This is a genomic window from Rhodococcus sp. C-2, assembly GCF_027854095.1.
GTDB lineage: Bacteria > Actinomycetota > Actinomycetes > Mycobacteriales > Mycobacteriaceae > Rhodococcus_F > Rhodococcus_F qingshengii.
The window spans coordinates 114,294-171,964 of sequence record NZ_JAQGFI010000009.1; the positions used below are offsets into that span (position 1 = coordinate 114,294).

Here is a 57,671-nt window from a genome sequence, read left to right on the forward strand (position 1 = left end):
TCAAGCTTTCCGAGGTCGCCGGTGTGCAACCATCCCTCGGCGTCAACCGCGGCAGCAGTGGCCTCGGGATTGTGGATATATTCGACCATCTGCTGATATCCCCGAGCGCACACCTCGCCGGATTCGCCGATCGGTACCACCGAGCCGTCGAACGGGTCGACGATCTTCACCGCAACCTGAGGGAGCGGATGACCGCTCGAATTGATCTGGTCCTCGCGTGAGTCCGTCGTACGGGTGAGGGAGATGACCGGCGAGAGTTCCGTCTGCCCGAACAGGTTATGTGTGGTGGCCCCGAAGAGCTTCTCCGTAGCTTCGATCATGGGGCCGGGCACGTTGGCACCGCCGCCGAGGACTCGAACGAGACTGGGCGCGGGTTTGTCATCCTTGCGCGCCGCTTCCAATACCGCACCGAGCACAGTGGGCACGTAGAAAAACAGGTTCGCGTTCTCGGACCGGATGGCCTCGAGTACGCCGTCGGGTGTGAACTGTTCGATCAGCACCATGGTGCCGCCCATCCAGATCGTCCCGACCGTGCCGATCACGCAAGAGGCCGTATGGAACATCGGAAGAGGGTTGACACCGATGAGTGGTGTCGGAGGCTCGATGGCTTCGAGCGTGAATCGAGCGCAATTGACCAGCGAGCGATGCCGCAGCAAGACGCCCTTGGGTAGACCGGTGGTTCCTGAGGTGTACTGCAGCATCACGGGCGCGGAGGAGTCGGACGCATTCGGACCCGCTGCGCCCTCGGCCAGTGGCGCCGCGGCCCGCCACCGGTCGATCTCGGAAAGACTGACTACGTGACGCAGACCAGAACACTGCGACTTCGCTTCTGCTGCAACGGAGGCCATGTCGTACGCACGGCTCACATCCGCGTGAATCAACAGTGTTGCTCGGCTGTGCCCCAGCGCATACATCAGTTCGTCACGACGGAGAACCGGGTTGAGTGCCACGAGTGTGACGCCGGCGATCGCCGCCCCGAAAAGAATGATCGGCCACTCGACGATATTGGGCGCCCACAACGCGACATAGTCGCCGGGCTCGACCAGCTCGAGGATTGCAGCAGCTACCCGCTGCGCCTCGTCGTACAGCTCCTGGTAGGTGAGCCGACGCTCTTGACCGGTGCCGTGCGCGTTGGCGATCACGGCCACGGTGTCCGGAAACTGCTGGGCCCGTTCCTGCAAGAGCGATCCCAACGTGTGCTCAGACAGCGGAACGCTGTCGTCGATGGGCCAGTACGACTCGGTCAGAAGCCGGTCTTCGAGTCCTGAAGTCACGAGAATTTTCCTCCGTAGGTGATCATGGTCAGGCTACGTACCGGGCAATAGATTCGACGATGCACGCTGGCTTGGCACTTCCCTCGACCTCGATCGTGGTGGTGAACTCCGCCTGGATCGCACCGTCGAGAGGTGTCACTTTGGTGATGGCGACGGAGGCGCGGACCTTCGCTCCAACCAGCACTGGTGCCGCAAATCGGACCTTGTTCAGCCCGTAGTTGACGGCCATCGTGATGCCGTCGACTCGGTAGAGCTGTTGCTGCAATACCGGCAACATCGACAGAGTGAGGAATCCGTGGGCGATCGTTGCGCCGAACGGGCCGTCCTTCGCGCGTTCGGTGTCTACGTGGATCCACTGGTGATCTCCGGTCGCGTCTGCGAACTGATTGACGCGCTGCTGCTCGATCTCCATCCAGTCGGTGGTTCCCAGGTCGGATCCTTCCGCCGCGATCACGTCTTCGATCCCGTTGAATACCTTCATCCAGACTCCCTCAGTTGGTGTACTTTTGAATTGAACATAAATTAGTTAGTGTGAGGTAGTCAATATCCGGCTTTCGATCGGACCGACCGGGCGCTCGCCCGGAGACCGGACTGGACCACTGCGGTCCCGACGGTTCCGGATATCCAAATCCACTCAATCACAATGACTTCCATCAGGAGGAACTCACATGGCCGAGGCCTATATCGTCGACGCCGTCCGTACTGCGGTCGGCAAGCGCGGCGGCGGATTCGCGCAGTCTCACCCGGCAGACATGGCCGCGCACGTCATCAAGACGGTTGTCGGTCGTCACGATTTCGATCCCGCCGACATCGATGACGTCATCCTCGGTTGCCTTGACAACATCGGATCCCAGGCCGGCGACATCGCCCGCACCGCGGCACTCGCGGCCGGACTTCCGGAGAACGTTCCCGGTGTCACGATCGACCGTCAGTGCGGTTCGGCGCAGCAGGCCGTACATTTCGCCGCCCAGGGCGTCATGAGCGGCACGGCAGACCTCATCGTCGCCGGTGGCGTCCAGAAGATGAGCCAGTTTCCCATCCTCAGCGCGTTCGGCGCCGGCGAGCCCTTCGGGTCCACCGATCCGTGGACGGGTTCGAAGGGTTGGGCAGCGCGGTACGGCAACGAGGAGATCTCGCAGTTCCGCGGGGCCGAAATGATCGCGGACCAGTGGAACCTGAGCCGGGAGGACAACGAGAAGTTCGCGTACGAAAGCCATCAGCGGGCCCTGAAGGCCATCGCCGAAGGCCGATTCGAGCGTGAGATCACCGAGTTCGAGGGCATCTCCACCGACGAGGGCCCGCGAGCCGACACCAGCCTCGAGAAGATGTCCGGTCTGAAGACCCTCACCGAGGGTGGAAAACTGACTGCCGCTGTCGCCAGCCAGATCTCGGACGGATCCGCCGCACTTCTTGTCGCCTCCGAGGCCGCGGTCGAGCGCTACGGCTTCACTCCCCGCGCGCGCATTCATCACATCTCCGTCCGCGGTGCGGATCCCGTGATGATGCTCGCAGCCCCGATTCCCGCCACCCAGCACGCGCTGAAGAAGGCCGGACTCTCGATCGACGACATCGACGCCGTGGAGATCAACGAAGCCTTCGCGCCTGTTGTGTTGGCCTGGCTCGCAGACATCGGCGCCGATCCGGCCAAGGTGAACATCAACGGCGGTGCCATCGCACTCGGCCATCCCATCGGCTGCACGGGTTCACGTCTGATGACGTCGCTGCTACACGAACTCGAGCGAACCGGCGGACGGTACGGCCTGCAGACCATGTGTGAGGGCGGCGGACAAGCAAACGTCACCATCATCGAAAGGCTCTGAGCCATGGAACGCGTACTCTACGAAAAGGATCACGAGCTCTACCGTGAGACTGTTCGCGAATTCCTTGTGCGAGAAGTAGAACCACACAAGGACAGGTGGGACACAGAACGCTGGATCGACCAGACGGTCTTCACCCGCGCTGCAAGTGCCGGGGTGTACGGATTGCAGATCCCCGAGGAGTACGGCGGATCGAACGAGAGCGACTACCGCTACCGGATGATCGTCTGCGAAGAGGTCGCGAAGATCAACGCGTTGTCCTTCGGTCTGACCATCAGCCTGCAGGACGATCTGGTGTTGCACTATCTGCTCGACCTCACCAACGACGAGCAGAAGCAGCGTTGGTTGCCAGGCTTCGCGGCGGGTGAGACGATCGGCGCGCTTGCCATGACCGAACCCGGCACGGGAAGTGATCTACAGGGAATTCGAACGAGCGCCGTTCGCGATGGTGACGACTGGATCATCAACGGGCAGAAGACGTTCATCTCGAGCGGAATCATGGCCGACATCGTCGTAGTCGCTGCACGTACTGATCCGAATGCGGGTTCACGCGGCTTCAGTCTGTTTGTCGTCGAACGCGACACTCCCGGATTTGTGCGCGGACGGCAGCTCGACAAGATCGGGCTACCTTCACAAGATACTGCTGAACTGTTCTTCGAGAACGCGCGAGTTCCGGCGACGCACCTTCTCGGCGAAGAAGGCCGAGGGCTGCAGTACTTGATGAGCCACCTCCCCCGCGAGCGTCTCGGCGTCACAGCGAAGGCAATGGCGACTACACGCGCGATCTTCGACATCACCGTGAACTACTGCAAGGAACGTCGAGCGTTCGGGCAGGCTATCGCCGATTTTCAGAACACACGTTTCGAACTTGCCGAGATGGCGACCGAAATTGATATCGCCACGTCATACGTCGACCAAAGCGTGCTCGCGTACAACGCCGGTAAACTGACTCCTGTCGACGCGGCAAAGGGCAAGTGGTACATCAGCGAACTGCAGAAGCGTGTGATCGACCGATGCCTGCAACTCCACGGCGGGTACGGATACATGACGGAATACGCCGTGGGCAAGGCGTACGTCGACACCAGAATCCAGACCATCTACGGCGGAACCACCGAGATAATGAAGGAGATCATCGGACGCGACATAGTTCGATGACAACCAATCAGGGTACGTCGTAATACTGTTGCCGTGCAGTCAATCCAGGCTGCACGGCAATATTTTTTCCGTCAGCATCAGTCCCGATGGCTCACGATGTTGATGACGTTGCCGTCCGGTGCTCGAACGAAGAACCGTCGAACGCCCCACGGTTCGGTAGTTATCGGGTGCACGATCTCGAAGCCGAGTTTGCGCGCTTCGTCGGGCACTGTCACGTTGATTGAAAGATGCAGCGCGCAGTCAGTTTTGGAGCTTCTACCCTGGAGTTCTTTCGGATTGTTCGCCGTTCAGGCGGCAACATCGGTCGCGGTGATCTCCTGCCAGACCGCGAATCGGTCGGCCATCTCGGTGCGCCACTCGGCCGCGGGCAGTCGGTGCCGGCGGGGCCGGAAATGCGGCGAAATACCCGAGAAAGCGGAGAGGAAGCGTTGCGCGTGCCCGGGTGATGTGAACCGTTTCATCGCCCGCTCGCGCTGCCGGGTCGGTTGGTGCGAGTTCTCGGCCCGGTTGTTCAGAAACTTCGAGCGGCGATGGTCGACCGAGGCCAGCAGCTCGCGGTGCGCGACGGTGTAGCTGGCCAGTTTGTCGGTGACCAGGACCCGCGGCACATATCCCAGTCCTTTGAGCAGTCGGCGGAAGAACTTCTTGGCTGCCAAAGCGTTTCGGCGTGGCTGGACCAGCACGTCGAGCACGTTGCCGTCCTGGTCGACCGCCCGCCACAGGTAATGCAGGGTGCCGTTGATGCGGATGAAGACCTCGTCGAGGTGCCACTTGTCGCCGGGCTGTGCCCGGCGTCGGCGCAGCTGGTTGGCGTATGCCTGCCCGAACTTGGCGCACCACCGGCGGATCGTCTCGTAGGAGACCGGGACACCGCGTTCGAGCATGAGTTCCTCGACTTCACGGAAGCTGAGCGGGAACCGGAAGTACAACCACACGCAATGGTTGATTATTTCGACCGGGTAGCGGGGGCCTTTGTACGACGGCATCGGGGTGCTCACTCCACCCATTCTCCAAGTTCGCCGACTTCAACAACGTGACAGTGCCTCGACGAGCAGTCCGCCACGCAGGTCGACGCCGGCGTTGGCGAGAGCGAAGATCGGTACCACGATCAGCGCGGTGGGTACCCGGAGGTATTCGTGTATCCGCTCGTTGACGGCTGTGCCTTTGGCCAGTCCACGTGACACTGCACGACCTGACGCGGCGCTCGGAGACTGCCAGAAGTCACGAAACAGTTCTCGAGCCGCCTCCACCTTGTGCCGCTGTGTCGGGTACGCGGGAATCAGAAGGCCGGCGACCATTCCGGCAAGCGAGGGATGAACACCCGACTCGATCGTGCTGAACCACAGCACGATCATCACGAGAATGTATGGCGCGGCTCGCCACTGTCGCGCCCGCCCGAGTAGCCACAATGCTGTCAGGCATGCCAGGGAAACGAGCAGTGGAATCAGGCGAATGTTTTCGCTGTATACGAATCCGATGATGGACACCGCGAGGAAGTCGTCGACCACCGTGACGGTAAGGAGAAACACTCGCAGTTGGCCTGATCGTGCGGGCCCGAGGAGCGCCAAGGCCCCGAGCATGAAGGCGGTATCGGTGCCGACGACCACCCCCCAACCCTGCAGGCTGTCTCCGCTGCCGACGATCACGGCGTAGATGACGGCGGGTAGACACACCCCCGCGACTCCGGCGATCACGGCGATACGGGTGCGGGTTCGATCACGTAATGACCCGTGGGCGAACTCTTGGCGTACCTCGAGCCCGATCAGAAAGAAGAAGACGACCATCAACCCGTCGTTGATCCAATGGTGAAGGCTCATGTGCAACGCCACCGGGCCGAGTTCGAATCCGGCGCCTTGATGCCAGAGGTCGAAGTACGCGCCCGAAGCCGGCGAATTTGCCCACAGCAGGGCGGTCACGGTTACCACCAGCAGCAGCAGCAGCACCGCGGAGCCGGACTCACGCCGGAGAGAGTTGGAGAGTTGATTACGCAGGCCTTGGGGTTTCGGTGCCTGTCGTGCCATCGCTAGTTGATCCTTATCGCCGTTCAGTCCAGGCGGTGGTGCGCGGTCAGGTCAGTGTTGTGTGGTGCCGGCGCCTGTGTTTTCCAGCGCCGCTCGTAGATAGGGGGCAGTCGCACTGTCGGCAGTGGCAGCTACCTGCTCGGGGGAACCGGTGGCGACGATACGTCCGCCGTCGGCGCCCGCTCCCGGTCCGAGGTCGATGACGTGGTCGGCCTGGGCGACGACGCGCATGTCGAGTTCGACCATGACGACGGTGTTGTCGGCGTCGACGAGCCCCTGCGCGTGAGCGAGCAGTCTGTCGCTGTCGGACGGGTGGAGCCCAGCAGTGGGCTCGTCGAGGATGTAGAGCGTGTCGCCGCGTTGAGCACGCTGGAGTTCGGATGCCAGCTTGACACGCTGAGCTTCGCCGCCGGACAGCTCGGTGGCGGGTTGTCCGAGTCGCAGGTAACCCAACCCGACCTCGCGTAGGACGGTGAGCGAGCGAAGAACGTCGTTCTCACTGGTGAAGAAGGCGTGGGCTTCGTCGATGCTCATCGCGAGAACGTCGGCGATGTTGCGGTCCCGCCAGGTGATTTCGAGTGTGCTCTGCGTGTAACGAGTGCCGTTGCAGTCCGGGCACGGGCTGTAGACGCTGGGCAGGAAAAGCAGCTCGATCATCACGAAGCCTTCGCCTTCGCAGGTCGGACAGCGGCCACCGGCGACATTGAAGGAGAACCGCCCCGGTTTGTAGTTCCGTTTCTTGGCGGCAGGTGTTGCGGCGAACAGCTTGCGGATGTGGTCGAACATGCCGGTGTAGGTTGCAACATTGGATCGGGGTGTGCGCCCGATAGGGCGCTGATCGATGGCGACCACCCGACGGAGCCCTCCCAGGGTGCCCTCGATGCGGCCGCGGACCGCGCCCTGATCTCCGGTGAGCAGCAGATCGGTGTCGTCGCGCGGTTCGACGTTGGCATCGGGCGCGGCGGGCCGGCCCAGTTCAGCGTTGATCAACGCTGGTAGAGCCTGGCTGACGAGGCTCGATTTCCCCGAACCGGAGACTCCGGTGACCGCGGTCAAGACCCCGAGAGGGAAAGACACGGTGAGGTCGCGGAGACTGTTGCGCTCGACGCCTTCGACGCGAAGCCACCCGCGGGGGGTACGCCGCTGGCGGCGCACCTGCTCCGACGTGTCGAAGAGATAGCGTGCGGTGACCGAGTCCGGTACGTCGGCCAGCCCGGCGGGTGTTCCGCTGTAGAGCACGCGTCCACCGTTCTCGCCGGCACCGGGACCGATATCGACCAGCCAGTCCGCTTCTCGGATGACGGGTAGGGAGTGCTCGACGACGAGGACGCTGTTTCCTCGCTCACGAAGTCCGTGCAGAATTCTCAGCAGCGCCGTCAAGTCGCCGGGGTGCAGTCCCGCCGAAGGTTCGTCGAGGATGTAGGCGACGCCGAACAGCTTCGAGGACAGCTGCGTCGCCAGGCGCAGTCGTTGCAGCTCTCCGCCGGAGAGTGTGGGCGTCGTCCGGTCCAGTGACAGATATCCCAGCCCGAGGTCGATGATGGGTTGGATTCTTTCGAGGAGGTCGTCGAGCAGGCGCCGCGCCGCCACCTGTTTTTCCGCTGACACGTTCGGGGTGCGTCGCACGTCGGGAGCGGCGGTGTGCGCCGATCCTCCCGATGCGACACGTCGTCGCGTGGCCTCGGCTCGTCGGGTTTCGTCGAGAGCTTCTCCTGCCGCCTCGGGTAGCCAGTCGCTGGACACAACAGTGCGCGCGATCTCTGCCAGTCGTGCCAGGGGCAAGGACGCGAACTCGGCGATATCCAGGCCCTCGAAGGTGACCGAGAGCGCCTCCGCCTTGACCCGCTTGCCCTGGCACATCGGGCATACCTCGCTGGTGACGAACTCAGAGACCCGCTTCTTGACGATCGAGCTCTTGGTGTTCGCGAAGGTATCGAGCACGAACCGCCGGGCGCCGACGAAATTGCCCTCGTAACTGGGTTCGGTTCCGGCTTTGATCGCTCGCCGAGTCTGTGCCGGGGTAAATCCCGAGTACACAGGAACGGTGGGGCGGTCCTCGGTGAACAGGATCCAGTCGCGATGTTTCTTCGGCAGCTTCTTCCACGGAGAGTCGACGTCGTATCCCAGTGACACCAGGATGTCGCGAAGGTTGCCACCCGGCCAGCCCGGCGGCCACGAAGCGATCGCGCGCTCCCGGATGCTGAGTGTGGGATCGGGGACCATCTTGTCGACATCGACCTCGTAGACGCGCCCGATGCCATGGCAGGTCGGACATGCGCCCTGCACGGTGTTCGGCGAGAAGTCCTCCGCGTAGAGCATCGGTTGGTCATCTGGGTAAGACCCGGCACGGGAATAGAGCATCCGCACGAGACTGCCCAATGTCGTCACGCTGGCGACATTCGATCGAGCATTACCGATGCCTCGGTGCTGCTGCAGTGCAACCGCCGGTGGCAGTCCCTCGACGACGTCGACATCGGGTACACCGACCTGGTCGATCAGCCGACGGGCATACGGTGCCACCGACTCCAGATAGCGCCGCTGCGATTCCGCGAACAGTGTCCCGAACGCCAGCGAGGATTTCCCCGAGCCGGACACACCGGTGAACACCACCAGACGGTCTCGAGGAACATCGAGATCGACGTCGGCGAGATTGTTCTGCCGAGCTCCCCGCACCACGACACCCTGCCTCCAGCGATCATCGGCCTCGGCGAGATGTTCGGAACGGTTTGTCATGCCGGTGACCATAACGAAGGAAGGGAGCCTTGCGGCAGACCCCACAGCACTCCTGGCACACATCGTCACTCAGTTGACACGCAAGGTCACTGACACGTATCGCCACGTGCGCATACGTTCGAAAGGTCCCCCGGTGGCCACGCCACCACAACCGGGTCCCGAATCGCAGCGTGCAGGGATCCCCCAGGTTAGGAGCGACAGCATGGCAGACAGCAACCGCGCAGTGGTGTTCGAGAGCCCCGGCACCATGAAGGTCGAGAAACTCGACTTCCCCAAGCTGGAGATGCCGAACGGACGAAAAGCGCCCCACGGCGTCATCCTGAAAATCGTCGCTACCAACATTTGCGGCAGCGACCTGCACATTTACCGAGGGTCCTTCCCCGTCCCCCAGGGTATGGTCATGGGCCACGAGATGACCGGAGAGATCATCGAGGTCGGCTCCGACGTGGAGTTCCTCAAAGAAGGCGATCTCGTCTCGGTCCCCTTCAACGTCGCCTGTGGACGATGCCGCAACTGTAAAGCTCGCCGCACAGATGTCTGTGAAACCGTCAATCCTGCAGTCTCCTGCGGCGCATACGGTTTCAATCTCGGCGACTGGGTGGGCGGACAAGCCGAATACCTGTTCGTCCCGTACGCGGACTTCCAACTCCTCCGTTTCCCGGACAAGGACCAGGCCATGGACAAGATCCTCGATCTTGCCCTGCTCTCGGACATCCTTCCCACCGCCTTTCACGGACTCATCGAGGCAGGGGCCAAACCAGGTTCAACGGTGTACATCGCCGGCGCCGGGCCGGTCGGACGCTGCGGCGCAGCAGCAGCACGCCTTCTCGGCGCATCCTGCATCATCGTCGGCGACTACTATCAGGACCGACTCGACCTGGTCAAGAACAACGGCTGCGAGACCATCGACCTGAGCCAGGACATCCCCTTGCCCGACCAGATCGAGGCCATCCTCGGTGAGCGCGAAGTCGATTGTGGCGTCGACTATGTCGGCTCCGAAGCACACGGCATCGGCTCGGAGTCCAATCAGCCTCAGCCGGCAGGTGCCATCAACGACGTCCTCGAAGCCACCCGTGCCGGCGGCGCCACCGGCGTCATCGGCGTCTACGGCCCCGACCCTCTGGCACCGACAAAGGCCGAACAGGAAGGCATCTTCCCGCTCGAATTCGGCAAGGCCTGGATCAAGTCACCGCGCCTGTCCGCGGGGCAGGCACCGATCATGCATTACAACCGCGAGTTGATGATGTCGATCCTGTGGGACCGCATGCCGTATCTGAGCGCAATGCTCAACACCAAGGTCATCGGCCTCGACGAAGCACCCGCCGCCTACGAGACCTTCGATCAGGGGTCATCGAGCAAGTTCATCATCGACCCACACGGAATGATTCCAGCCTGAGCACGATCCAGCACGGAAAGCTCACGGTCTGAGCATAATACAGCACGGAATGCTCACGGCCTGAGCGTTTTGCAGCACGCGTAGATTTCCGGCCCTGTGATCGCCCCCCGACTGGCGGACACAGGGCCGGCTCGCTCTCTCCCGACCCGCAGGACTTTCCCGCGCGGCTCAGTAAACTCAGTGGTATCCGTAAGGCAGGTGATCCGGCCATGGCTGATGCAGACGAGCCCTCATTGCCACACTTCGAAACGTTGTCGACCTCGCGGGCGCCGGACGACGGTGTCATCGACTACTGGCGAGAGGCCCGGCGCCATGCCTACGTCGACGTCAGCACCGACCCCGCCGACCCCGACTTCTACGGCGATGTCCGTCTCGGCCGATACACGAACTTCACTCTGTCCACGAAACGAGCCACCGCCGAGCAGACACACCGCAATCGCAGCCGAATCGCCCAAGGGCGGGAACAGGACGAGTATCTGTTCGCCACATTCCAGACGCGCGGAAGTTGCGTCATCGAACAGGCCGGACACACTGCAGTAGTCCCGCCAGGATCAATGGTCATCTACGACAGTTCCCTGCCCTTCGCTTTCCGCGCCGATGCACCCTACGAACAGGTCATCGTCAAGGTGCCCGCCGATCGAGCCTTCGCGCTCGCCGGCATCGACCGGACCACAGACATCCTGGCCACGACCATGAGCTGTGCAGGAGCGATGTCCGCCGTCGCAGCCTTTTTCACCCAACTGGCCCAACACCAAGACAGCGATCCCCACGGCGCCGCACAGCTCGAGACTCACGCCTCCTCACTGGCCACATCACTACTGAGTCTCGTCACACCGGTTCGCTCTGCCGCCGAAATACCCGCCTTCCTACGACGAGATCAGGTTCTGGCCTACATCCATGCCCACCTTGCAGACCCCGACCTCGACGCCGAACGCATCGCCACCGCGATGCGACTCTCCCGCCGCAGCCTCTACCGCCTGTTCCAGGGAACCGACCACACAGTCATGGGATATCTCCGCGCAGCGCGCATCCAGTCCGCCCAGCACCTACTACGAAAATACCCTTCCCGGCCCGTCTCCCTCATCGCTCGACAAACAGGATTCTCCGACCCCCGCACCTTCTACCGAGCGTTCCGCGACACCACCGGCATGACACCCAACGAACACCGAGAACGCCTCGATTGACAACGCACTGCACATATCCGCTCTACAGCTCAACGAGGCCGCCGGACGGGTCAACAACGACCGGCTCGGGCGAATCATGGCCCGCATACGACATGTGGCCAGAAACCTGACCCCAATTGCGAGTCTGAAAACGAAACGCTTCGAACCTCATCATCTGAACACGGACCGTCCCGACCTGCACTTCATGTCCGGAGTACGGGAAATTCGACAAACCGACGATGTGCACACACAGTGGATCCTCGAAATAGCCGGACAAACACGAGAATTCGACGCCACCATCACCGAACAGCACCCGGACGAACGCATCGCGTGGAAATCGGACGCAGGCCTCGCAGTCCTGGTGGGCTGTCGCACTTCTCGCGGGTCTGTCCAGAAAACGGTGTAATTGATTGGTTTCTAACTACTTTCGTCCGGCAGACAGCCGTCCGTCGAACGTTATCTCGAAGGCATTCAGTGCTGCCTTCCATCGGTTGGACCAGCGTTGGCGGGCGGTGCCTTTGGGATCGAGGCTCATGATGGCCAGATACACGCATTTCAAGGCCGCGGCCTCGGTCGGAAAGTGTCCACGGGCCTTGACAGCCCTGCGGATTCGAGCGTTGACACTCTCGACGGCGTTGGTCGTGTAAATGACCTGCCGGATGGCGTTGTCGAATTGTAGGAACGGCACGAACTCAGCCCAGGCGTTAGTCCAGAGCCTGATGATCGCGGGATAGCGTTTCTCCCATTTGTCACTGAACTCTGCGAATCGGTCGAGCGCGGCCTGCTCCGACGGAGCCGTGTAGACGGGTTTGAGGGCTCTTCCCAGATGAGGGTGTAGGTCGGCCGGGCGCGTCGGTCCGCAGGTAGACGTCGAGGTCTCCCGACGATGGAGGTTCCTACGCCATCCATCCGAAAGACCTCGACGTGACCGACGCTACCCCGCCGGCCGGCTTCGGCCGCCCTGACCTGACCGCCTTCGCGTCTCATCCCAATCGACCCTGATCGAGTCTGCTGACCCCCTCTACGAGAACGCAGCGACATCACAGCACCCAACCCCGACCGTCCGGGAAGCCGGGACACGTCACATGGCCTGTGCTGCGGGCGTGTCGAGTGGGTCGTCCAGGGGCGACGCAGGAGCGTCGACGCGACGTGCTGAGAGGTGGTTCCAGTCGAGCACTAGGACACCGGCTACAGGCATGGCGATAGGTCAGGAACGGCGTCGCTCCCTACGCAGGAGGGAGCGCAGAGTCTCGGCGTTCGCGTAGCCGACCCGTAGCGCGATCTCGGCGGAGGTGAGGTCCGTGGTTGCTGAGAGGTGCCGAGCTCGTTCGATGCGAAGCCGTTGGACGAAGCCGAGCGGAGTGAGGTTGAGCGCCGCACGGACTCGTCGTTCGAGGGTGCGCCGGCTGGTGCCGAGCGACTGCGCGACGAAGGCGACGTTGAACGGTTCGTCCAGGCGGGCGCGCACGAAGCGTTCGAACTCGACGACGATCGGGTCCTCGTGCCGGAGATGTTCGTAGGCGACGAAGGCCGCCTGCGACGGACGCTCGTCGATGATGAGGAGCTTGGCGACATGTTGGGCCAGGTCGGGGCTGATCGATCGCACGAGTGAGAGCGCGAGGTCGATGTGGGCGAACGCGGCGCCGGCGGTGACGAGGTTCCCGTCGACCACGACCATGGTGTCGAGATCGAGGGCGACGGTCGGATAGCGCTTCAGGAACTCCGGCCCCAGGAACCAGCTGGTCGTCGCCCGCCGATGATGCAGCCGTCCGGTCTCGGCGACAGCGAACACGCCGGTGCACGCCGCGGCGATCCGGGTGGTCGCGTCGTCGAGGCGCCCGAGCGAGGCGATGACCGAACGAGCATCTCGGCTCTGGAGGGCGTCGTTGGTAGCGACGGCCGTGAGGGTTCCAAGCGCAGGGACGACGACCACGTCGAACTCTGCGGACTCCGACAGCGGGTGGTCCACCGACAGGGTCATCGATGCCGTCGTGGTCACTCTCCGTTTCGGTCCGAGGATGGCGAGTTCGATCGGGTCGATCCGCGGGTCGACATCACCGCGGGCTCCGTCGGCCACCCGCACGATGTCGATGACCGACGCGACAGCCGAACCGAAGCAGCCGTCGATCGCGATCAGTCCGATACGCATGGCGCGAACAATAGCAATACTGCCGTATACGCCACTTCTCACATGCCCTTGCTCGTCATACGCTGAACTCGCTTCACCAAGAAACCTCGACACCTAGGAGAACCCCTCATGTCCACACCCGCATCACTTCCGTATGCCTTCGTCGCCAAGATCGTCGCGGCCGATGGACAGCACGACGCGCTCGCCGATCTGCTCGCCGGCGCTGTCGCGCTCGCCAACGAAGAAGTAGGAACGATTGTCTGGTTCGCGGTCAGGACCCACGCCGACACCTTCTGGATCTTCGATGCATTCCCCGACGAGGCCGCTCGCGACGCCCACGCCAACGGCGCCATCGTCGCAGCCCTGATGGCCAACCAGCACCTCCTCGGCGCAGCACCCGAGATCCTGGCGGCCGACGTCCTCGCGTCCAAGCTCCCGTAGTCCGCCAACGCACGAGACGATCGCGCCCCGCCGAGCCGTCGCCAGGTCGCGACGCAACGCCACGCTGCGTTGCCGAGCGGTACGAGGCCTATCGGCACACGGACAGGATGCCGGCCGCGAGCGCTCAGCCGGCGAGGGGTCCGTCGCAGAGGAGAGCGACGTCGGTGTCGGGCAGAGCCGTGAGGCCAGCGCATCGCGCGACCACCAGAACCGAACAGCCCCTGCCCTGCGTTTCCGCAGGTCAGGGGCTGTTCGCCGGAGCCGCCTGTCGGAATCGAACCGACGACCTAATCACGTCGGCTTTGCGTCTATCGCTTGATGCGCCCACTGGGCGAACGAGCCGCTGAACTGCGCAAACGCCGAGCGTGGGGGACGCCGTCATCCGGTGGTGACCGACGACGACCGACCAGTACCGACCGTTTCACCGGAGCTTGCGGCGGCGTCGAAGCCGAGCAAGCTCCATTCCTTTAGCTCACCGCGCCCTCCTCCTCGCCGGTCCCGTCGTCGTCGAAGACGTTTCAGGGGTCTTCTCAGATGACGGTGTAGGTCGGCCGGGCGCGTCGGTCCGCAGATAGACGTCGAGGTCTCCCGACGACGGAGGTTCCTACGCCATCCATCCGAAAGACCTCGACGTGTCCGACGCTACCCCGCTGGCCGGCTTCGGCCGCCCTGACCTGACCGCCTTCGCTCGACTCGACGGCCTCGGTCTGAGCGTGACCGGACAACGACTTGAACCGGATCGTGCGGTCCTCGCGTGCCGCGTGGTGGAACCAGATCAGTGGTGCCGACGGTGCGGCAGCGAAGGCGCTGCTCGTGACACCGTGATCCGGCGGTTGGCCCACGAGCCGCTGGGCTGGCGACCGACCGTGCTGGAAGTTGTAGTGCGCCGCTACCGCTGTGCCGACTGCGGACACGTGTGGCGCCAAGACACCAGCGCCGCGGCGGAGCCACGCGCGAAGCTCTCGCGCACCGGGCTGCGGTGGGCGCTGGAAGGGATCGTGGTCGCACACCTCACCGTCGCCCGTGTCGCCGAGGGACTCGGGGTCGCGTGGGACACCGCCAACAACGCGGTCCTGGCTGAAGGCAAGCGGCTGCTGATCAACGACCCCACGCGGTTTGAGGGCGTGAAGGTCATTGGCGTCGATGAGCACGTCTGGCGCCACACCAGGCGTGGCGACAAGTACGTCACCGTGATCATCGACCTCACCCCGGTCCGCGATGGCGCCGGCCCAGCAAGGCTGCTGGACATGGTCGAGGGCCGGTCGAAGGCGGCGTTCAAGACCTGGCTCGCCGACCGCGACGACGCCTTCCGTGACGCGGTCGAGGTGGTCGCGATGGACGGCTTCACCGGGTTCAAGACCGCCGCTGCAGAGGAGATCCCGGACGCGGTCACGGTGATGGATCCCTTCCACGTCGTGCGCCTGGCCGGTGACGCCCTCGACAGGTGCCGGCGCCGGGTCCAACTCGCGATCCACGGGCACCGTGGGTTCAGGGACGACCCGCTCTACAAGTCGCGGCGCACGCTGCACACCGGCGCGGACCTGCTCACCGACAAGCAGAGCGACAGGCTACGCGCGCTGTTCGTTGATGACGCTCACGTCGAGGTCGAGGCGACCTGGGGTGTCTACCAGCGCATGATCGCCGCCTATCGCCACGAGGACCGGCAACGTGGCCGCGAGCTCATGGAGAAGCTGATCACCGACCTCAGCGCCGGCGTCCCCAAGGTGCTCACCGAGCTCACCACCCTGGGCCGGACCCTGAAGAAGCGAGCCGCTGACGTGCTCGCCTACTTCGAACGACCCGGCACCAGCAACGGGCCGACCGAGGCGCTCAACGGACGGCTCGAACACCTGCGCGGCTCCGCACTCGGGTTCCGCAACCTGACCAACTACATCGCCCGAAGCCTGCTCGAGACCGGCGGCTTCAGACCCCAACTCCTACACCCCCGATTGGGATGAGCCTCCAAACCGGCAGAAATGATCTGAGGCGTTCATGCGAAGACGCCGTCGGCTGATGTCGTGGACGAACGAACCACGTGCGTGGATCAACGGCAACCACCGCTCTACAGAACGTCGATGCCGGTCAGAACGAGCACCTTCTCCTCAGTGAGATCTTCCATTGCCGAAAGGACTCCCTCTTTGCCTGTCCCAGAGTCCTTCACGCCCCCGTACGGCATCTGATCGGCGCGGTAGCTCGGGACATCACCGACGATGACTCCACCGACGTTCAGAACACGTGAGGCGCGAAAAGCGGTCTGCAGGTTTGAGGTGAAAACCCCTGCCTGCAAACCGAACCGAGACTCATTGACCTTCTCGAACGCATCCTCGTCCGAGGAGACCTTGCAGAGCGCCACGACAGGTCCGAAGACTTCGTCGTCGAGTACCCGCGCGCCGCGGGGCGCGTCCTCGATCACGGTGGGCTCGACAACGGCCCCCACTCGTCCGCCACCGGTGAGAACGGTCGCACCGCCTGCCACCGCCTCGTCGATCCACTGCTCCACACGCACGGCAGCACGCTCGTCGATCAGTGGACCGACATCGGTAGCGTCGTCGTCGGGTGCACCGGTGGACAACATGCCGATCCAGGACAGTATCCGTTGCCGCATGCTCTCGTAGTGCTTGTCGTGCAAGAATACTCGCTGCACCGCGATGCAGGACTGACCAGCTTGGTACATCGAGAACCGCGCAATTCGTTCGGCCGCGAAGTCCTGTCCGGCTTCATCGGACCAGTCTTCACACACCACGACGGCGGCGTTTCCTCCCAATTCGAGCGTGACGTGTTTTCGCGGCACCCGATCGCGGATGGCCCACCCCACAGGAACCGAACCGGTGAATGAGACCACCGGCAGACGCGGATCCTGGACCATCTCCGAAGCCTTTTCGTTCGAGACGGTCAACACGGACCACGCGCCTTCTGGCAGTGACGTTTCCGCCAGCAGCTCACCGAGCACCAGACTCGACAGCGGTGTCGCTGGCGCAGGCTTGACGATGATCGGCGCACCGACGGCGAGCGCCGGCGCAACTTTGTGGGCGACCAAGTTGAGCGGAAAGTTGAACGGGGCGATCCCGAGGATGGGGCCGCGCGGGACCCGGTGAACCAGAGCCAAACGACCGTCCGAGCCTGCATCGGTATCGAGTCGTTGCATGTGTCCACTCCAGCGCCTGGCCTCCTCGGCTGCCCACCGGAAGGTGGTAGCGGCGCGGGTAACCTCGACACGCGCCCACTTGATTGGCTTGCCGGATTCGGCTGAGATGAGCTGGGCAATCTCCTCGTGGCGGTCGTTCAGACGCGTTGATATGTGTATAAGAGCGTCTGCGCGGATATGCACGGGTGTACTCGCGAATTCGGTGGCCACCGCCGAGGCAGCTGCGATCGCGGACTCGATGTGCACCGGATCCGCCTCGGACACAGTTGCGACAATCCGACCGTCGAATGGATTGCGGATCTCGATACGGCTATCGGTCGTCGTCGCCTCGCCGGCGATCAGGAATGGAAAGTGTTTAATGCTCATCGGTATTCCTCTTCGAAGTGTACAAACAACTGCTCGCCGACCCCCTTGTTGCGGTGGCCGGCGAGCGCGTTGATGTACTGGACAGGTCAGACGGATGCAGCGGTGGCTGCGTTCTTCTGGAGAATCTCGAGCGCTTGGATGAGGTAGGTGCGGAAGACTGCGTGGTTCTCGCTCATCGGGAAGTGACCGATGTCTTTCATCTCGATGAACTGCGCGTTCTTGATTTGCGCGGCCGTTCGGGCGCTGTCTTCCGGCGTGGTCAGGTAGTCGTAGTCGCCGGTCAACATCACGACGGGGCAGCGATCGCCGTCGATCTGAGCGAGCTTGTCGCGCAGATCGTGATCGACCGAGTAGAAGTGCAGGTCGCCCTTGAACGCTTCGGATCCCTGGGTGTAATAGAACCAGGTCTTCCAGCGATCTGCCTCCGGTGACTGGGGAGCCATGAGATCCCACGTGCCGCTGGCGCACACCTGCGCTGCGTTCGCGTGCGGGTGCTGCCACCAGTCGAGGTAGAAGCCAGGCGAGTAGTCGGCACCTTCGACAGGGATGACGCCGGCGAAGCGATCCGGATTGCGCAGCGCAAGCTGCAGGGCGATGTTGCCGCCGAACGAGGATCCCATGAAGATCGGATTCTCGAGTTCGAGCGCATCAACGAGTGCAACGATGAAATTGGCGTAGTGGTCAGCCGAGAGTTTGTATTCCTCGGTCCACCACTCGGTGTTCTCCGGCGGATCGGACTTTCCATGTCGAGGTAGGTCGTAGGCGATGACGCGATAATTCGCGGTGATCTCTTCGTCTTCCAGCAGCCCGCGCCACTGATGGTTGTGAGCCCCGGCGGTGTGCTGGCACACCAAGGGCTGACCGGTGCCGTTCTCCAGGTAGAAGACCTTGTACAGCAGGCCGTCGACGTCGACGTCGACGTAGTGTCCCGTCACCGGGGAAATCTTGCTCATCTCGAGGGTTCCTTCGTTGGGGGGAGATTTTGAACTGGTTTGGGTGGCGCTGGTGAATCAGACCGGCACACCGACAGTGCGGAGCAGTTCGATCTGGCGTGTCACGCACCGCAAGTTCTGCATGAGAACCAGCACGTCGCCTTCGAGCTTCATGTCCCGTTGGAATGAGGCAGCCCAGATCCCGTGGTACATCGGCGCGGGTACGGGCACGCCGAACCCCTGCCAGGTCTTGGCACTGGCCCGGATGGCGAACTGGTACGGGCGGTCGAGGGGGCCGGGATCGACCGTGATGGCGTGTACTTTGCCGGTCGTCATCTCGACGACGAAGGTATGTGTGCCCATGTCCAAGAGGTACGAACAAGTGAAGTACTTGCCGTGCGCCTGGATTTCGGGATCCTGATCCGAGGCCTGCTCGAACGCATCGGCCCACTGCTGGGGGGTCTGAGTGATGGTGGCAGTCATTGTTTTCCTTCGTCGACTTGTGTGCCGGATTATTTCTGGAACGGGGATGATCGAAGGGTGATTGCTAGTGCTTCACCGTCGCGAACATGACACCCATCACACCGACAATCGACGGGTACGTCCAATACCAATGACCCTTCCGATCGATAGGAAACAACTATTGGTGTGCATCTACCTGGCCGAATAGCATCGGCGATGTGCGCTTACCCCTGGAGTTGAGGCCGCTGTCGTACTTCGTGGCGGTGGCGGAGGAACTGCACTTCGGCCGTGCGGCTGCACGGCTCCATATCGCCCAACCATCTCTGAGTGTTCAGATTCGAAAGCTTGAGCACTCTCTGGGGACAGCGCTGTTCATTCGTGACAGCCGTCATGTGGCCCTGACGCCGGCAGGGGTGAGGCTCTTGGAAGGAAGCCGTCAGCTACTCTCGGATGCCGAGCGCATTGCGTCGCTCACCCGGCAAGTCGGCCGCAGTGCGCGCAGCAATCTCGTGATCGGATTCCAGGCGAATGCTGCCGCTGAGCTGACCCCGGACATCCTGTCGGCATTTCGCTCGATGCACCCGGATGTCGAGGTGGAAATGCAATCGTTCGACTTCTCCGACCCCTACGTCGGACTAGGCGACGGCACGGTGGACGTAGCGTTCATCAGGCCGCCCGTCGTCGTTGCGGACTGGCTCGCGCTCGACACCCTTTTCATCGAACCGCGAGTGCTGGTCGTTAGCTCGGACTCCCCTCTTGCGCAACATGATTCGATCAGTGTCGAGGATCTCACAGGTCAGCCATTCGTTGCTCGTCGCAGTACCGACGAGTGGCGTGACTTCTGGCTCGCACTGAGCTCTCGCGATGGGCATGACGTTCGGCTCGGAGCCGAGGTTTCAACGGTCGACGAGTGTTTCGAAGCGATCTTGTCGAAGAAGGGCGTCGCGTTCTCGCAAGCATCGACGCAGCGGTTCTATTCTCGGCCAGGACTAGCGTTCGTTCCTGTCACCGGCATACCACCAACGCCGTTATCTATCGGTTGGCGATCAGACGTCGATTCTCTATTGACTCGCGACTTCGTAGAGGCTGCTCGCAGCGTTGCTACAGCCCGCCCTGTGCCGAATTCATGGATGCCCGCGGTCGAAGGTGTGACCTCCTTGCTCGACCGTTTTCCGGCCAAGCTCACTTCGTAACGTCTCGCCGCGCACTTGAGGATCAGGCTGGCGTATTCAACTGGTCGAAGCAACACGTTGCTGTTGAATTGATCGTAGGTGTTCGTCCCAGGCTTCAGCGGGGGTTCGCCATTGGAGTCGTTTCCGTGGTCGCGTGTTGAGAGCGTGTGCGACTGCCGCGAGATCGTCTGGGCTCCATCGCGAGAGATCAGTTCCCTTCGGAAAGTATTGGCGCAGTAGTCCATTCGCGTTCTCGTTGGTACCTCGTTGCCATGGGCTGTGTGGGTCGGCGAAGTAGACCTTCAGCCCGGTGTCGATGGTGAACTGGGCGTGTGCGGACATTTCCTTTCCTCGGTCCCAGGTCAGCGAGCGTTTGAGTTCGGTGGGCATCGACGCCAGTGCCTGTGCCAACGCTCTGTTCATCGACACCGCTCCGTATCCCGACAGTGCCGGCCCGTTCTTGGTGATCGGTTGCTGTCGCCACCCTTGTTCCCGAGGCAGGTGCACGAGGGTGGTGTATCCGGTTGTGCGCTCGACGACGGTGCCGATCGCGGACCTGTCCGTGCCGATGATGAGATCACCTTCGTGGTGCCCGGGGATCGCACGGTCGTCGGCTTCTTCGGGACGCTCGCTGATGAGTACGTCCGGTGTCACATGGGCCCAGGCAACGCGTTTCGCTCTCGCGCGTGGCATCCGAAGAGCGCGGCCGGTGCGCAGGCACAAGATGAGTTCGCGGCGCAGCGCACCGCGACCCTCGATGAATAGGGACTGGTAGATGGCTTCGTGGCTGATCCGCATGGACTCATCATCCGGGAAATCGATCGGTAGCCGGTGCGAAATCTGCTCAGGGCTCCACGCTTTCACCCATCGGCGGTCCTGACGATGCGGCTTGTTCAAGCCCTTCCATTGCCGTTCGAACGGTCCGGCGACCGCATCGCCGCCCGGCTTGGTGATCTGGCCTGAGAGTCGGTCCTCGACGTAGTGCCGTAACCGATCGTTGGCCGCGAGCTTGGCGGTCTTCGGGCGACGAGCAAACAACTCGGCTTTCCAGTGCGCAACGCTGGCGCGGTACTCGAGCTTGCCGCCACGCGTGGCAGCGTTACGCCGCAGCTCCCGCGAGATCGTCGACGGGCTCCTCCCGATGGCACCCGCTATCGCGCGCACCCCATGGCCTGTGGCGTGCAGGATCGCGATTTCCTCACGCTCTGCCAAAGAGAGGTACCTGCCTGCCGGCGCGGGCCACGAATACGGCGTCATCCCGCCAGCGTGCCGGAACCACCGCTGGCCCACAGGCTGTCCCACGCCGACAGCGTCAGCTGCCTCACGAGGAAGCTTGCCTGTGGCGATCTGGTCCCAAAACTGCCGTTCCTTCGACCGAGGATGGCCCGGCGCTCCCGGTGACCTCATCGGAGCCCTGCCCGTTACTTCCCGCACCCAATCCGATGGACGACCCACAACACCCTCCTGACCTCGAATGTTGCGTCCACCGAATGTCCGCACACGCCCAGTTCACCATCGACACCGGGCTGAAGGTCTACTTCGCCGACCCACACAGCCCATGGCAACGAGGTACCAACGAGAACGCGAATGGACTACTGCGCCAATACTTTCCGAAGGGAACTGATCTCTTGCGATGGAGCCCAGACGATCTCGCGGCAGTCGCACACGCTCTCAACACGCGACCACGGAAACGACTCCAATGGCGAACCCCCGCTGAAGCCTGGGACGAACACCTACGATCAATTCAACAGCAACGTGTTGCTTCGACCAGTTGAATACGCCCGCATGACGAGCCGATACCGACGCAACGCCGCCGCACTGGCTGCATACCTCGCGCGATTCACCACCGACCCAACCCGTCGAACGAAGCCCACACAGCAGATCTCACCGAGGACGAACGAGCCCAGCGCCGACGCCACTACGACCTCGCCACCCAATGGTCCACCGCGCACACCTGACCGAGTCCGACATCGCAGCACTGACACGCATGCGGATCACCTACGGCTTCCCACCCACCCGCTAATTACCCGGAGGGCCACACGCGCGGAGTATGCGTCGCCGGCCGGTGTCTGCGTAACCTGCGGACACTTCAACCCGGCGTACATTTTGAAGTAGAGCCCCCACGAGCCGATGGCCGGGCGGGACTCCACCAGGTGAGACGTCCCGTGTGAGCACACACAGCGCGGGGACCCACATGCCGCACCGGGCTCCACTACTGAGCCCTGCAACTACACCGTAAAACAGTCCGTAGTGTTTGGTCTACCCGAGAGCTGAACGCAGCCGACACAGGCCCCACTTAACAGCCGCCCTGATCGCTCCCGGCATGACGAGGGGCAGCCCTGCGACCCCGAACCCAGGTCCACCGGCACGCTGCATCCACGAGTTCCCTTCCAACTGGAGCAGCGTTCCTTTTTGTGCGCGCGGGACAAAGGACCGCGCCCGCAACAACACTCGTAGAAGTTCACGTCGAGTCATCTACAGCCGGATGTTCGGACGCACCGGAGGCTGTGTATACCGCGAATAACGCCCCCGCGCAGGCCCCCTCCACTGGATCGGTTCGCTGAACAACTCCACCTGCCGCAGGTCACGAAGAAACCCGCTCACGCACTCCCACAACGCATCCGCACACACCGGAGCCGACGGGCCCACCAAACGGATCAACAATCCAAACACGACATCGTCGCCACCACCGACGATCGCCTCGTATGAACCGACCAACACCCGGTCGTCGGGAAACGCACACACAGCTGCCCCAACTCCCGCAGAAACTTCACCCGACAGACATCAACGCTCACACGGCTTCCCCACCCTCCCCAACTCGGTATGGTCGGGCACACCCGATGAACAGACGATAATCATCATTCCGCGGCCCTCGCCCAATACCTCTTCCTAACTGGGACCACGCGTCGCCCTCAACCGTCGGATCCGATATAACGTCCTCGAACAGGCGAGGATGAGAAACATGCAGGATCGAAAGGGCATGCGAATGTCGGTGGCGGACGAAGGATCATTAGGCCCGATAGCGAAAGTCGGTGCCCCGCACCGAGTCGCGGGTTCCGCTACCACCGCCACGGCGTCCGATGGGAATGGTCGGAGCCGTCGCCCGCGTGCACGGCTACGAACCCGCCGCCATCACACCCACCACCAAACCAATTCTCTCCCAAAAACATCCCGACGACCGAGCGCACATCGCCCACACCCTGCACGCGATCCGCACCACCGGCGGAGCGTTCGGCAGCCGACACCGAATCATCGACACCGCCGGCACCATCCGATCCGTCGTCGTGGTCGGTGACCGCATCACCGACGACCACGGAACCATCGTCGGCAGTACCGGTTTCTACATCGACATCACCAACACCCTCGACGCGGCCGTCTCCGACACCGTCGACGACGTCGTCGCTGCCTCTCGCGGCGCGATCGAATAAATCGAATAAGCCGAAAGCATGCTCATGGCCATCTACGCCATCCCCCACCGACCGAGCCTTCGACGTCCTCGTCTGGCACTCCCAACAAACCAACATCAAAGTCCGCGACATCGCCGAAACACTCCTCGCACGCTTAGCCACCGACTTCACCGTCCCTCCACCGTGCGAACCCGCTTCGACCACATCCTGCTACGCCCCTGACAAATGCAGCCGGAACAACCAGCCGTCTCGAGGGCCCTCGACAAAGCACGATTCAAGATCGTGGCCACCGGCTCGCGCGAATGCATGACCGGCGAAACTGCTGAGAACAAAGAACCCATGACCGCGGCAGAACTGGAAAACTCATTCTCGCACTGGCCTGAAACATCCCCCGCCACATCACTACCTTGGCCGCCCGACAGCACTGGAGGAGCCATCATGAGCACGACCGAACCCGACGTCGCCATCATCGAAACTTCGAGCCTCGGCGATCGCAGCTACCTAATCAGCCATGACGGGGTCGCAGTGGTGATCGATCCACAACGCGATATCGACCGTGTCCTCGCTCTTGTCCAGGAGAAGCACGCCGCGATCACCCAGGTACTGGAAACTCACATTCACAACGACTACGTCACCGGGGGGCTCGAACTCGCGCGCGCCACCGGCGCCCAGTACGTGGTACCGGACGGCGACCCGGTCGAATACGAGCGCCGAGCCGTCGTCGACGGCGATGTCATTGACATGGGAGCGGTCGCGTTCCAGGTCATGCACACCCCCGGCCATACTCACTACCACGTCAGCTACATCCTGCGCCACCGCGGCGAGCCCATCGCGATCTTCACCGGCGGCTCGATGCTCTACGGATCTACCGGCCGAACCGACCTGCTCGGCTCCGAGCACACCGACGAACTCACCCACGCACAGTTCCATTCGGTTCGCCGTATCGCCGACGAACTCCCCGCCGCGGTCAAGGTCTATCCCACCCACGGGTTTGGTAGCTTCTGCTCCGCAACCCCCACCAGCGGAGTTTCCTCGACCATAGGTGAACAACAGCAGTCGAACCCTGCGCTCACCCACGACGAACAAACCTATGTGGAGGAGTTGATCGCGGGACTCTCCACCTATCCCGCGTACTACGCCCACATGGGCGTCATCAACGCCGAGGGGCCGGCCCCGATCGACCTGTCCACGCCCGAGCCTGTCGAGCCCGAGGAACTACGCCGGCGTATCGACACAGGCCAGTGGGTTGTCGATCTGCGAGCGCGCACCGCCTTCGCAGCCGGTCACCTCGATGGATCCCTTGGCTTCGAGCTGTCCGCTACGTTCGTCACCTACCTCGGGTGGCTCTATGAGTGGGGTGTGCCGCTGACACTGATCGGTGAAACAGCCGACCAGATCGCTGACGCCACCCGCGAGTTGGCTCGTATCGGTATCGACAGTCCCTCCGGATCCGCTGTCGGGGAAATTCATTCGCTCGTCGGTGACGGACAAGCGCGGGCCTACGACGTGTCCGATTTCGCCGGACTCGCGGCCGCCTCCGCGGAAGGTAAGGTGACCGTGCTCGACACGCGCCAAGAGTCCGAGTACGCAGATGGCCACATCCCCGGCGCCGTCAACATCCCGCTCCACGAGCTACCGCACCGCCTCGCCGACGTTCCCGACGCAGCCGAAGTGTGGGTGCACTGCGCCTCCGGGTACCGAGCCTCTATCGCAGCCTCGCTGCTCGACCGCGAGCACCGCACTGTCGTGCTGATCGACGAAAATTACGGCCAGGCTGTGGAACTTGGGCTCCAAACAGCGCACACCTGACGACGAGCACCCATCCGAATCCTTAGTCGCACAAGCTGAGTGCGCTATCGGCCAGATTCCCTGACTACGACGTCCTTCCGACAGATAATTCCTGCCGAGCACCCCAGAGAACAACCTGCGCTCAGCGGTCGAGACACCGTTACAAAACAGATTCGTCGTCTGGGGCAGTCGAAAGCGGTGCTGACCGAAGTGACAGCACTATGCGAGTCGCTGACCAGGCCGATCGTTGTGTACCTACATCTTGAGGTCGCCCAAAGCATCTTGTTTGACAAGTGCGGAGAACTGAGCCGAGCCCACGCATAAAAATCGCCCGTTGGCGTACGCCTGCCCGAACTTGGCACACCACCGTCGGATCGACTCATACCTGACCACGACACCGCGTTCGCGCATGATTTCCTCGACCGTCACGGAAGCTGAGCGGGGACCGGAAGCACAACCACGCACGGTGGTTGATGATCTCGACTGGGTAGCGGTGACCTTTGTACGACAGCCTTGCGGTGCTCACCCCACCGATTCTCCCAGTTTGCCGCGTTCAACAATATGACAGTGCCCTATGCGCACAGTGACAGAGGCCATCGAGTGGCGCCCCGGCGGCGGCTGCCGGGTGGTGATCAGATCCGCTTGATGTCGTTGGGGACCCAGTTCCTGTCGAACCAGGGTTTCAGCGGCCCGTAGAGCCGTAGGATCGCGTACCAGCTCTTGGAGGGCACTGTCTGAATCCAGTTGCCACGGCGTTCATTCGGCGGTTCCGGGCCGAAGGTCAGATCGATCGAGCCGTCGTCGTTGTAGACGAGCTCGTCGCGGTCATTCTCACTGCTGCGACTCGGCAGTGGCTGACCGGTTTGCAGCTCCGAGCGGGTCTGGGGATCGTAGGCGATAATCGACCAGAAGTCCTTGGCGGGAACATTCGGGGGGAGCGTGAGGCGATAGTTGTTGCCGCCCTGCAGGAACGCACCGGAGGAGTCGCGTTCGGAGAGCGCGTATTGTGAGCCGGCACCTACCATTTCCAGCGCCATGGCCGGTGTGTTCAAGGTCGCCTGGTAAAAGAACAACGTCCTGGCGTCCATGTTGCGCCCGCCGCGCCCGTCACCGTCGAGCCACTGATAGTCGCCACCCACGAAACCCGTCTTCCAGGTGCGATCCTCGTAATAGTGGGCGCGCGGATCCCTGGTCTGGAAGCAGATCGCGCGGGCAGTGGCGTTGCCGACCGCGGCGGCATCGGCGAGTGTGGCGCGCATCCGCTCATCAGGCTCGAACGGACGGTCCTTGTGGATGCCGATCGAAGCGAGCAGGCCCCGCGTCTCCGGGTCGATCATCTCGATCGGTTCGCGCCTGATCACCTGCGCCATCTCGTCGTAGAACTCCCGATCGTTGGCGTGGATGGTGTTGAACACCTTGCCGGAGAAGGAGCTGAACTCCATCTGAGGGCGATCTTCCGCTCCGGACAGCGGGTAGATCTTGACGCCGTTCTCGAACATCGCTTTCGCCGCATCGGTCTTGCCGTCGACGACGAACCCGCGCAGCGCGAGCAGGTTGGTGTGGCTCGCCGAGTGGGCCACGTGATACCCGTCGGGAATCTCACGGTCGTAGCCAGGAGGGATCAGCAGGTAGTCACCCCCGCTACCACGGTCAGGTCCCGGTGCGCCCATGTCTGTCACGAAGCGGAACCATGCGTCGTTGACGGTGCCGGGCCCGCACCCGGGTGGGATCTGGATGACCGTCGGACCATCACGATCCAGGTCGAGCATCGCGAGCGCGTAGACGGTGTCGGTGTTACCGGTGAGGAACAGCGGGTTGGAATCCAGCAGGCGATCAGCGATCACCATTTTGTGCGCGGCGTCACAGCCGATGCCGGCCAAGCCCGCACGAAGTCCCTCCATCGACGCCGCGGGAACGCATTGCAAAAACACCTCCACAGCACGCACGAAGTCCAGGTGCTCGAACACCTTCGCGGCGGTCTCGTCGCTCGGGAAACCGTCAGTGAACTCCAGCGTCCCGATCCGAGTCTGGACCCGGTCCGGCGTCATGATCTTGCTCGGGATCGACGTGTTGTATCCGTTGGGAATGTCGGCCGACGCGCTTGTGGGTGCCACGTTGATCAGGCCTTGCCCCTTGCCGTGAACGGTACTGCTGCCTGTCATGAATCTTCCTTTTTCTCAGTAAGAATCGCGGTGGGTGTCGGATCGCTCTCAGCTGAGCGACCAACTGTGAAGCTCGGTGCGGGCGGTGCCGTTGTCGCCGAGGTGAAAGATCGCGACACCAGCGGGGTGGAAGACGAACGGAGGGAAGGGGTCCGCTTCGAACGTCGTCAGATCCTCGAGCGGGGCTTGCCCCACCGTGACGTGCGCCATGTAGTGCTCACCGCTGTGGACGGGCACGTAGGACTCCACGTAGTGCAGGGTGTCGGCGTTGATATCCGGTTCGGCCTCGGAGGTCACGTATGCCGCCGCTGTCCCGTCAGAGCCCGTGTACAGCTCGAGCGCGGTGATCAGCGCGGACTGCAGGTCGATGACGGCCGGGCTGGCCTGCACAAGCAGACCAGCGAGCCCCACTCCCGGTGTCGCCGCCATCTCCATGTGTGCGAGCTTCACGCCCGTGAACTCCAAGGTCGCGACCGGAGCGGCGGTGAGCGCCTCACCGACGACGCGGTACACGTCCTCGAGGTGGGCGGTATGGACGTAGCGCTGCAGAAGGGTGATGTGCGGAGTGTGCGAGGAGTCCAACGCGAAGCCGCTTGCCAGCTTCTTGCGGACACGCGCGTTCCACTCTTTCGCGTGGGTGATCATCGTGTCATCCGGAAGGATCAGGATGTCGATCGCGGTGAGTTCGGTCATCGGCGTCTCCGTTTCGTTTCGGCTGGTCACAGGAAGACCACGCTCCAGTCATCTTTGATGCTCACGCTGGTCCAGCCGTTGGTCTTCGCGGAGGCCTGCGAGCGTTCGGCGCCCTCTACGTACGCGAATTCTCGTTCGTCATCGTCGTGGACGATCAGCAGCGAGAACTTCGCGGACTCGAGCATCTCGATGTCGACGTCGGCGTTGCCGCCGGCGAGTGCGGGCATGCGGCCCCCATAGGCGAAGATGTGCTCCGGTTTTCCGGGTCCGAGTGCCAGGCCGCCCAGGACCTCGCCACCGCGGCGGATCTCTCCGTCCTTGTACTCGTACACGGGCGAGGTGCCGATGACGTGTTCGCGGGGGATGCCCAGCGCTGACTCCGAGAAGGCCCGCATGAACTCGCGGCCGCCTCCCGAGCAGACGAACACGCGGAAGTCGTTCGCTGCGAGCAGGTCGAACAGATCGAGCATGGGCTGATACACGAGCTCGGTGTAGGGCCGAGAGAACTTCTCAGACTGCTTCGCCCGCAGGTAGGCCAGCACCTCGGACTCGAACTCAGAGGGTGTCGTGCCGAGCCAAGTGTGTGCCAGAGCCTGTTCGAGCGCCAGGATCGCATCCGGCTGCTGCTGGCCGACGGCGGCGAAGAACGCGTTGTCATGGCTGAGGATCGCTTTGTACGGCTCCTTGGCAGCGAGCTCGGGGTCACCGGACGCTGCCCGTGCCAGAGAGCGGAAGATGAAGTCGAGCTGCACGGGGAGCGGCTGCTCGATCCAGAGGGTCCCGTCATTGTCGAACCGCGATCCGGTCGGCGAGTTCGATGTAGCCGTCGCCGGGCGTGGTCGCCGTGGCCACGAAAGCCTCGATCGCCCGCTTGGTCTCGCCCTCGTTCCAGCTCTTCAATGTGCCAGTCATACGACTCTCCTCATATGTGGTCAGAGCGGATGAGGGCCACGACGATCAGCACGTTCAGGATGCGTTTCATTACCGTCACACCGTCCGACCCGCGGGCACGTCCCCGTGCTTGCCATGCTGCCCTATCGTGGGGAGGTTCCGGAGGAGAATCGCGGGCGCACCCGTGCGGGTATCGCGCCCGTGACCACCGGGTGGCGGTGGTAGCCGTACGGGTCACTCGTCGGTGTCGGTGTCGGTGTCGGTGGTGAGGGCGGTACGGGCGTCGACGTGGCCGAGGGCGGTGACCGCGATCAGGGTGAGACCGGCGAGGATGTCATTGATGGCGGACGGAGTGGCCCCGGTGCCGAGGCCGTAGCCTAGTAGCAGCGAGACGATCAGCCCTCCAGCCGGCCAGCCCGCCGAGAGTGGACGCGATCAGCACCCGCAGCGGTGCCGTCAACCCCACGAGACCGAGGACGGCAACCGCGACCCCGACGAGGATCTCTTTCCAGCGGGCAAAGGACCAGAAATCTGTACCGGACTCGTGCCAGAGGAACGGCGACACTGGCAGCTCGTGCGGACCGCGCACCAGGATTCACCCCTAGAAACGGGCTCAAGGCCCGGCGCGGATGAGCGCAGGGGCGAACCCGCCCGGAGTGCGCGAGGGCGGACCACACTTACGAGCATGGCCGGCTGGACGCACACGCACACGCTCGAGACTATGCTGCTGTTGTTGCTGGTCACGATCGTTCTCGCGGTCGTGGCGGCGTAAATGATCCTGCGCTGACCGGGAAGGGCCCCGGTAGCCACTCTCGGTGACGCGCGGGGTGCAGTCGGGTGCGCACAGAAGGTCATCGCGATCGGCACCCCGGCTCGATCAAGAGGTGAGGGTCTGATCGCCGTCGTCGACCCACCGGATCCAGCCGCCTTCGAAGTTGGTCTGCCGGCGGCTTGGGACGGCGACCTCTTCGGAGGCGGGGAACCCGAAGCGGCCGTTCTCGAAACGGCGAAGATCGCCCCGTACACCGGGTGGGTGCCGGTGGCCGCCAAATAGATGTTGCCCTCCTGGAATCGGTTGAACCGTCCAGCCCCGTTCGGGGGATCAGCTCACCGCCGACCGGCCACCCGACCGCGGAGGTGGGCCCGCCGAGGTCGGAATACTCGATGCCGATCTGATACGACAATTGGCAGCCTGCGCGCCCGCTGCGTATATGCAACAGCGAAGCCCACACAAACGCGGCTCCTCGTGCGTCACGGCGTCAGCGACCTAGAACGAGAGTGTCTAGCAGAATGTAGGCGGCGACGACGAAGACCAAGTAGGCGAACCAGTGCTGGAGTTTGTCGGTGTCGATGCGGTTGCCGAACCGCCCGGCGATTAGGGACGCGACGATCGCAGCTCCGGCGAAGCTGATCGTGATGGCCGGGTCGATGGTGACACCGCCACCCAGGTGCGAGATCAAGCTGGCGGTCGAGTTCGCGACGATGATCAGAAGTGATGTTCCGATCGCGATCTGCATGTCGATACCCAACATAAGCACCAGCGCGGGGATGATGAGGAATCCGCCGCCGACGCCGAACAGTCCCGTCAGAACGCCGACGACGAATCCGGCGGGGATTGCGCGAGGTGCGCAGCGGCGCCAGTTGATGCCGGAATCCCCTACACTGCAGGCGGTCCCGGTATTTCCGCGGTCGGCGAGCATACGTGCACCGGCTACGATCATGACGACGGCGAACCCGACCATGACGGCGGCCTGCGGTAGCAGTCGCCCTAAGGCGCTGCCGAGGAAGGTGGCGGGGATGCCGGCGGCGGCGAACACCGCCGCCAGCCGCCACTGCAGAAGATGTGCGCGGACTTTGGGAACGGCGCCGACCGCCGAGGCGACGCCGACCACGATCAGTGAGATCGGGACCGCCCGGTCGATGTCGAGGCCGAGCGCGAATACCAGGACCGGTACGGAGAGGATGGATCCGCCGCCGCCGAGGAGTCCGAGAAGGATGCCGATGACAGCGCCGGCCGCGAGTGCGATTGCGAGGGTCATCGGAATCCGTTTCCGTTTATTGGTAGCCGGCTGTCTTCCGCGTGGTCACGAGTCAGTGTGGTTGCGTGGTAAGTGAATCGAGCGCAGCTTGCAGTCTGGTGCTCGCTTGGTCGGCGACTGCCTGCAGTGCCGGCTCACCGGTGACTTCGGCCATGAGGGCGGGGTTCATCGCATCAACAATGACGCTGTTCGTTGCCGTGCGGTCGGCGCGCACGACGACGTTGCACGGCAGCAGTAGTCCGATCTGACGCATGACGTCGACGGCGCGATGCGCCAACGGCGGGTTGCAGGCGCCGAGGATGAGGTAATCCTCGATGTCTTCGTCAAGTTTGGCTTTGAGGGTCGCTTTCATGTCGATCTCGGTGAGTATCCCGAAGCCCTGATCGGCCAGGGCCTTGCGGGTGCGTTCGACAGCGTCGTCGAAGGTGGTGTTCAGGGTGGTCGTGAGAGCGAGTTGCATGATCTACGTCCTTTTTCCGGGATTGGGGGTCTGGGATCGGTCAGCGGGTGCCGAGACATGGGATGCCGAGGCGTTGAAGTATCAGGCTCATCGGGCACCACCCTACTGCGCTGTAGAGCAGGAGATTCGCGGCGACGAACGCGGTGAGAAGCGGCCACCAGATGGAGAAGATGAGGGTCAGCGCCACACTGAGCAGGACGACCACCCCGCCCAGCAGGGGAACGATCCGTTCGATGGTCCAGCCGTGGTGCCGAGGGAGGGCTGTCATGATCTGTTCCTTCCGTTCATTGTCCTCGATCGTCGCCTCGGACTCAGGCGAGCGCGAGGAAGAGCTTTTCGAGTTCGGCTTCGGTCATCGGTTCCTTGCCGTTCGCGGTATCACCGGTCATACATTCACGCAGACCGGTAGCGACAATCTTGAAGCCTGCGCGATCCAATGCACTCGACACCGCCGCGAGTTGGGTGACCACGTCCTTGCAGTCGCGGCCCTGCTCGATCATCGAGATCACCCCGGCGAGTTGACCGTGAGCACGGCGGAGCCGGTTGAGTACCAATGCGATGCTGTCGTCGTCGCCGACCATGGGATTTCCTTCCGAGGGTGAATCAGCAACCTCAAATATACCCCTATGGGTATGCCCAGGTGGGTGGTTCGGGAGATCTGTGCGTCACAGCTGCCGAACCACCCCCGGACCCTGTCAGTGCGAAAAACTTATGTTGGGCAATACCTTTCGCAACCACGCCGGGGACCACCATGCGGCGTGTCCGGTCAACCGCAGGAGCACCGGCAACAGGATGAGCCGGATCAGGACTGCGTCGAGTAGGACAGCAACACCGAGAATGATGCCCATTTCCTTCGGCGGTAGCGGGTCAGCGAGCGCGAAGGTGAAGAACACTGCCACCATCACCGCGGCGGCGGCGAAGATCACTCGTCCGGAATGAGCCAGACCTGCGATGTGGGCGACCTTCGGGTCCCCGGATCGTTCGTAGTGTTCTTTTGCCGTGGCGAGGAGGAACACGGTGTAGTCCATGGCGATCGCGAAGATCATTGCGAAGAAGAACACCGGCCCCCAGCCGTCGAGGAAGCCTTGCGGAGTGAAGCCGAGCAGGGATGCACCGTGCCCGTCCTGGAAGATCAACTTCGCGACCCCGAATGCGGCTGCGGTGGAGAGCAGGCTGACCACGGTGCCCAGGACGGCGATCAACGGCGCCTGCAGCGCCACCAGAAGCAACACGAACCCGAGTACCAGGATGATACCGACGATGAGTGGGAAGTAGTCGTTCAGCGCTTGCTGCAGATCGAGGTTCTCCGCCGGTGCGCCGCCCACGAGTGCACCCGAGGGGAGGTCTGCACGCAAGGTGTCGAGGATAGTGCCTATCTGTGCATCCGATGGGTCGACGGTCGGCATGGCCTGCAGCATCACATAGTCACTGCCGTCTGGGGCGGGCTGCGGCGGAGTGACCATGGCGATGCCGTCGACCGAGGAAGCGGTCTGCGCCGTCTGCGAGGCTTCGGCGGCGGGAGCGATGATCTGCAACATGCCCGGTGCACCCTCACCCATCTGGGCCTGGACGAGTTCGTATCCTTGGCGGACCGGGGCGTCGGCGGGGACGACTTCGATGGAAGGCATCGCTACCTTGAGACCGAGCACCGGGATCGACAGCGCGATCAGTACCAGGACAGAACCGATAGCGAACGGCCACGGGTGCTTGTGCAGCAGTTCACCCCATGCGGCGAACTTCGGCGAGCGGTGTTCTTGCCGCTTGGCGTAGGGCAGGGATCCACCATTGACCTTGGTGCCGAGTTTCCCGAGCACTGCTGGCAACAGAGTCATCGAGGCGAGAAGGACGAAGAAGACGGCGATCATGATGCCGATCGCCATCGTCCGCACCGCGGGGGCCGGAACGAGAAGGACGGCAGACAAACTGACCAGCACTGTGATTCCGGACAGGACAACGGCTTTGCCCGCGGTGTCCATGGTTTCCGCCACAGCTGCCTGCTTGGAGGTGGCATGCGCGATCGCGTCGCGGAAGCGGGCGACGATGAACAGGGCATAGTCGATACCGAGGGCGAGAGCGAACATCATCGCGAAGTTCATCGCCCACACCGAGATCGGAGTGACTTGGTTGAGCAGGACCAGGCCACCTGCGGAGGCGACGAGGCCGGCCAGGGTCAACAGCAACGGGAGCCCTGCGGCGACGAGGGACCCGAACGCGAGCACCATGATCGCGAGGGTGACCGGCCAGGAGAACAGTTCGGCCTGAATCATCGCGTCGTGGTTCGCTTTGTTGAAATCACTCCACAGTACCGAAGCACCGGTCGGGTAGACCTCGATGCCGTCACCGGACAGAGCGGTCAACTGCCCCTTGAGATCGTCGACGGCCTTGACCATCTCGTCGGTGGACGCGTTCGCGCCCGCGATGAGAATTCCGGTGTGCCCGTCTGGGCTGATGGACATTCCCGGTTGCGGTGCGATGATCGCACCGAAACGGGTGTCCCCGGCGAAGACATCCGCGACCGCGGTGAGGGTGCGCTGCACTTCGGGACTGTCGACGGTGTGGTCGTCGGAATGGACCACGACCTGGACCGCGGCCGAGGAGTTACCGCCGAAGTGTTCCTGTGCCAGTTCGCGAACCTGGACCGATTCGGACCCGTTGGCTTGCCACCCGGCGCCCGCGAGGGAACTGAACACCGATGGTGCGGCCGCACCGAGGGCGACGAGGACGATCAGCCAGACACCGATCACCCATTTCGCATTGCCTGCCATGGCCGCGCCCATACGCCCGAGCACTCCGCCGGAGGATCGAGACGCCGACGTAACGCGTTCCTCGACAGTAGATTTGCCGGTCATTGATTGACTCCTGAAGATGGGGTGAATGGGAGTGACGTGCGCAGCAGTGTCCGGCGCACCGGTCAGCGGCCGAAAATGGACCGGAAGAACCCGGAACCCGGATCAGGAGCAGGAGTGCAGGTGCAGCGCCGCGCTTTCGGGACACCTGCCATGACCTGCTCGGAATGCTGGCCGCACCCTGCCCAGGTGGTCTTGGAGCAGGAAGAACATGCCGTGGGGTAACACATCTGGTTTCTCCTTGTCAGAGCCGTACCGCCTATGGGGCACGAGAGTTTCAGCGATCAGGCACTATTCGGACGACCGCTCGACCCAAGCCGTGTATCCGCCGACCAGGTCGCTGACGTTCTCGATGCCGTTGGCCCGCAACAGTGATGCAGCGACGGACGAGCGCCAACCGCCGGCGCAGTGCACAACGATGGGCCGGCTTCGTGGCAGGTCCGCGATCTGGGAGCGGAGCTGGGCGAGCGGAATCGATTGCGCACCGTCGATGACCCCGAAGTCGCGCTCGCCGGGATTTCGGATGTCGATCAAGGTCACTGCATCCGAATCCAGGAGCCCCTCCAGTTCGACCACAGCAGTACGCGGAGCGGTACGGACAAGGTCGGTGAGCGAGTTCGGAAAGATCCCGTCGACGCCGACAGTGAGGTACCCGGCTGCGTTGTCGGATCCGATGCGCGCCAAACGCATCGCCGCATCTTGTTCCTCACCCGGATAGGTGATGAGTACGATGCGCTCGCCGATATCGGCGACCATGCCACCGGTTTCAGCGAACCTGCCGTCGAATCCGACATTGATCGAGCCTCGCAGATGCCCGCCGGCGAAGTCGTCCGGAGTGCGGGCGTCGAGAATGCGAGTTCCGATGGCCATTTCCGTCCGGAGCTCCTCCGATGTCAGCTCGGGTATGCGCCGATTTTGTTCGAGGAGAGCGCGATTCGACCTGTTCAGGGTCACATCGGTAGAAAAGTACCGCGGCACCGCAGGCTGACCGTCGGTGATCAGAGCAACGAACGTATCTTCGCTCATCGGCTGCACTGACGGGTTCGTGCGGCGCTGCTCGCCGATGGTGGAGGTCAACTCGGAGGAGAGGTTCTTGCCGCAGGAGGATCCCGCGCCGTGGGCCGGCATCACGGTCACCTCATCGGACAAGGTCAGAAGCGTCTCGTGGACTGTGCGGTACATCGCCCGAGCCAGGTCGGTGTTGGTGCCGTCGCCGAGGTTTGCAAGGTCGGGGCGACCGACATCGCCGATGAACAGCGAATCCCCGGTCAGCACAGCGGAAGGCGCGGCATGTGAATTTTCCCGCACCAGCAGACTGATCGACTCCCAGGTGTGACCGGGAGTGGACAGGATCTCGATGTCCGTCTCCCCCAGCGTCAGGTGTTCGCCATGGCGCAGTCGGCGGATCGGGAAGTCGGTGTCCGCGGTTTCACCGAAGCCGATCCACGCACCGGTCGCCTCGAGCAATTCGAGGTGGCCGGAGACGAAGTCCGCATGAAAGTGCGTGTTGACGACACCCTCGATGGTCAGACCGTAGCGGGCTGCGTCCTCGAGGTATTCGGTGATGTCGCGGCGCGGGTCGACCACGATGGCACGGCCGGTGCTCTCGTCACCGATCAGGTACGACGCATGCGAGAGGCACTCGATGTAGTACTGCTCGAGGAGCATGGAAACAACCTTTCTTGCGGTGCCGAGTCGGATAAACACAGTGTGCCAGATACCCCCAGGGGTATGTCAAGTTACCCCAGGGGGTATCCGGGTGAAGGGGTGGACGCCTGGACGGATCGATCGAAACAATCGCCGCGAAAACAGGAACGGGACGGGCGAGAGCAATACCTTGCTATGCAATCCCAGCATCATCTGAAGCGCCGAATGGTTCGTCGGTGACAGCACCACCTGAGCGAGAACGGCTTTCATGAAACATCACCCCATCGCGAGGTGCGGATGTCCAGCACTTCGAAGGGCACTGTCAAGTTGCTGAGATCGCCTGGTCTGGGGCGATCCGGTGATGTCGTCGACGTACAGGGGGTTCTGGTTCCCGTGGGAGATCATTGCTGCAATGGTGTGGCTCTACCACCGATACACCCTCTCGTTCCGCGACATCAAGTTGCGGATGGCCGAGCGGGGGTCGGTGTCTCGAACGAAACGATCTGCACCTGTTGCGTCCGGTTCGGGGCCGGGTACGCCCGCCGGCTGCCGCGGAAACGCCCCGACCAGCCGACAAGTGACATCTCGACGAGGTGTTCTTGAAGATCAATGGCGTGCAAAAGCATGTGTGGCGGGGATTGGACCAGGACGGAAACGTCATCGACACCTGATCCAATCGAAGCGAGACGGGAGGGCTGCGAGCAGGTTCTTTCGCATACTCCTCAAACATCAGTGCCACCCACCGCGAGTGCTGATCACTGACAGACTCGGCTCCTACCGGGTTGCGGACCGCAGGCGATGGCGAAAACTGAGCGCCGCAGAACAAGTATTCGAACAACAGGTGCGAAGAATCCCAATAACCACCGCAGCGAGAACTGACAATGAAAGGGTTCCCCACCGTTCGGCTCGGCCCAGCGGTTTCTGTCCTCAGTCAGTCGGATCTCCGCACTTTCACCCGCCCCGTCGCCGCATGACCGCGACCGACTACCCGGGCCGAACTGGCCATCCGATTCGAGGTGTGGGATCGGCTCACCGAGCAGACCCTCGCCGCCTGACCGACCACTACATGTGAGGGCTACTGCGTCCGAAAACTACTGCACTCCAAACAACTTGACAACACCTCCCGATTTCACCTCCTCTCCGGACAAGTGGGCGTTCATCGTGGCACTGGTCGCGCTGGCAGCCGGGTCTTGTCAATCAACTCCACGAAGATGGGCAGACTGCCCGGGGTGTTTACTCGGTGACCACAGTTGCCCGCCGCCGGAAACGTCGCCTTGGGATTGGCATTCGGAGTCGGTCACGAAAACTTTGGCAGCACTCTCCAATTGGTGGTGAACATCGCCGGGCATGACAGTGACCGGCTGGATAACTCTCGCGATTCAGCAGAGCGTGTGGGCACGCTCCTCGGCGCGGCGCCGCCGTAAACCGATTCCGCAAACGCTGAGCCCGCAGCGCCCGATTCGGAACGCGCCGGCGGCGGGAGCAAGTTCGAAGTATCGCGCACGTCCTCTGATCCTCTGATCCTCTGATCGATGATCGTTCCAGTGGGCATGCTCCCGCCGGAGTCCAGTACGTCAGTACCTGCGGTCACACCCACTCGACCCCGGACCGCCCGATTACCACGGAAAGACATACACAGACGGTCATCAAAGCGGGTCCCACAGTTCGCGAAGCACAGATCTCAGATCTCCCCGTCCCAAACATCGAAACACTCGCGGGCATCAGGAGTTGGAATGCCATGCCCGAGCCCCCGTGCCTTCATTTCCTCGTTCACGAAATAGAACCGTGCTTTCTCACTCGGAGTCAGGCGATCACACCGGCGATGCAACGAACGGTACTCATTGAAGAGATCGCCGCGCGCCATTCGGTAAACCGACAGCGGCACCGGCTCACCCCGCATCTGATCACGTCCTCGGACTTCATGATCTGCCGCCCGGTGCCCGTCGCGATTTGTCATTGGGCATGCCGCCTTCGGTCAGCTTCGCTCATGCCACCCCACGTTCCATACAACTCACCCGCACCGAGGGCGTACTCGCGGCACTGACCGAGCACAGGACAGGTCTGACATATCCGCCGCGCCAGCAGTTCCCGGCGGGATCGGGCATCGCCACGCTCGCCTTCCGGCGAAAAGAACACCGCCGCTTCGACCCCACCGCACGCGGCGTACTTCTGCCAACAACTTGGGTCAGCGGCAATCTCTTTCCCGGACTGCGCCGAGTGCACTGCGGATATCACTGCGAATTCCTCTCTCACCCCAGGACCCCGGATCGCTGAAACCAGATCCGAAGCCAGGAGACGTATCTCAAAACTTCTCTCTTACAACGCCACTGACAGGCAATCAGGCGACTTCCTACGGGTTCATGCCAATATCAGAATGTGGCATGGCCGCCAAGTGACGCCGTGAAGACCGCCGGCCGCGGCAACGGGTGAAGGTGGTAGTAGCTGCCGAGGTTGATCGCTTCCTCTTCGGTCAGGCGTCCTCGACGGAAAAGACCAGCCAGGTGCAGGTGATCAACGAGATGATTCATAGCGGGATCCTCGTCGGCATTGGGTGCAATCAGAGGCAATCAACACGAAACAGGCTGCAACGCAGCACCTTCTCCCCATACTCCGGCCAGGATGTATGGCCGGCCGGAGATAGAGCGTCCACTGCGGACAGCGTTGCCGCATTCGACATCACAGCTACGTCCAGCCCCGGCCAACAATGACCGAATTCGATCCGTCGTCACAGTTGGTATCGGCCTGACCGACCTGACTGCAAACCGCAGGTCGATCCGATTCGGGCACCCACCCCCTGGTAGGTAATCGGACGCTGAATGCGCGACAGATCGCCATCACATGCCATGCCGTCACCGCAGCACCCGCGGTCGAGCACCCACCGGCCGCCGCCTCCCGGGACCAGACGGACCTTCGGAACGCCGAGGCGGGCCGACTGTCCGGCATTGGCGTAACGCATAAGCAAAGCGAGCACGAGGAAAGAGAGGACAAGGGTGAGGACAATGGAACCCACGGCGGAGCTTCCTTTCCGAGACCACGAAAGAACCAAGTTCACTCAGAATCGTTCACCGAACCGGCCGAGGGAAGAATCCTCCCCAGATCTTCGCGATATCCATACAGCCGAGGTGCCAACCGCGGCTCGGTAACCCTCGCCGGTCACATCATCCGCGTGTGTAGGTCGCCTCTGCTGCACGACGGGGCTTCTGCCCCGAGTGGTCAGTCACCGCGATACATCATCCGCAAGACAGCAAAATCCGTCATCAGTGTCACCGCCGGTCGAGGGTATCGATTGGCAGCGCATACATCATCGAGCGCATCGGCGAACCCCTCGACAACTCCTCCTCCCGATCAACTGCCGACTCTAGATCGGGAAGTGACATCGCTCCGACTTCGAGCACCAGTTCCGTCACGATCACGTCGCGTTCACGACGCACGCGTTCCATCAATGCAATGGTCGTGTCGTCCGCGCCGCGAAGTGTGGCCGTGGGTGGGTGTGGTCCGAAATTGCAGCACAACCCTGCCGATCGGATATGTGGTTGGGCGCGCAGTTACCAGTTCCGCGTATGTCGACGGTGTATAGATGTCGTCTCGCGCGGCTCGCGCTACGACGGTCAGTTTCGCCTCGCGTGTCGAGGCGAAAAAATGGAGGAACCTCATGGGACCCCCTGTCGGAATTGGCTCACGTCATACAAGAGGATCGCGAGGTCTATGTCTCCAGCTGTAGGCGTTCGCGACCGAATTCGGCCGGATTGCACGCACTTCTGACGCGCTTCAGCTCATTTTGACGCCGTTCGACTCACAGGCCACAACAATGTTCTGGTGGGCTGTGAGTGGTTCGAGAGGCTGACTCGATCAGTGATGGGACAAAGTCGCGATCTGCGACGCCAAGAGGATCTATCGGCGTCATCGAATAGGCTGGTGACAGTTTCAGAGCCACAGTTCACGAGGGAAGGGCAAGTCCCACAGCGTGGCGTACATTCGATGAGGCGACGCAGCCGCAGCTCGAGCGCCTAGCGCGAGAACGCCATGGACCATCGAGCAATGATGAACGGGTTACCTGACCAGTAACTGCCAAAGGATCCACGCGATGACCCGCGACGATTCTGCCCTGATCGCTCAGCTCGATGTCCTCAACCCTCCTCGGTGTTCGTCGAATTGATCCGCGCCGGCCTGCAAGCGTTGATCGACACCAAAGCCAGTCGACGTCGGGTGTCAGCACCGAATGACCTCGGCTGCTTGAGTGCCGATCAAGTTGCGGCCAAAGTGCCCACACTGGTCACAGCCAACAAGCTTGCCTGCCTGTAACCTCGCTGCGACACGCGCAGTGGTCTCTCCAAAAGGTGTCGAGGCAACGAAATCCGGTCACTGTCTACTGCACCCGCACCTGATATTCGTGATCAACACATTTGAGGGCTGCACGCAGTGTGTCTGCGGTCTGGGTGAGTCGCTCGACGGCATTGTCGCGATCGAGACCTTGGCAGGCGCGGAGACGCCGGCCCGGCCGAGAGTTTTTCAACGAGCCAGATCCCTGGCAACCCGAGAGCGCGTGTTGGCTGACAGCCTTACCCGAAAGGACCGCGCGAGTCCCCTCAGAAATCCGATTGGGCCACCCGGGTTGTGCCCCATTTTCTTTAATCGGATTTGGGCACACGGTCCGCCCCAATGCAGCCATCGGTGGTCGCGCGCTTCTCTGTCTTGATGCGGCCTACGAGTACGTTTCCCGCGCGGCTTGTCGGCGGCTCGTCGGGGCCGGGATCGCTGTGCGGAAGATGCGCACGATGAGGGTTGCATGTTCGCCCGTGTGGAGTGCCGTGAGTTTTGTCAGCTCGTCCGCCAGTGCGGCGAGATCGTGGGCGCGGGTCGGCGCGAGGGTACGAAGGTGGTCTGCGTTGGTGGCGTAGAGAGACACGGGTGTGAGGGGGTGTACGGAGTAACCGAGCGATTGAACCCTTATCCAGAACTCTTCGGCAAGTGCTCCGCTGCGGATGTACTCCGCTGAGGAAGTACCCTGCTGAGTGATGACGGCGACGGCGTCACTAGAGTTCAGGCGCGTGCGGGTCTCTGCGCGGAGCGCTTGCCCGGCATCCCAGTTGTTCAACTGTTCCATGACGTCTGGGCGCCGGAGGAGCTCAAGGGCCGCGAGTTCTGCCGTGGGGGTGCCCAGACTGGAGACCTCGATACCACGGGTGAGGTCATGTGAGTGCGGCCAGCGTAGCTCGGAGATCATCTCTCGGTGCAGAGCGTTGGTGAGGAATCGGATGCGGTCTGTGGCACTGATGTTCTCGGCCAACCGTGCGATCGTATCCCGGTCCTGGATCAGATGTACTCCTGCCGTCGTGGAGGACAGACTCGCCGCTAGATGTGCGACGTCCGTCAGATCGCACCGGTTCGGGTCGGTATCGGGCATACCGCGATGTGTGCGTCGATCGAGCATTCCGGGGAGTTGGTGGGTGAGCGAGATGTCGGTGCCAACAGTGAACGTGATTCGCGCGGAGGTCACCGGGCCGTCGCCGGTGATCACGGTGTCGCCGAGGATATGTCGGTGCGCAGCGGCGACCCGGGCGTTGTGCAATGCGGCGCCGAGAGCGACGAAACTTCCGCGGTACTCGATGTCCACACTCGACGAGCGGGTTGTGTCGATACGGAGGGTGAGGGCAGTGTCGTCCGTGTGAATGATCCAGGGTTGTGCGTTACCCCCGGACGGCGCGCGTGTAGCGGCAAAGGCGACGGCTTGCGTATCTGAGAGTGAGTCGTACTGTGCCCGTAGATCTATCGGGCACGACCCGCCCCCCGTTCCTGAGGTGATCGAGTCTTGGGGAATGCGCGGGTCGCTCAGTTGGTCGAGGTGCTCACCGATATCGATGCGCACTCTCCCTGACGGGAGGGCCTCCCCGAGACCGAACCGGCGGATCGCGGCGACCACCGAGGCCCCACCGAGCAAAACATCTCCGCCCAGTTGAGGCCAGGTGGCCAAGGTGGCGCCCACTTCCAGGATCGAGGCGGCCATGCGGACTGAAATCTCACGCCCTTCCAGGATTCGTAGGCCGAAGGGAATTTTTTCCCTTACGCTCAGCCCGGATACGGTGGCAGCGTCGAGATGCCCGACAAGGCCGTGAAAGAGTGGCCTGGCGGGTTCGAGGTCGAATCGTTCGACGTCGAGGAGACCGCGGTCGCTGGTTTCCATGATGACAGGAATGCCACGCTGCCGGGCCCGGTCGCGAACGAGTACCTTCACGTCGAAGGAATCGCACTCCTCGATTACCAGGTCCAGTCCTTCGAGGAAGTCGTCGATGGTGGCTTCGTCGACGCCTTCTGTCCAGGCATCGACAGGGAGATACGGGTCCAGTTCGGCGATTCGTTGTTGAGCGAGTGTTGCCTTGTTGACTCCGAGGTCGAAGACCGTGGCCGAGAGACGGTTGAGGTTAGACAGGTCGAGGTCGTCGAAGTCCGCCAGACGCATATAGCCGACGACGCCTTCGAGAGCGAGGGCATGCGCGATAGCACTGCCGACGCTGAGCCCGACGATCCCGACCCGAAGCCGCGAGAGAATGAGTTGTTCCTCGTTGGTGATCTTGTTGCGGTTGCGATCCAGACGCAGACGGCAGAACCCGCCGGGTCCGAGAAGATGCACCAGGGTGCGGCGCCACGGGTAGTGAATCCAGCGAGAGGATTCCGCGACGTCGTCGGCATCCGACTCTTCGTTGAGAGTGAGCAGCGAATGCTGCTGGTCGGCAAGCGTATCGAGAATCATGGCTCCGGACGTGCGCAGTTCGGTCACACGGCGCATCTGCGCCGCGTCGGCTTCGTCGAAGATTTCCGCACGCCGTTGCGTTGTCTCGTTCATTGCCGAGACCTGGTCTGTGCCGGTGAAGTCCTGCATCACGATCCCTTCCGCTTCTCAGTTGTGCGGCGGGCCTTGATCACTCGTCCGTCACCTATATCCAAGCACTTCGTGTGTGAGGCGTTGCTCACCAGGGTGCGCGGTGGGGCAGATGTGTGTGTCGGGAAGCCCTAGCCGAGGCGTCGGCGGACAATCAGCGGGCGAGTGCCCGACTGGGCGGTACTCGCGAAGTTCCGGCTGCAGCTGGCCGATCCGGATTTTCTAGAAGGGGAATGTGATGACGGCGATCACCGAATACACGCTCGGCAGCTTCGATGCGAATTACGCAGCTGTCGAGGTGCCCGACACCGATGGTGTCCGGTTGGTTCTCTCCAATCCTGCAGCGGATGAAAATCTCTGGGAAGAATATTTGTGCGGCGCGTGGGAAGCCTACGAGAGGTACGGAGCACAAGCGGCCTTGGATGTACCGGCGGTGAGAGACGGCATTTCGACTTCCTTGTTCTACGCCCTCGTCGACGACGGGGCGGTCGTGGGCGGGGTACGCGCGCAGGGACCCTACGTCTGCGCTTCTCAATCACATGCTGTGGTCGAATGGGCGGGCAACAGGGGTCTCGACGCTGTACGTGAGGCGATCGCTACCCGAATCCCCGACGGGGTGGTGGAGATGAAGTCGGCGTGGGTGTCTCCGAAGTCCCCGCATGCCGGGAAATTGTCTGCTGCGCTGGCGAGAGTGGCACTGCCGACGATGGAGCGTCTGCAATCTCGCTTCGTGATGGCAACGGCCGCTGACCACGTACTAAGTAGGTGGGAATCATCCGGGGGCCGGGTCGATACACAGATACCGGCGGCCGCGTATCCCGACGGGCGTTATCGCACGCGCATGATGTGGTGGGATCGTCGATCATTGCGCGCGGACGCAGATCCTGCCCTGTGGCCACTCATGCGGGCCGAGCACCAAACACTGAGCCCGAGCACGGTGAAACACAATCAACGAGCAGTCGACACGTATCTCGCAGCGGCGCAGGGGCTTCGCTAGTGAACGGGGTCGACCGCTGATGTCCCGATCTCGAACAACGCGGGCCGGCTGACATCGCTGGGTTGCCCATGCACCAAGTTCACCCTCATCCTCGGAAGCTGTTGACACCGAACCGTATTGCGTCCCCCTGCCTTGGCGGCGTACATGAGGGCATCCACACGGTGGGTCAAGACATCCGTCAACTCCCCCAACGACATCTCCGGCGAAGCAGGGTGATCGTCGAGTTCACAGTAAATCGCCCCGATACTAACCGTCACGTCGCACGACTCGGCTACCGACGCTCGGATCCGTTCGGCGAGAGCCTCGACTCCATTCAAGTCCGAGGCGGCGAAGAAAGCGACAAATTCTTCGCCGCCGGACCTGGCGACCAGCACTCCCGAGCCCACCGCTCGCGCGATGGCCGCAACAACGCTGCGAAGCGTCTGGTCCCCCGCGCTGTGACCGAACAGATCATTGATCTGCTTGAAATGATCGACATCGATCATCAGAAAACCCATCTGCCCCGTGCTGGCGGGATAGCTGCGGTGATACCGCTCGATACGATCGAGAAACCCTCGACGATTGGGCAGACTCGTCAACGGATCGGTGTGGGCCAGCTCCCGGTACCGCGCTTGAGTGAACACGAGCGAGCGACGCAAGGCTCCGATCATGAACACCGGCAACCAAATTACCGTCACAGATACAGTGCAGCTGACCAGAGCAGCAGCAAACCCGTGAGCCACGGTGACCGCTACCGCACAGGCGAGTGCTATCGCGACGATCGTGTGCCCGACGATGACCCGTCTACTCGACGCCATCGCCGCGATAGCCGGTATCGCTGAGAGCAGAGTGACGATTCCCCGGGCTGCCAGCGGATCTGTGACCAGATAAGCGGATGCAGCGATGCCGACCATCCCGATCAAACCCACGATGGAAAACATTCGGTCCGACAAACGACCTACGGTCAGTGTCAGAAGAAAGATTCCCAACGTACTCACCCAGATAGCGGCAAAACACGGGCCTGTCCCCGGTCGAATGAAAGCAGGCGACAACAATGCGATCGCCGGCAGTGGGACGGCCCCGCCCGTGCTCAAGAGCACAGCCAATGACCGAGCATCCGTTCTCTCACGAAAACTCGCATATCTCGCATACAGCCCGTCTGGCCTCACTCCGCCCACGATAGCGGAAAAAACCGTAAAGTATGTTCCGTACTGCCGGGTAGACAATTTCCAGCGCTGGCGCTAATCGGAGCGATTTCGGGCAAATCAGCAGGAAAAAGCTTATCGTTTCGTCTCACATTTCCGTTACACTTCGAATTTCCCTATTCAGCACATACTTCGTTACCTCGGTCTCACTAGACGCGGACCATTCGCGCTCGACCACTTCGGTGAGTGTCCGATCCATTATCGGACGAGGCGCCTTCGCAGAATCGCTCCATCTCGGCGCCCCTGGATTACATTCGCTGCCGACGTCTCGGTCCCGCCACGTCGACAGCGACGCCAGGCAAAGAAGAATAGGTTTTTAGCTTTCGATTGCTGGCACCAACACCTAGAACCTGTAAACGGAACCCAGCTGCCCTCTCCCACATTCGGCCACTCAACTAACCACCCCCTCCTCCTTCTCGCCGCCGGTTTCATCGCTGCGCCCCGCACCTCCGTAGATCGGGATATTCCCGGCTGCGCACTCGCTAGGTCAGGGACCGAAAGCTGGGCGGACCCTCGGGATGCCTTCTACACACTGAGTAGGAAAGTTCTGGATAACCCTAGGTAGCGCTCTCACCTACCTCGCTGAGGTCTACGCCTCGACGCCCTCGTCACCGAACTCCGCGACTTCCCCATCCCGATGTCAACTGGTGAAGGCTCGCGCGAACGTCTACCCCCTAACGGGCGAACGCCAACTGGAATGTCGATCCGATGGGCGTATTCGTCGCTCTGGTCACTCGTAGCCTCACTGCCAGCCCATTTCCTTGGGGCTCTACATCGCCTGCAAGGCGAGGTTTTTGCCTGCCCGGCAGGCAAGCCGGAACCGAGGTTCTGACGAGAGCCTCCGTACCGGCTGCTCGTTCACCTCTGTCACATACTGAGCGAACTAGCTCAGCCGCCTCAAGGTGCTACTCGAGCTCGCCGATAAGGGAGTGAAGCTTGCCGGCGAGCCGGACGCCCCGAGCCGGCAAAGGGGAACGGGCCTCAAGTAGGGGCGGTAGGCAGAGAAATGCTGTGACCCGCCCCCGGCGCCACACTCTCGGGGTTGGGTCGAGAATCTGGCGGCGTCCGACCCTACTGCGGGCAGTGAGCGATCGCACTGCAAACACGCCGTGTCTTCTCCGACGATCGAGCGCGGCATAGCCGAACGCATCCTGGAGAGCGGCCTCTGCGGTCTCCGAAAACATGTTCCCCAGTCAGGAGCAGATACTCGTCCCTACCCACTTCAGACCGTCCACCCTTCAGCGTCGGGCAACCCGTCTATAGCAGTACGTTTCGGTCAATCAGCGCCCGCAGTGATCTCTGGAAGTTTCTCTGCGCGGCGCAAATGTTCCGCCATGTCGACGACCAGCCCTGTGGACGACTCGGAAAGGCCGGCCACTGCAGCCAAGAGTTGCCGCAACGACCCCTGTTCGAGACAGTCGATGACAACCGACGGTTCCGCCCCCTCACTGTCGACCGGCAGATAAAAATACTTGTCATCGACGCCGAAGAAATTTGCAAGCACAGCGACCACATCCGGAGAAGGGTTCGTCCGCATACTTCGACGTAACTGAGACAGATAAGGGCGGGAGAGGCGAGAGCCACTCGCGGCGAGACCGTCCGCCACCATAGCTTGCGTGACCGGACGACCGAATCGCGGCGAATTCTCGAACAACATATTCAACCGATCAGCGAACATACGATCCTCACGTCGCAAACCTACAGTATCGATTTCAGAACGATGGTCACATGTCGCCGCCGGTAAGAGGAGCGCTCGGACTCAGCAGCTCGTATCCTTCGCGCGCATGCAGCGGTTCCCTCGCCGCTATCGCGGTTAACCCTGCCGTTTTCTGCTTCCGTCTCCCGTGCGCCCCTGTTAAGCAATGGTGAAAATAGGGACACATTGCAGCACAACCCCATTACCGCCAATAGTTCGCTGCGTGCCGACAAAACTGACACATTGTCGCAGGCTCGGCACAGAAATTTCCAGCGGCAGCCCTGGCCGAAGCATTGAAAGTCGCCCACATCAACCAGGACGACAACGAAACTGTAGCCGGTCTGTCGCTGCTGTCGACCCTCGACATTATCACCGCAGACGCCCACGTCTTCCTCGTTCCCGCCCCTCGGCCTGCTCCTGCGCATTGCGCGGCATCTCGACGCCGCCGCAGCATTCTTGGGTGGCGCGAACCTCTCCGACGGACTCGAAAAATCCAACCGCCACTTCGCCCACATCCTCGCCCAGGACGCCAACGGAATCCGCATTCTCACACAATGGCGCATTCAACGAAAAATGTATCTGCTTGCAGCCCAAAGTGTTCAAAATGACATGGTTGATATCCACGGCGATCCCTGGAGAATGCAAACAAGCGAAAGCATCCAGCGTGGTCGAGGAGTTAAGGATGCGTCAGCGAGTTCTCGGGAATACCGTCCAGGTACTGGCACCGCGGACTCGATCGGTCGAGATACGTTAGATCCAGTCTTCCGGTGATGCCGCCAGGAGGCGATCCATCATCTCCGCAGAGAATGTATCCGCAGGAACGGAAGGCGCCTTTCGTGGTCGACCGGAATGGTCCGATTCGGGGTACAACGATCGAGAAATTTCACGGACCGCGTGGACGACCAAGGGGGCGAGGCGTTCGAGCTGAACAGATTTGTTGTTGCCGCACAGGGCGATGCTGCCGACGGGTTCTTCGTATCCGCGAACCGCAGCAGCGACGCAGGCCACACCATGAGCTGACTCTTCTCGCTCGAAGGCCACACCGCGGCGCTGGCGGATGCGACTCAGTTCCTGGTGCAAAACATTGATGTCTGTGATGGTGTTTTCCGTACTGCGAGAAAGGACTGAGCCGAAAAGAGCGTCGACGCGTTCGGGGGCGATCCACGCCAGGATCGCTTTTCCGCCGGCGGTGCAGTGGGCGGGGGCATGCCCGCCCACACGCGACGGGATTGCAGCGGCGAAACGTCCGCCGACTTTGTCGAGATAGACGACGTCGGGGCCGTCGAGGACGGTCAGATGCACGACCATACCGGTCTGCTGGTGCAATTCGTGCAGAAACGGTGCGGCCGCTTCACGAAGCGAGCTTCGCCCCTCGCCGTCACCGCCCCGGAGAGCGCGGCGACCGAGGCAGTATCCGAAGGAGGCGTGCTCGACCCATCCGAAGGTGATGAGTTGATCGAGAATGCGGTGGACAGTGGAGCGAGGTAATCGAGTACGGCATGCAACCTGTTCGAGCGTGATCCGAGCTCCTCGGCCGTCAAAGGCGTCGAGAATCAACGTCAGTCGCTCGATCATCGAGGGCGGCAGGTCCTTGCCCGACTTCATCTCTGTCGAGACGCTTGGCGTTGTGCCATTCTGGTCAGCGATGCCCATGGAGCCCCTTCCGAAATTTACTAGAATTCATTCTATCTCCTGTGTCCCCACCCAGTCGGTGGCTCGCTTGCAGAATGCGACGGTAAGCGCAGCAGACACATACATCGCGTCACAGACTTACCGGTGTCATCGGTGCGCGGGATGCGTTGCCTGCCAGTAGGAATGCGCGTTCGAAGAATTGGCCTATGGTCGATTTCGTGAGCACTGTGCCCGTCGTCGGCACCGAACTCGGACGCGACTGCCTTCAATGTAGATGTCCACTGTTTATTACCGTGCTCGAGTTCTACGCCGGTTCACCGCCTAAACTGACCGACCGCCGGGAAAGTTTCGTTGATTGCCGCAGCGGATGCAGGGGCGTTATCGAACAGCCGGTCGGTATCAACATCAGCCGTTGACCGATACCACGATCTCGCCACTTCGCGGGGAGTGATCACCAACGTCTATCCGCGTCGCAACCGCTGCAGAATGGCATCGAGTTACGGGCGTGAGGCTTCGCACCGCCGGCGTGATCGAGATGAACATTCTCGGTCCCCCACCCACCCGCGCCAGCCTGGAACGAGGGCCGAACACTACCCTTCTCCGTTACTTGTCAGGAACGCGGCAATGTACTTGTACTGACGCACGGCAGAATGACGCTCATCTGGTGCAGCAGGCGACTCTGGACGACAAGGCCAGCATCAGGGAGTGCTGCCCGTCGCCTTGATCGGTTTCTGCTGGGCCTCGTTGTGCCTGCTCGACAAATACGGCGGGCTGTTCATGTTTGGAGAACAAGGCACCAGGGCATGGAGGATGTTGACCCGCCGGTTGAGTCCCCCACTCCGTCCCGGCGGGTCTTCGATCTGCGTGTCGGAGTTGTCGCCGGTTCTGACACGCACGGTCCACCGACCGATGTTCACACCTGATGTCGGTGGACCGCCCGAACTTCGCGCTCGTCGCCGACACGGCGGGCGCGTGCCCGCCCACCGAGACTCTGCTCGTGCTCAGTGTCGGTGGGCCCTTGACTACGTCCTTCCTCAATGTTCGCCAGGCACCGACCGGCCTCCTGGCCGGGCCAGGTCGGCGCTTAACGCCACCTCACTACATCTGGTTTCAATTTTGCCTATAATCTATGTCTGATGGTATAGATTCTGTGATCTATTGAGCTTCTCGCACCGCCGGATCTGGTGGCTGGCCGGTGCGCAGAGCGAGAACCTAGCGAGAGAATAGGAATCACTGTGATTGTCCTCGGCATCATTCTGGCCCTGATCGGTTACTTCACCGCAATCAGTATTTTGACGACAGTCGGCATCATCTTGGTGGTGGTCGGCGCAATCCTGACACTTCTGGGCACTATGGGTCGCGCTGTGGGCGGTCGAAAAGTTTGGTATTAACACCCTATATATCTCGGCCTAACCCTCGCCTGGGACATCTGGCTTGCGCGGGCACCTAATTTGCTCGACCCATGATGATGCACCACTACCGGGATCGCCTCCTCCTGTAAGAGAGGTACTGGGCACATCCCACCTCCACGTTTGAGGGTGCCTGTCGACAGAGTTCAGTGCAGCTGGGCAACCTGCCGGGAGGCCCCGCGGAGAGTGTTTATCTCCGAATGTCGCATTCACTCTGGAAGGCTTGAAACATGCTGGTACGTCGAATTGCTCGTCCACTGCTTTCCACGATCTTCATCGCCGGGGGAATCGATGCTTTGCGCAACCCTGCTCAGCGAGCAGCCAAAGCGTCACCGCTGATCGACAAATCCGTCGAGACGCTGCCAGGAGCAGTGACGCAGAAGGTGCCTGCTGATCCGGAAACACTCGTCAAGATCAACGCCGCCGTCCAGATCGGCGGCGGTGCCCTGCTGGCCACCGGCAAGGCGCCGCGGCTCGCGTCGTTGGTGCTCGCGGGGAGCCTGGTACCGACCACGCTTGCCGGTCACGACTTCTGGAACGAAACCGATCCGTCACTGCGAGCGATGCAGCGCACAAACTTCATCAAGAACGTCAGTTTGCTCGGCGGACTGATGATCGCCTCCGTCGACACCGAGGGCAAGCCGTCGCTCGGCTGGCGCGGCCGTCGCGCCGCGAAGAAAGCCCAGGCGTCTATCGCCGCAGCACTTCCGTTGGTCGCATCGCAGACCGATCACACGAGCGATCGCGTCGAGCATGCTCTGTCGGTGGCGTCCGAACGCGGTTCCGAACTTGCCGAAACCGCGAAGGCACACGGTACGGATTGGCTCGAACTTGCGAAGGAGCGCAGCTCCGAGTTCGCGGAGATCGCGAGCAAGCGTGCCGCTGAATTCGGAGAGGTCGCCAAAGAACGCGGCCCGGACATCCTCGAAGTCGCGCAGAAGCGCGGCTCCGAACTGGCCGAGACCGCACGTGAGCGCAGCGCCGAACTGGCAGAGCTGGCGAGCAAGCGCAGCTCGGAGTTCGCCGAACTCGCGCTCGAAAAGAGCAACGAGTGGGCCGAAACGGCGTCGGAGCAGACCGAGGTGCTGGGTAAGCGTGCCCGAAAGCGCGCCGAGAAGGCGCTCGAAAAGGCTCGCGCCAAGAAGGACGAATTGACGCACTGAGTGCACCGAAAAACACGGTCACAATCGTTCAGTGACGTTACTACGAGTTTGTTGGCTAGCGTTTTCTGGCTAGATTTCGTAGCCGACGAAAACACGATGGACATGCACTCCCAGAGATAAGTGCTCCGAGCGGATGACACAGCGGGGGCACCCACTGGCTGCGCTCGCGCGAGGCTTTGTTTGAGAGCGCGACTCGGGGGTGCGCCAACGAACACGAAGGTAGAGGCAGGTCATATGGGGACCTGGCTCGCGAAATTGACGGATGATCACGGAATCCACACTGAACAACGACTCACGGCTGCGCCGGCTCGACGCATAGTTAGCTGGAACGCAAGTAGTGGGAGTGCTGTCGTGGATCCAGGGAAACGGGGCATCGCTGACAAACGTCACCGGCAGGCTCCTGACACTCGATCCGGACTGCTACTTCAGCGCTGTTGCCTTTAGGGCACCGCCGACGATGGTCGGGCTTAGATAAAGGTTTCAAGCTGCGATGCGCCGTCCCTGGCGGCTGGCGGCATTCCTTCGGTGGGGCAGATGGGGTCGGCTGTGAGTTGGAGAAATGCGCGTGCTGCAGGGTTGGTGGGGCATGCGGTCCTACTGATCAACGCGAGTTCTCTGCTGGGTTTGCCGGGCAGCAAGGAAAGCTGGTGCATGCCACTTCGGTGTGCGACGGGCTCGGGAACTATCGCCACTCCGAGTCCGTGACTGACGAGAGCGAGGGCGAGATCCATCTCGCTGGTACGAAAGGCGACATTACGATTGATCCCGGCGGCGAAAAAAAGTTCCGAGACAACAGTTTCCAATCCCAGGCCTGCCTTGAAGTCGACAAACGAATACTCGTGCAATTCCATGATTTCGACCGCACTCCTCGACGCCAGAGGGTGGTCGTCACCCGCCACGAGAACGGGTCGTTCAGCGTAACTTCTCAACGCAAACGAACTCCGGGGGCAGCGCCTTGGAACCCAATGCCACGTACGCAAGATCGAGCTGACCGTTTCCCACACCTGTGAGTAGGTCCGACGAAGGCGCTTCGGTGAGGGTGACCTCCACACGCGGATATCGTCGATGGAACTGTGCGAGGACCGCGGGCACGTCCACCACTGTCAGTGTTTGCACGAGACCGAGGGTGAAACTCCCTGCGACACAGTCGGACAAAGCTTTCAAGGAATTCTGTGCATCGGTGATCTCTCGCAAAATACTGGATGCGTGTTCATGCAGGACACGCCCGGCGGCTGTCAAAAGGACGCTACGGGTGGTGCGTTCGAACAGCACACATCCGAGGTCGTTCTCCAGTGCTCGAATCGAGGCACTGAGCCCTGACTGTGACACATGGAGGATCTCGGCCGCGCGGGTGAAGTGTCCGAGTTCGGCGACCGCCACGAAGTGGGCGAGCTTTCGAGAATCCATTCAGCGATATTACTTCTCAATCTAACCGAAGTAAGTTGTTGGACAGCATAGTGTGTGCCAAATCAAGATAGGCCCATGAAAAGCCGCGAACCACGCAGATATTTCCCTTCTCGCGCAGCGCGATCTGCACAGGGCCGGATGGATCCGAAACTGGTGGTGGTCCTTACATATATGTATCCAATGTAACGGAAGTCCATGTCGCGCCGATAGCTTAAATATTGCTAGGAAGGTAGTGGGCACGACGAGTTGCATGGTTACATGCGCGTGAGGTTGCCGCAGTCTTCGTAGCCGTGTCCGCTCCGAAGCCGAGGTGAAAACTCATGCCTGCAAGTCGTCGCCGCCGTGCCGCGGCTCTCGCGGCGTACCTGGCGCAATTTGCCAGTGTCGCCGGCGCGAAAGAGAGACTGAATGATTGCATGTATGCAGGGCTTTCCCACGATGAACTTCTCCAGCACCATCAGGACTACCTGCAAGCGTTAATCTGGGCGCAAGCCGCTACCTTCTCCGACGAAGACATCCGCGCCCTCGATGCGATGAGCCGGCGATACACATTTCATTCTTCGTAGGTTTGGGCCAGACCGCGCTGGGCTGATTGCGGGCGAGTATCTGAACAATTCGCGCACCGACCCTTTCCTGAAGATCCAAACTACGTTCAATACGCCTCGTTCAGAAAATCAACGGTGCAAAAGGGGTCCGCTGCAGCCACCAGCAGCCTGCGGTGGCTGTCGGGGGAGCCCGGCGTAATGTCGGCGACGTCGCCCCGGCTCCTACGCGGGGAGGCAGTGCACCTTCCACACGAGAGGGGAACAGAATCTCGGAGATCAACGCGCCCACACCGGCCACAGGGCACTTCTGCACGCGGTGCCGACACTGCGGAGAACTCGTCTATCGAGGAGACTGGATCGCACCCCGGGAGCGTCACGAGATGCAACGGCACCACCTAGAGCTGTGCTCGGCGCGGCTACGGGGCGCCGACGAGGATGTGAGCAGCGGCCATGGACCGTCGGGCACCGTGCTGACGATCGTGCGGGCGCCGCAACCGTCCCTCGTGCTGCAATCGGGTGAGTCTCGCCTAGGGGCGCCATCGAAGGCCCCTGACGAGAAGACCTGCTCCGCGAACGAGCGCAGAAGAAACCTGGGCGCCGAAATCGGTGCGAACCAGATAGGCAACGCCTTGGTGATCGGCGTTGCGGCGAAGGATCCCCCTGTTTCGTCGAGTTCCTCGATTCCGGGCGCAGGAGGAGTGCTCGGGTTTCAGTGAGCGGGTTTCTCTGATGTTTATGACAGCTTGAGTCGAGACCACCGTGACGGCCAGACCCAGAACCATCTGCGGTTCGCGGGACCGATTGGAAGAATGACGGTTACTGACGATAGATACTGAAGTGGCGTCTCGATGCCATGGTCAGAAGCCGACCTTCAGATGGCCAGACAACGGTTGGCCGGCTCACTTCTTCACTATGGGCGAATCGACCACCAGGTGGAACTGGCACAAATCGCTTCAGTGTCAAAAAATGCGGCCGATCTCGAATCTGAACTGTAACGACGCTTCGGCTTCACGCCCGACGAATGCGACTGGGTGACTTCACAACCCGTAGTCCGGCTCACGCGAATCGGGAACCAGTTTTTCTGGTCGCAGGGCGGTCGACTTACGGTCGTCTCGGCTGGCTTCTGGCGTGTTCGAACCGTGCAGTTCGCCGCAGAAGCCCACCCGGCCCGCCGAGGGAGCCGGCACTCTTCTCGGCGGGCCACTCACCACCAGGTCTATTCTCTACTGCGGTCCTCGACTCGCAATGCAGCCTTTTCAGGAAGCGCAGGCCAGAACACGGCAAGTGGCCCGCTAGCCCGATCAATAGTGCGGGCATTGCCGAAGCAGCCGCAATGGGTCGACGAACCATATATTTGCGTGATTAGACTGTTCGATGTACATACAAGTGCAAATTTGTGAATTACGCTTCTTTCACCTATCACCGGAGGAGCGTATGAAACAAAGTTGTCAGACTCGCCAGCGGATCGGATCAATTCTGGTGGCGGTGGGAATTGCAGCAGGAACAGGCCTTGCAGTAAACCCACCCGCCAATGCCGGACCGCTCGTCACAATCTACCCAAATTACGGAAATCAGCATTGTGGGCCAGGCGGATGGGTGCGGGCAGTCCAAGTGTCAGCTTTCCCTGGAACGACGAATGTCTACAGAGATCAGAATTGGGCCCCCGTGCGTGCAAATAGTGGTCAGAATTCGCGAATTGTGGCCAACGTGTGGTGTGCATACTGGTGGAACAAGAGCGGCAACACTTTCAAAGTAGTTCAGAACACGGCGTATGTCGTCGCCAACAAGTCGTACTACTTCTGAGGTATCAAGCACGAGAGCGTGGAGTCAGCGTTGTAGTGAGACTCCACGCTCTCTTCACATGATTGGGATCGGTCCGGCCGGAACTTTCGCATAACCCCTGAAGGCACGTCAAAAGTCATATGGTTACGGAGGTCTATGTCCCCGGCATGAGGGGCCGGGTGCAAATGGGTGAGCGAAAGAGTTTTTCTGCGAGCATGCGAGTGTGATGCGCGCAGGTCACCGCCGGTCAAAGTCGGAAGACCAGAAGGCAAACAAAGAGAAGGCTTTCCAGACGGAGCGAAGCGGAGTTCATTTCGGGGGACACCGAAGGTGGCCGGTCGCCGGGCAGGCGTTGCCCTCCGCCGACCGCATGGTCTTCGGTTCGGTACGACGTCTGGGGGGTGAAGGCGACGTAGCGTGGCGTCATGTCAGATATCACGATTTACACTGTCGGGCACTCGACGCACCCGATCGACGAGTTCGTCGATCTCTTGGAGACGTACGGGATCAGGAAGTTGATCGACGTGCGTACCATCGCCAAGTCCCGGCACAATCCGCAGTTCGGTGAGGCTGCTTTGGCGGCGAGCGTGCGTGCGCGCAGGATCACGTACCGCCGTATGACGGCATTGGGCGGTTTGCGTCATGTACGCAAGGACAGCATCAACGGTGCCTGGCGGAACGCGTCGTTCCAGGGGTACGCGGACTACATGCAGACAGAAGAGTTTGCCGATGCGATCGACCTGCTCGTGGAGCGAGGGCACAACAGCGATGCAGCGATCATGTGCGCGGAAGCTGTGCCGTGGCGATGCCATCGTTCGATGATCGGCGATGCGCTCGTGGTGCGCGGTGTCGTCGTGCTCGACATCATGACCAAGAAGTCGGCACCGCCGCATACGCTCACCTCGTTCGCGCACGTTGACGGGACGCGTGTGAGTTACCCGGCCTCGCCGGAAACGTCGCCTTAAGCGCACTGCGCTGAGCCGGCGCGGTAGTGACACGCGTCTTGTGGAGACGAAGTGAGTCGAGGAGTTTCCGCAGACCCAGAAACCCGACTGCTCAACCGCCTTGTTCGTGGTGATCACGCGCGCGATCCGACAATCCTTGCGCAGTCACTACCACGCGGTCCCTCGCTTCACAGCGATCCTTGTTCGCAGGAGGTTCGTTGTAGACCGCTGAGAGGTTGGAACGGTACTACGTTGCCGCACAGCCGGTTTCAAAGCTCGCCGACGCTTCGTCGGAGCCGTGACCACCCGACCACAGGTGGGTCAACACCCCTGTCAGCAATGCGGAAGACGCCGTGTGCACAATGGATGAATGCCACGTTCAAGTCCCATTTCCGCTTGGAAGTCTCTTCGCGAGGGTAACGAGCGATTCGTCAACGGCGCGTCCATCCACCCCAGCCAGGGAATCGTCGACCGCGCGAAACTCGTCGATGGGCAGCACCCCACAGCGGTGCTGTTCGGTTGCGGTGATTCGCGCGTAGCCGCCGAGATCATCTTCGACCAGGGTCTCGGCGACATGTTCGTCGTCCGCACCGCAGGTCACGTGCTCGACGATTCGGTGCTCGGTTCCATCGAATACGCCATAGAGGTGCTCGACGTGCCGCTCATCGTCGTCCTCGGCCACGACAGTTGCGGCGCAGTGAAAGCCACTCTCGATGCCTTGGACAAGAACGCGGTGCCCGACGGTTTCATTCGTAGTGTGATCGAGCGCGTCGCCCCCTCGATCCTGATGGGCCGTCGCGAGGGCTTGTCCACGGTCGACGAACTCGAAGGTCGTCATGTGGTGGAAACAGGGTCGTTGATCATGCAGAGGTCGCGCATCATCGCGGAGAAAGTGGACAGAGGTGCCTGCGCGATCGTCGGCGTCACCTACACGTTGTCCGACGGGCACATGCGTCTTCGAGGCGCGGTGGGAGACATCGGAGAAACCGCGCCAATTACTGGGAGACTCGACGCCCCGCTGCCCGCTCACTGAGGAACCTGTCAGCCGGCCTACCTGCGCGGCTTCGAGCCTTCCACCCGGATTTCGGTGATTTTCCGGTAAGACGACGACTTCGAACCCATCCGATAACGACCTCATTTCTATGTTTGCCTCGACTCCGGAGATGGGAAACATGCCGGAACCATTGGCTGAGTTGCTCAGGGACATCCGAGGGTGTCCGCTCTGCGCGGACCACCTGCCGTGCGGACCGCGTCCCGTACTGCAAGCAGGCCCATCGGCTCGGTTGCGTGTCATCGGCCAGTCTCCGGGCCGCAAAGTTCATACGACGGGTGTTCCCTGGGATGATCCTTCAGGTGACCGCCTGCGCACTTGGCTCGGTCTGACGCCCCCACAGTTCTACACCCGGGCAAGGTAGCCGTCATGTCGATGGGCTTTTGCTATCCAGGCAAAGCCAGGTCGGACGATAAACCACCGAAATCCGAGTGCGTATCCCACTGGCATGGGACACTGAGCAATAATTTGCTCGACGTCCGACTCACGGTGTTGGTCGGTCAGTATGCACAGGCACATTATCTACGGGGTCGGCGCAAGCCGACGCTGACCGAGACCGTCAAAGCAGCGAAGGATTACTTGCCGTTGGGGCACCTCCCCCTTCCGCATCCTTCTCCGCGCAACCAGCCGTGGCTTGCCAAGAACCTGTGGTTCGAGGAGGACGTGTTGCCGATCGTCCAGACTGCAGTTCGCTCGCTCGCGCTGTGAAATATCTCTTTGCCTCCACGTAGAGGTTCAGCGCGAAGCGTGAACCTCTACGTGTTCGACGTTGTCAGTTGACCGTCCACCTCATCGAACCGGTACCGGACGGGGCTCGCGGCCGCTGCGCTCTCCCCGTTCACACGC

53 protein-coding genes and 5 pseudogenes (1 of these 58 only partly in view) are annotated in these 57,671 nt (G+C 62.0%); 22 read left to right on the top strand and 36 right to left on the bottom strand.

Annotation, left to right across the window (positions count from 1 at the left end; translation table 11 throughout):
• Both PCS43_RS19885 and PCS43_RS19890 read right to left on the bottom strand, forming a co-directional pair.
• Positions 1-1,274, bottom strand: the 5' portion of a protein-coding gene (locus PCS43_RS19885; RefSeq protein ID WP_058228033.1) for a class I adenylate-forming enzyme family protein. It extends 367 nt beyond the left edge of the window; 1,274 of the gene's 1,641 nt are visible here — the first part of the coding sequence; its start codon is at positions 1,272-1,274; its stop codon lies beyond the left edge, outside the window.
• Positions 1,275-1,302: 28 nt separating this feature from the next.
• A complete protein-coding gene (locus tag PCS43_RS19890; RefSeq protein ID WP_054801134.1) occupies positions 1,303-1,755 on the bottom strand; it encodes a MaoC family dehydratase in 453 nt (150 codons plus the stop codon).
• A 187-nt stretch (positions 1,756-1,942) separates the two neighbouring features.
• On the opposite strand from PCS43_RS19890, the gene PCS43_RS19895 reads away from it, so the two are divergent.
• Positions 1,943-3,094 carry an acetyl-CoA C-acetyltransferase gene (locus tag PCS43_RS19895; RefSeq protein WP_064074853.1) on the top strand — a complete coding sequence of 384 codons (1,152 nt, stop codon included), beginning with the start codon at positions 1,943-1,945 and terminating at the stop codon, positions 3,092-3,094.
• Positions 3,095-3,097: 3 nt separating this feature from the next.
• Positions 3,098-4,246: an acyl-CoA dehydrogenase family protein gene (locus PCS43_RS19900; protein ID WP_064074852.1), complete on the top strand. Its 1,149-nt coding sequence runs from the start codon at positions 3,098-3,100 to the stop codon at positions 4,244-4,246.
• A gap of 77 nt (positions 4,247-4,323) precedes the next feature.
• Here the strand turns inward: PCS43_RS19900 and PCS43_RS19905 are convergent.
• The 4 genes and pseudogenes from PCS43_RS19905 to PCS43_RS19920 all read right to left on the bottom strand — a co-directional run.
• Positions 4,324-4,449 (bottom strand): annotated as a pseudogene (locus PCS43_RS19905) (VOC family protein); the annotation flags it as partial.
• 84 nt (positions 4,450-4,533) lie between these two features.
• The gene (locus PCS43_RS19910; RefSeq protein ID WP_082893242.1) at positions 4,534-5,232 is read right to left on the bottom strand and encodes an IS6 family transposase; all 699 of its coding nucleotides are present in this window, start codon (positions 5,230-5,232) and stop codon (positions 4,534-4,536) included.
• Positions 5,233-5,271: 39 nt separating this feature from the next.
• On the bottom strand, positions 5,272-6,267 hold the full coding sequence (locus PCS43_RS19915) for a Na+/H+ antiporter NhaA (RefSeq protein WP_231915178.1): 996 nt from the start codon (positions 6,265-6,267) through the stop codon (positions 5,272-5,274).
• A 51-nt stretch (positions 6,268-6,318) separates the two neighbouring features.
• Complete coding sequence (locus PCS43_RS19920; RefSeq protein ID WP_064074880.1) at positions 6,319-9,000, bottom strand: excinuclease ABC subunit UvrA; 2,682 nt, start codon at positions 8,998-9,000, stop codon at positions 6,319-6,321.
• A 202-nt stretch (positions 9,001-9,202) separates the two neighbouring features.
• On the opposite strand from PCS43_RS19920, the gene PCS43_RS19925 reads away from it, so the two are divergent.
• The 3 genes and pseudogenes from PCS43_RS19925 to PCS43_RS19935 form a co-directional block, all read left to right on the top strand.
• A complete protein-coding gene (locus PCS43_RS19925; RefSeq protein WP_003943355.1) occupies positions 9,203-10,396 on the top strand; it encodes an alcohol dehydrogenase catalytic domain-containing protein in 1,194 nt (397 codons plus the stop codon).
• Between the two features lie 209 nt (positions 10,397-10,605).
• Positions 10,606-11,580 (top strand): helix-turn-helix domain-containing protein, encoded by a 975-nt coding sequence (locus PCS43_RS19930; protein WP_003943380.1) that lies wholly within the window; start codon positions 10,606-10,608, stop codon positions 11,578-11,580.
• Between the two features lie 184 nt (positions 11,581-11,764).
• A pseudogene (locus PCS43_RS19935) lies at positions 11,765-11,908 on the top strand (SRPBCC family protein); the annotation flags it as partial.
• Positions 11,909-11,980: 72 nt separating this feature from the next.
• Here PCS43_RS19935 and PCS43_RS19940 read toward each other — a convergent pair.
• Positions 11,981-12,379, bottom strand: a pseudogene (locus PCS43_RS19940) (transposase); the annotation flags it as partial.
• A gap of 387 nt (positions 12,380-12,766) precedes the next feature.
• Positions 12,767-13,708: a GlxA family transcriptional regulator gene (locus PCS43_RS19945; RefSeq protein WP_058228536.1), complete on the bottom strand. Its 942-nt coding sequence runs from the start codon at positions 13,706-13,708 to the stop codon at positions 12,767-12,769.
• Between the two features lie 108 nt (positions 13,709-13,816).
• On the opposite strand from PCS43_RS19945, the gene PCS43_RS19950 reads away from it, so the two are divergent.
• Positions 13,817-14,128 (top strand): putative quinol monooxygenase, encoded by a 312-nt coding sequence (locus tag PCS43_RS19950; RefSeq protein ID WP_003941073.1) that lies wholly within the window; start codon positions 13,817-13,819, stop codon positions 14,126-14,128.
• A gap of 632 nt (positions 14,129-14,760) precedes the next feature.
• Positions 14,761-16,086: an ISL3-like element ISPfr2 family transposase gene (locus PCS43_RS19955; RefSeq protein WP_064074849.1), complete on the top strand. Its 1,326-nt coding sequence runs from the start codon at positions 14,761-14,763 to the stop codon at positions 16,084-16,086.
• Positions 16,087-16,190: 104 nt separating this feature from the next.
• Here the strand turns inward: PCS43_RS19955 and PCS43_RS19960 are convergent, their stop codons facing one another.
• The 3 genes from PCS43_RS19960 to PCS43_RS19970 form a co-directional block, all read right to left on the bottom strand.
• Complete coding sequence (locus PCS43_RS19960; protein ID WP_064074848.1) at positions 16,191-17,639, bottom strand: aldehyde dehydrogenase family protein; 1,449 nt, start codon at positions 17,637-17,639, stop codon at positions 16,191-16,193.
• Positions 17,640-17,725: 86 nt separating this feature from the next.
• The gene (locus tag PCS43_RS19965) at positions 17,726-18,592 is read right to left on the bottom strand and encodes an alpha/beta fold hydrolase (protein WP_058228533.1); all 867 of its coding nucleotides are present in this window, start codon (positions 18,590-18,592) and stop codon (positions 17,726-17,728) included.
• 57 nt (positions 18,593-18,649) lie between these two features.
• The gene (locus PCS43_RS19970; RefSeq protein WP_003941837.1) at positions 18,650-19,054 is read right to left on the bottom strand and encodes a hypothetical protein; all 405 of its coding nucleotides are present in this window, start codon (positions 19,052-19,054) and stop codon (positions 18,650-18,652) included.
• A 197-nt stretch (positions 19,055-19,251) separates the two neighbouring features.
• Here PCS43_RS19970 and PCS43_RS19975 point away from each other — a divergent pair, with 197 nt between their 5' ends.
• Positions 19,252-20,226: a LysR family transcriptional regulator gene (locus PCS43_RS19975; protein ID WP_042926698.1), complete on the top strand. Its 975-nt coding sequence runs from the start codon at positions 19,252-19,254 to the stop codon at positions 20,224-20,226.
• A 36-nt stretch (positions 20,227-20,262) separates the two neighbouring features.
• On the opposite strand, the gene PCS43_RS19980 is transcribed toward PCS43_RS19975, so the two are convergent.
• Entirely contained in the window at positions 20,263-21,612 is a 1,350-nt protein-coding gene (locus PCS43_RS19980) for an IS30 family transposase (protein ID WP_064074847.1), read from the bottom strand.
• An 83-nt stretch (positions 21,613-21,695) separates the two neighbouring features.
• On the opposite strand from PCS43_RS19980, the pseudogene PCS43_RS19985 reads away from it, so the two are divergent.
• The 3 genes and pseudogenes from PCS43_RS19985 to PCS43_RS19995 all read left to right on the top strand — a co-directional run.
• Positions 21,696-21,980 (top strand): annotated as a pseudogene (locus PCS43_RS19985) (IS30 family transposase); the annotation flags it as partial.
• 1,257 nt (positions 21,981-23,237) lie between these two features.
• Complete coding sequence (locus tag PCS43_RS19990; protein ID WP_270923086.1) at positions 23,238-23,633, top strand: PAS domain-containing protein; 396 nt, start codon at positions 23,238-23,240, stop codon at positions 23,631-23,633.
• 417 nt (positions 23,634-24,050) lie between these two features.
• Complete coding sequence (locus PCS43_RS19995; RefSeq protein ID WP_064074879.1) at positions 24,051-25,421, top strand: MBL fold metallo-hydrolase; 1,371 nt, start codon at positions 24,051-24,053, stop codon at positions 25,419-25,421.
• Positions 25,422-25,733: 312 nt separating this feature from the next.
• Here the strand turns inward: PCS43_RS19995 and PCS43_RS20000 are convergent.
• From PCS43_RS20000 to PCS43_RS20055, 12 genes and pseudogenes are all read right to left on the bottom strand, one after another.
• Positions 25,734-25,926 (bottom strand): annotated as a pseudogene (locus PCS43_RS20000) (IS6 family transposase); the annotation flags it as partial.
• A 106-nt stretch (positions 25,927-26,032) separates the two neighbouring features.
• On the bottom strand, positions 26,033-27,562 hold the full coding sequence (locus tag PCS43_RS20005; protein ID WP_064074844.1) for a DUF1254 domain-containing protein: 1,530 nt from the start codon (positions 27,560-27,562) through the stop codon (positions 26,033-26,035).
• Positions 27,563-27,610: 48 nt separating this feature from the next.
• Complete coding sequence (locus PCS43_RS20010; RefSeq protein ID WP_064074878.1) at positions 27,611-28,255, bottom strand: hypothetical protein; 645 nt, start codon at positions 28,253-28,255, stop codon at positions 27,611-27,613.
• 26 nt (positions 28,256-28,281) lie between these two features.
• Entirely contained in the window at positions 28,282-29,007 is a 726-nt protein-coding gene (locus PCS43_RS20015; RefSeq protein WP_231915176.1) for a haloacid dehalogenase-like hydrolase, read from the bottom strand.
• A 31-nt stretch (positions 29,008-29,038) separates the two neighbouring features.
• Positions 29,039-29,167, bottom strand: coding sequence for a hypothetical protein (locus tag PCS43_RS20020; RefSeq protein ID WP_269454960.1), 129 nt, complete (start codon positions 29,165-29,167; stop codon positions 29,039-29,041).
• Positions 29,168-29,480: 313 nt separating this feature from the next.
• Positions 29,481-29,735 carry a hypothetical protein gene (locus PCS43_RS20025; protein ID WP_270923087.1) on the bottom strand — a complete coding sequence of 85 codons (255 nt, stop codon included), beginning with the start codon at positions 29,733-29,735 and terminating at the stop codon, positions 29,481-29,483.
• A gap of 670 nt (positions 29,736-30,405) precedes the next feature.
• Complete coding sequence (locus tag PCS43_RS20030; RefSeq protein WP_064074843.1) at positions 30,406-31,185, bottom strand: sulfite exporter TauE/SafE family protein; 780 nt, start codon at positions 31,183-31,185, stop codon at positions 30,406-30,408.
• A gap of 52 nt (positions 31,186-31,237) precedes the next feature.
• Positions 31,238-31,645 (bottom strand): DUF302 domain-containing protein, encoded by a 408-nt coding sequence (locus PCS43_RS20035; protein ID WP_064074842.1) that lies wholly within the window; start codon positions 31,643-31,645, stop codon positions 31,238-31,240.
• A 40-nt stretch (positions 31,646-31,685) separates the two neighbouring features.
• Positions 31,686-31,913 (bottom strand): YgaP family membrane protein, encoded by a 228-nt coding sequence (locus tag PCS43_RS20040; protein WP_064074841.1) that lies wholly within the window; start codon positions 31,911-31,913, stop codon positions 31,686-31,688.
• A 43-nt stretch (positions 31,914-31,956) separates the two neighbouring features.
• Positions 31,957-32,226, bottom strand: coding sequence for a metal-sensitive transcriptional regulator (locus PCS43_RS20045; RefSeq protein WP_064074840.1), 270 nt, complete (start codon positions 32,224-32,226; stop codon positions 31,957-31,959).
• 114 nt (positions 32,227-32,340) lie between these two features.
• On the bottom strand, positions 32,341-34,494 hold the full coding sequence (locus PCS43_RS20050) for an MMPL family transporter (RefSeq protein ID WP_082893234.1): 2,154 nt from the start codon (positions 34,492-34,494) through the stop codon (positions 32,341-32,343).
• Between the two features lie 288 nt (positions 34,495-34,782).
• Complete coding sequence (locus tag PCS43_RS20055; RefSeq protein WP_064074838.1) at positions 34,783-36,159, bottom strand: MBL fold metallo-hydrolase; 1,377 nt, start codon at positions 36,157-36,159, stop codon at positions 34,783-34,785.
• 593 nt (positions 36,160-36,752) lie between these two features.
• Between PCS43_RS20055 and PCS43_RS33360 the strand changes: the two genes are divergently transcribed.
• Entirely contained in the window at positions 36,753-36,809 is a 57-nt protein-coding gene (locus PCS43_RS33360; protein ID WP_289305611.1) for a hypothetical protein, read from the top strand.
• 1,010 nt (positions 36,810-37,819) lie between these two features.
• Here PCS43_RS33360 and PCS43_RS20060 read toward each other — a convergent pair.
• From PCS43_RS20060 to PCS43_RS20085, 6 genes are all read right to left on the bottom strand, one after another.
• The gene (locus PCS43_RS20060) at positions 37,820-38,095 is read right to left on the bottom strand and encodes a hypothetical protein (protein WP_064074837.1); all 276 of its coding nucleotides are present in this window, start codon (positions 38,093-38,095) and stop codon (positions 37,820-37,822) included.
• On the bottom strand, positions 38,092-38,334 hold the full coding sequence (locus tag PCS43_RS20065; protein WP_231915184.1) for a WhiB family transcriptional regulator: 243 nt from the start codon (positions 38,332-38,334) through the stop codon (positions 38,092-38,094). Before PCS43_RS20065 ends, PCS43_RS20060 begins: the two co-directional genes overlap by 4 nt.
• A 173-nt stretch (positions 38,335-38,507) precedes the next feature.
• The gene (locus PCS43_RS20070; protein WP_156525056.1) at positions 38,508-38,666 is read right to left on the bottom strand and encodes a hypothetical protein; all 159 of its coding nucleotides are present in this window, start codon (positions 38,664-38,666) and stop codon (positions 38,508-38,510) included.
• Between the two features lie 197 nt (positions 38,667-38,863).
• Complete coding sequence (locus PCS43_RS20075) at positions 38,864-39,148, bottom strand: hypothetical protein (protein ID WP_064074835.1); 285 nt, start codon at positions 39,146-39,148, stop codon at positions 38,864-38,866.
• 253 nt (positions 39,149-39,401) lie between these two features.
• The gene (locus tag PCS43_RS20080) at positions 39,402-39,578 is read right to left on the bottom strand and encodes a hypothetical protein (RefSeq protein WP_156525055.1); all 177 of its coding nucleotides are present in this window, start codon (positions 39,576-39,578) and stop codon (positions 39,402-39,404) included.
• A 1,262-nt stretch (positions 39,579-40,840) separates the two neighbouring features.
• Positions 40,841-42,979 (bottom strand): Rv1355c family protein, encoded by a 2,139-nt coding sequence (locus PCS43_RS20085; RefSeq protein ID WP_064074877.1) that lies wholly within the window; start codon positions 42,977-42,979, stop codon positions 40,841-40,843.
• Between the two features lie 274 nt (positions 42,980-43,253).
• On the opposite strand from PCS43_RS20085, the gene PCS43_RS20090 reads away from it, so the two are divergent.
• Entirely contained in the window at positions 43,254-44,012 is a 759-nt protein-coding gene (locus PCS43_RS20090; protein WP_064074834.1) for a hypothetical protein, read from the top strand.
• Here PCS43_RS20090 and PCS43_RS20095 read toward each other — a convergent pair.
• The 4 genes from PCS43_RS20095 to PCS43_RS20110 form a co-directional block, all read right to left on the bottom strand.
• Positions 44,009-44,989, bottom strand: a complete 981-nt coding sequence (locus tag PCS43_RS20095) for a GGDEF domain-containing protein (RefSeq protein WP_064074833.1) — start codon at positions 44,987-44,989, stop codon at positions 44,009-44,011. The two genes, PCS43_RS20090 and PCS43_RS20095, sit on opposite strands and share 4 nt — an antisense overlap.
• A gap of 1,483 nt (positions 44,990-46,472) precedes the next feature.
• Positions 46,473-46,700, bottom strand: coding sequence for a hypothetical protein (locus PCS43_RS20100; protein WP_270923088.1), 228 nt, complete (start codon positions 46,698-46,700; stop codon positions 46,473-46,475).
• Between the two features lie 561 nt (positions 46,701-47,261).
• Positions 47,262-47,516 carry a hypothetical protein gene (locus tag PCS43_RS20105; RefSeq protein WP_064074832.1) on the bottom strand — a complete coding sequence of 85 codons (255 nt, stop codon included), beginning with the start codon at positions 47,514-47,516 and terminating at the stop codon, positions 47,262-47,264.
• 126 nt (positions 47,517-47,642) lie between these two features.
• Positions 47,643-48,545 carry an IclR family transcriptional regulator gene (locus PCS43_RS20110; RefSeq protein WP_064074831.1) on the bottom strand — a complete coding sequence of 301 codons (903 nt, stop codon included), beginning with the start codon at positions 48,543-48,545 and terminating at the stop codon, positions 47,643-47,645.
• 197 nt (positions 48,546-48,742) lie between these two features.
• On the opposite strand from PCS43_RS20110, the gene PCS43_RS20115 reads away from it, so the two are divergent.
• The 3 genes from PCS43_RS20115 to PCS43_RS20125 all read left to right on the top strand — a co-directional run bounded on the left by PCS43_RS20115 (position 48,743) and on the right by PCS43_RS20125 (position 51,096).
• Positions 48,743-48,940: a hypothetical protein gene (locus tag PCS43_RS20115; protein ID WP_156525054.1), complete on the top strand. Its 198-nt coding sequence runs from the start codon at positions 48,743-48,745 to the stop codon at positions 48,938-48,940.
• 819 nt (positions 48,941-49,759) lie between these two features.
• Positions 49,760-49,915 carry a DUF6131 family protein gene (locus PCS43_RS20120; protein WP_087503832.1) on the top strand — a complete coding sequence of 52 codons (156 nt, stop codon included), beginning with the start codon at positions 49,760-49,762 and terminating at the stop codon, positions 49,913-49,915.
• A gap of 248 nt (positions 49,916-50,163) precedes the next feature.
• A complete protein-coding gene (locus tag PCS43_RS20125; protein WP_003944048.1) occupies positions 50,164-51,096 on the top strand; it encodes a DoxX family protein in 933 nt (310 codons plus the stop codon).
• A gap of 467 nt (positions 51,097-51,563) precedes the next feature.
• Here PCS43_RS20125 and PCS43_RS20130 read toward each other — a convergent pair whose 3' ends face one another.
• Together PCS43_RS20130 and PCS43_RS20135 are read right to left on the bottom strand one after the other, a co-directional pair.
• Positions 51,564-52,100, bottom strand: a complete 537-nt coding sequence (locus tag PCS43_RS20130) for a LysR family transcriptional regulator substrate-binding protein (RefSeq protein ID WP_333779581.1) — start codon at positions 52,098-52,100, stop codon at positions 51,564-51,566.
• Positions 52,009-52,503, bottom strand: coding sequence for a LysR family transcriptional regulator (locus PCS43_RS20135; RefSeq protein WP_021344384.1), 495 nt, complete (start codon positions 52,501-52,503; stop codon positions 52,009-52,011). Before PCS43_RS20135 ends, PCS43_RS20130 begins: the two co-directional genes overlap by 92 nt.
• Before the next feature lie 320 nt (positions 52,504-52,823).
• Here PCS43_RS20135 and PCS43_RS20140 point away from each other — a divergent pair, with 320 nt between their 5' ends.
• The 6 genes from PCS43_RS20140 to PCS43_RS20160 all read left to right on the top strand — a co-directional run bounded on the left by PCS43_RS20140 (position 52,824) and on the right by PCS43_RS20160 (position 57,533).
• Positions 52,824-53,069, top strand: a complete 246-nt coding sequence (locus PCS43_RS20140; RefSeq protein WP_021344385.1) for a hypothetical protein — start codon at positions 52,824-52,826, stop codon at positions 53,067-53,069.
• 359 nt (positions 53,070-53,428) lie between these two features.
• Entirely contained in the window at positions 53,429-53,764 is a 336-nt protein-coding gene (locus PCS43_RS20145) for a hypothetical protein (RefSeq protein WP_021344386.1), read from the top strand.
• 1,491 nt (positions 53,765-55,255) lie between these two features.
• Positions 55,256-55,795: a DUF488 domain-containing protein gene (locus tag PCS43_RS20150; RefSeq protein ID WP_054801246.1), complete on the top strand. Its 540-nt coding sequence runs from the start codon at positions 55,256-55,258 to the stop codon at positions 55,793-55,795.
• A gap of 349 nt (positions 55,796-56,144) precedes the next feature.
• Complete coding sequence (locus tag PCS43_RS20155; protein ID WP_064073788.1) at positions 56,145-56,807, top strand: carbonic anhydrase; 663 nt, start codon at positions 56,145-56,147, stop codon at positions 56,805-56,807.
• A 139-nt stretch (positions 56,808-56,946) separates the two neighbouring features.
• Entirely contained in the window at positions 56,947-57,189 is a 243-nt protein-coding gene (locus PCS43_RS33365; RefSeq protein WP_331712737.1) for a uracil-DNA glycosylase family protein, read from the top strand.
• An 11-nt stretch (positions 57,190-57,200) separates the two neighbouring features.
• On the top strand, positions 57,201-57,533 hold the full coding sequence (locus PCS43_RS20160; protein WP_231915128.1) for a uracil-DNA glycosylase family protein: 333 nt from the start codon (positions 57,201-57,203) through the stop codon (positions 57,531-57,533).
• The last annotated feature ends 138 nt before the right edge of the window (positions 57,534-57,671 follow it).

Excerpts from the sequence above, each read along its gene's own strand:
- PCS43_RS19960 (WP_064074848.1), bottom strand. The coding sequence starts at position 17,639 with ATGAGCATTAAACACTTTCCATTCCTGATCGCCGGCGAGGCGACGACG.
- PCS43_RS20040 (WP_064074841.1), bottom strand. The coding sequence starts at position 31,913 with ATGACAGCCCTCCCTCGGCACCACGGCTGGACCATCGAACGGATCGTT.
- PCS43_RS19920 (WP_064074880.1), bottom strand. The coding sequence starts at position 9,000 with ATGACAAACCGTTCCGAACATCTCGCCGAGGCCGATGATCGCTGGAGG.
- PCS43_RS20155 (WP_064073788.1), top strand. The coding sequence starts at position 56,145 with ATGCCACGTTCAAGTCCCATTTCCGCTTGGAAGTCTCTTCGCGAGGGT.
- PCS43_RS20020 (WP_269454960.1), bottom strand. The coding sequence starts at position 29,167 with ATGACTGGCACATTGAAGAGCTGGAACGAGGGCGAGACCAAGCGGGCG.
- PCS43_RS19925 (WP_003943355.1), top strand. The coding sequence starts at position 9,203 with ATGGCAGACAGCAACCGCGCAGTGGTGTTCGAGAGCCCCGGCACCATG.
- PCS43_RS20160 (WP_231915128.1), top strand. The coding sequence starts at position 57,201 with ATGGGCTTTTGCTATCCAGGCAAAGCCAGGTCGGACGATAAACCACCG.
- PCS43_RS20070 (WP_156525056.1), bottom strand. The coding sequence starts at position 38,666 with ATGAATCATCTCGTTGATCACCTGCACCTGGCTGGTCTTTTCCGTCGA.
- PCS43_RS20010 (WP_064074878.1), bottom strand. The coding sequence starts at position 28,255 with ATGACCGAACTCACCGCGATCGACATCCTGATCCTTCCGGATGACACG.
- PCS43_RS20140 (WP_021344385.1), top strand. The coding sequence starts at position 52,824 with ATGCCTGCAAGTCGTCGCCGCCGTGCCGCGGCTCTCGCGGCGTACCTG.
- PCS43_RS20050 (WP_082893234.1), bottom strand. The coding sequence starts at position 34,494 with ATGACCGGCAAATCTACTGTCGAGGAACGCGTTACGTCGGCGTCTCGA.
- PCS43_RS19980 (WP_064074847.1), bottom strand. The coding sequence starts at position 21,612 with ATGAGGTCACCGGGAGCGCCGGGCCATCCTCGGTCGAAGGAACGGCAG.
- PCS43_RS19970 (WP_003941837.1), bottom strand. The coding sequence starts at position 19,054 with ATGACTGCCACCATCACTCAGACCCCCCAGCAGTGGGCCGATGCGTTC.
- PCS43_RS19900 (WP_064074852.1), top strand. The coding sequence starts at position 3,098 with ATGGAACGCGTACTCTACGAAAAGGATCACGAGCTCTACCGTGAGACT.
- PCS43_RS20090 (WP_064074834.1), top strand. The coding sequence starts at position 43,254 with ATGACGGCGATCACCGAATACACGCTCGGCAGCTTCGATGCGAATTAC.
- PCS43_RS20110 (WP_064074831.1), bottom strand. The coding sequence starts at position 48,545 with ATGGGCATCGCTGACCAGAATGGCACAACGCCAAGCGTCTCGACAGAG.
- PCS43_RS19910 (WP_082893242.1), bottom strand. The coding sequence starts at position 5,232 with ATGCCGTCGTACAAAGGCCCCCGCTACCCGGTCGAAATAATCAACCAT.
- PCS43_RS20055 (WP_064074838.1), bottom strand. The coding sequence starts at position 36,159 with ATGCTCCTCGAGCAGTACTACATCGAGTGCCTCTCGCATGCGTCGTAC.
- PCS43_RS20135 (WP_021344384.1), bottom strand. The coding sequence starts at position 52,503 with ATGGATTCTCGAAAGCTCGCCCACTTCGTGGCGGTCGCCGAACTCGGA.
- PCS43_RS19895 (WP_064074853.1), top strand. The coding sequence starts at position 1,943 with ATGGCCGAGGCCTATATCGTCGACGCCGTCCGTACTGCGGTCGGCAAG.
- PCS43_RS20080 (WP_156525055.1), bottom strand. The coding sequence starts at position 39,578 with ATGGAACGCGTGCGTCGTGAACGCGACGTGATCGTGACGGAACTGGTG.
- PCS43_RS19945 (WP_058228536.1), bottom strand. The coding sequence starts at position 13,708 with ATGCGTATCGGACTGATCGCGATCGACGGCTGCTTCGGTTCGGCTGTC.
- PCS43_RS19995 (WP_064074879.1), top strand. The coding sequence starts at position 24,051 with ATGAGCACGACCGAACCCGACGTCGCCATCATCGAAACTTCGAGCCTC.
- PCS43_RS19915 (WP_231915178.1), bottom strand. The coding sequence starts at position 6,267 with ATGGCACGACAGGCACCGAAACCCCAAGGCCTGCGTAATCAACTCTCC.
- PCS43_RS20150 (WP_054801246.1), top strand. The coding sequence starts at position 55,256 with ATGTCAGATATCACGATTTACACTGTCGGGCACTCGACGCACCCGATC.
- PCS43_RS20030 (WP_064074843.1), bottom strand. The coding sequence starts at position 31,185 with ATGACCCTCGCAATCGCACTCGCGGCCGGCGCTGTCATCGGCATCCTT.
- PCS43_RS20060 (WP_064074837.1), bottom strand. The coding sequence starts at position 38,095 with ATGACAAATCGCGACGGGCACCGGGCGGCAGATCATGAAGTCCGAGGA.
- PCS43_RS19890 (WP_054801134.1), bottom strand. The coding sequence starts at position 1,755 with ATGAAGGTATTCAACGGGATCGAAGACGTGATCGCGGCGGAAGGATCC.
- PCS43_RS20125 (WP_003944048.1), top strand. The coding sequence starts at position 50,164 with ATGCTGGTACGTCGAATTGCTCGTCCACTGCTTTCCACGATCTTCATC.
- PCS43_RS19965 (WP_058228533.1), bottom strand. The coding sequence starts at position 18,592 with ATGAGCAAGATTTCCCCGGTGACGGGACACTACGTCGACGTCGACGTC.
- PCS43_RS20005 (WP_064074844.1), bottom strand. The coding sequence starts at position 27,562 with ATGACAGGCAGCAGTACCGTTCACGGCAAGGGGCAAGGCCTGATCAAC.
- PCS43_RS19930 (WP_003943380.1), top strand. The coding sequence starts at position 10,606 with ATGGCTGATGCAGACGAGCCCTCATTGCCACACTTCGAAACGTTGTCG.
- PCS43_RS20085 (WP_064074877.1), bottom strand. The coding sequence starts at position 42,979 with ATGAACGAGACAACGCAACGGCGTGCGGAAATCTTCGACGAAGCCGAC.
- PCS43_RS19950 (WP_003941073.1), top strand. The coding sequence starts at position 13,817 with ATGTCCACACCCGCATCACTTCCGTATGCCTTCGTCGCCAAGATCGTC.
- PCS43_RS20035 (WP_064074842.1), bottom strand. The coding sequence starts at position 31,645 with ATGCAACTCGCTCTCACGACCACCCTGAACACCACCTTCGACGACGCT.
- PCS43_RS33365 (WP_331712737.1), top strand. The coding sequence starts at position 56,947 with ATGCCGGAACCATTGGCTGAGTTGCTCAGGGACATCCGAGGGTGTCCG.
- PCS43_RS20045 (WP_064074840.1), bottom strand. The coding sequence starts at position 32,226 with ATGGTCGGCGACGACGACAGCATCGCATTGGTACTCAACCGGCTCCGC.
- PCS43_RS20145 (WP_021344386.1), top strand. The coding sequence starts at position 53,429 with ATGCAACGGCACCACCTAGAGCTGTGCTCGGCGCGGCTACGGGGCGCC.